Raw genomic sequence first — 42,599 nt, 5'->3', positions numbered from 1 at the left:
TACAATAGAATTATCAGATGCTTCAATATTTCTAATTAACATCCAGTCCTCACGCGTCGGGATATATTGAATGATGAAATCTCCAGTCGAAACACTACCAAAAACTGTATTTTCAGCAGAACAAACTCGAGAGCTAGACCGCATAGCCATCCAAGAATATGGCATACCTGGCTTTGAGTTAATGCGTCGCGCCGCAAACTTTTCGTTAGAACAATTATTGGCAACTTGGCCAAATACAAAAATGGTCATTGCCCTGTGCGGAAAAGGAAATAATGCCGGCGACGCCTACCTCGTTGCAATGCTCGCTAAATTAAAAGGCCTCGAAGCACAATGTATACACCTCGTTGCCCCAAACACCCTAAGCGGCGATGCAAAGTCAGCCTACGAACAATGCCATGAAACAGAGGTTCATATTGCTGCATACAATTACGACACCTTTCGTATATTGCTCGAGAAACAAACTTCTAATTGCATCATCGTAGATGGATTATTTGGAACAGGATTAAACAGAGATCTTGACGCAAACTATGCTGACGCCATCGAGCTTTCCAATACCGTTCGAAGAGAGAAAAGCAATATCCATACTATCTCGCTAGACATTCCATCAGGTTTAAGTGCAAATACAGGACGCATTTTTAATGCGTGCATTGAAGCTGATCTTACAACGACCTTCATTGCAAACAAGATAGGATTAATGACGGGCGTTGGTCGTCATTATTCTGGTCAGATCGCATTTCATGATCTCAATCTTATAGAAGGCATTTTTAGTGAAGTTCCCAGCAGTTTGCATCTACCGAAGATTACTGAATTACTTGAGGTACTCCCCGCTCGAGAACAACATACGCACAAGGGTAAACAAGGAAGGGCCTTGCTTGTCGGAGGTAACAAAGGATTTGGCGGCGCAATATTAATCGCATCTCAAGCGTGCGCTAGAGTGGGCGCCGGCTTAACATCTGTCATTACGCATGAAGACTATCTAAACAGTGTTATCCTTCACCAACCAGAAGTAATGGCTCATACATATAACCCGATCGAAAGTAACACGCTTTTTGAGATGGCTGATGTCATTGCAATCGGCCCCGGCTTGGGTAAAGACGAATGGGCCGAGAGACTTCTGAAACGGACTCTCAACGAAAACTGTTTTAAAGTGTTAGATGCTGATGCTCTCAACATCCTCGCAGAAAACCCAATTTTAATTGAAAGTCTCGATACGAATACGCTTATAACCCCTCACCCTGGTGAAGCTGCGCGATTACTTGACTGCAGCACAACAGATATCGAAGAAGACCGAATAAAAGCGATTAAGGCTCTAAGAACAAAACTGAATTGTCACGTAACCTTGAAAGGTTCAGGAACTCTGATCACTCATCCTAATACCGATTTAATTACGGTATGCCGCTACGGCAACCCCGGCATGGCAGCAGGCGGAATGGGCGATGCGTTAACAGGAATCGCTGCAGCATTAATCGCTCAGACTTACCAAAACCAAAGCAGCATCAATGACGTTATAGAATTAGCGGTATGCCTTCACAGCCATGCAGCAGATGAAGAGGCCGCCGCACACGGAGAACGAGGTTTGCTTGCTAGTGATCTTGCAGATCGAGCAAGACATATTCTGAATCGAAAATAAATTTACGCTCGTTTCTCAAACCGACTAAAAAGTTTAGAAATGATTTACACATTGCTTCTATCCAGCATTATCGAAAACCTAAATTACCCATAAAAATCAATATATTAAAAATATAGGCGTCTAGTTTGCTTACTTTTTAACACAAATCAATATTGATTTATCTCAATCTTAAGGATTAACACATGAAACTATTAAAGGGACTTTTAGCTATTAGTTTGCTGTCACTAGCTGCTCATGCAAATGCCGGCGCAATTTATGCAACGGATATTGATTGGCAAAACAATGGCACGATCGGTGGCACTAATGACCGAGACAACCCTGCAAATGCACTAGGTTCACCTGATGGTGAGTTTACTGCGATTGGTCTTGGTGGCTTTGCAGTATTTGAGTTTGGCGAAACCTTTATTGGCTCATCATCTATTTGGGAAGTTACCTTTGGCTGCGGTAACGACTGCGGTCATTACCCTGAAAAAGCGCAAGTATGGGTAGGCAACAATTACAATTTCGGTAGCCATGACTTTAGTGATCTTAGTGATTTCACGCATCTTGGCGACATCACAAATACCGAAGCGAATGGCGGAGGTTCCGTACTATTTGATGGCACGTGGACGTACCTTGCTTTAGTAGACATCAGCGCAACTATTAGCTCAAAAAGCACAGATGGTTTTGATGTCGATGCAATCTCAGTTCAGAAAGTTCCTGAACCACAAACCTTCGTACTACTTGGCCTAGGTTTAATCGCATTACGAGCAGCACGTAAAGCTAAGTAATACTGCAGTAGACATAAAAAAGCCCAGTTTCAACTGGGCTTTTTTGTTTACGCAGATTCTTCTGACAATTTCTTACGCACATCCATTAGTACTTTTCCGAACGTGTTTTCAGCACGTCGATCTCGGCCACATCCCCAGTAATAATCATACTGACTTGCTTCCATAATTTTCGCAGATCCAGTATCGAGTATAGCAGAAGCAATCTCGGGATATGATTTGAACTTGGTATACACAGCTCTCGTCATCATCACACGCTTAACCTTTGACCAGTCTTTTCTGATCTTTCTAAATCGCGTACGTCCCAACTTTCTCGCTTGTTTAGGCGAGCTAGCTAGGCGAATTTTTTCAGCATATTCAGGGTTTGTTTCGCTAAATTTCATCGCTTGATAATAGTGCTCAACCGTTGGCCAAGATTTACCTTCTAAGTCAAAAGAATGAGGAGAAAACACTCCAAATTGTTCTTTGTCATCAGCGCGATGAATAAAAATAGTGTCTTCGTCTAAATCAGGAAACAGCACGGAATACTCACATTTATTGTTTGAGTGAACGACGCTCTTAAAGCGCTATGCGTACTTTGCAAGTACATCACGCACTTTAGGCAAATAACTTTGTCCGAACAAGACCAAGTGATTCAATAATGGATATAAATTATAAAGGTCCAAGCGACCTTCCCAGCCTTGCTCCATCGGACGAACACTTTGATACGCATCGTAAAAACGTTGATCAAAGGCGCCAAACAAGCGCGTCATCGCAATATCAGTTTCAGCCCATCCGTAATACACCGCTGGATCGATAAATACAGGCAACCCAAGCTGATTCGAATGAACGTTCCCTGACCAAAGATCTCCGTGTAATAGCGAAGCTAATTGATAAGGCACAATATTATCTAGCCGTAAGCATAATGCCTCAATCGCTTGAAGATCTCCTACGGCCAGAAAATTCAAATCAAATGCTTTCTCTGCAAGCACCATTAATCGCTGCTCAGCAAAAAAATTGAATGGGTCTTTCGTGAGTTTGTTCGACTGAACAGTTCGACCACAATAGTTATCGTTGACGAAACCATATTCATCACGAGTCAATGAATGGATCGCAGCCAACTGAACACCAAGCTGCTCCCAAAAGTCCTTTGCCAATTGATTTGGTCGAATGTATTCCAAAACCAAGTAGCTCTGTCCATAAGCGTATACATCTGGCGTACAAACATTAGAGACACTAGATAAATATGAGAGGCCTTCAGCCTCACATTGAAAAAAGCTTGGTGGAGCCGATGCCATATATTTAATAAACACCGGCGGTTCACTGCGATGTGAAAAAACTATATTTGCACAGGTATCGCCACCAAGCACTGTTTGCTCATCTTGCCAGTCGTAGCCTTCGTTAAAAAGCCACTCCTGTAATTCCAAGGGCAACATCGATACCTCAAATATTAATCTTCGATTTTAAGAACCAAGAATGAAGGATTTCCACCTCGAATAACTAGAACCGGAATAGCTTTGTCTTCCGGCAAATCATCAACCAAGTCTTCATAACTATCTAAGTCTTCGAAGCTCTCATTATTCAATTTGGCGATGATGTCACCTTGACGAATACCCGCTTTACTCGCAGCACCTTTTTCGACGCTAACGACTTCAACTCCCGTCATTCCAATTTCATTAACAATCGCGTCATCAAGCTCCTGCACCATCAATCCGAGGCGATCTGCTTTGGGAGCTGTTGCTTTTGCAGGCTTCGCAGTTTTGTCAGCACTGTTTGGCAACTCACCTATTTCAACATCAACGGTTTGTTTTTTGCCATCTCGAATGAGTGTAAGGCTCGCGGTTTCACCAACTTTGGTTCGTCCAACAAAGTGAGGTAACTGAGACGATAAACCTACTTTTTCATCTTCATACTTAACGATGATATCGCCAACCTTTATCCCAGCTTTCTGGGCTGGAGAGCCAGGCACAACCTGTGCAACTAGGGCGCCATGCGGCTTATCCAAACCAAACGACTCCGCTAACTCTTTATTTACCTCTTGAATTAAAACACCCAACCAACCGCGCGAGACATAACCTTGACCACGTAGCTGATCAACGACCTCCATAGCAACGTCCATTGGTATAGCGAAAGACATACCCATGAAACCACCAGAACGCGTATAGATCTGAGAGTTAATACCTACAACTTCCCCATCCATATTGAACAAAGGGCCACCTGAGTTACCCGGATTAATCGCGACATCAGTTTGAATAAATGGAACATAATTCTCGTTGGGTAAGCTTCGGCCCTTAGCGCTCACGATGCCAGCAGTTACCGTGTAATCAAAGCCAAAAGGAGATCCGATGGCGAATACCCACTCGCCTACTTTTAGGTCTTTTGATTTACCCAACTTGGCAGTAGGCAAATCATCAGCATCTACTTTTAGAACCGCTAAATCGGAGCGTTTATCAGAACCAACAAGCTCAGCTGCTAATTCACTTCTGTCATTAAAACGCACATAAATTTCATCAGCACCTTCGACAACATGATTATTCGTCAGAATATAACCATCTTCCGTCACCACAAATCCTGAGCCAGTAGAAGAGCGCTCACGTTCCTGATCTCTCTCTTGATAAGGAGATTGCCCTCCAAAGAAATGGCGAAGAAAGTCCGGTATTTGCTCCATGTCACCTTGAAAGCCCTGCCCGTTATCAGCTCTCGTTTTACTGACGGTGCTGATATTAACGACGACAGGCGCATGCTCTTCAACAAGATCCGTAAAATCTGGAAGACTTCTAGCGTGCGCGTTTAAAACAAAAAAAGACGTTAGAAAAAAAGTAAGAATGTGCACTGTTTGCACGAGGGAATGACGCATAACGACTCCTAACATTAAAGGAACAAAAGGTCTCTTACATTCATATTTAGTGTTGTGTGAATGAGATTCAAATTAACCTTAGGTAAGGCACTATTTTTATAAGAAGGGCCACAACTCAGTTGTGCCCAAAGTATCACTTTGAGGGAAAGCAAGCGCCACCTTCGGCACTAGATAACTGAATCGTGTTCAGCACTGGTACGAAACGGGAGTCATTCTGCATCGACTGACTTTTAACGCGTGCGAAATAAAAGCCCGACAGCAATCCGATTACCCCAGCGAAAATCGAAAAGAGTTCATTCTCTGTTGTTGCGAAAGCTAGTCCTGCAGATGCAAGCATTATGATGAGAGGCACCAAAAACATTAAGACCGATGCGTACAGCAAGCCTTCATCTGGTAAATCTATCGTCACAGTCTGGCCTACCTGTGCATCTAAGGAGTTATCAACCCAAAACTCCATGCTCTTCTCAGAGCCGAGCTTTGAGATCAAGCCTTGACCACAAGAGTTTTCTAACTGACAACTTTGACAAGAACTTCTTCTTTGAGTCTGAATAAGAGCACGCTGATCACGAAGCTCAAGAACTATACCGCGTTCACTTGCCATGCGGCTACTCCATGATCGGCTGAACACCCTCAGCGATGTTCATCGCCGTCATGGGTGGAATTTCACCAACAACCGTCACTGTGTATTCAGAGTCATTAAACTCTAGAGGTTTGATATACATAGTTGTTGCACCAACCTTAGTCGCGCCATTTGGTAACGATGCCTTGCTCTTCAACTCAACAAAAACGGTATAGTTCGCAAGACCATCGGAGTACAACACAACACTACCCGCTTTCTTAGTCGATTCTACTTCCATAAATCCGGGAGGGTGATAATTAGCAGTCCAGTTTAGTCTTTCTGGCCAACGCATATCGTTTTCACTCATCGGCACTTTATGGTGAGAAACAACGCTACTATCCACATCAAATTCAAAATCAGAATCAAACGTTTCGGCAGGCAATTCTAATTGGGAGAATTGAAATAACTCTAATGGTTTGTCTTGAACACCCAAGACCTGTGATTTCAACAACAAACCCGTGTCTTCATCAAGCCATAACGCATAGCTATATCTCTTTGCATCATTGGCCATAATCTTTAATTTAACAGACGATCGATTAACGATCCGTTCATAGCCTTTTTTATGCAGGGTGTAATGCATATGACCAGGAATAAAATTGGCAAATCGATTACTGACAGGATTAGCAAAGTCCGGTTTATCAAGTTCAACTAAGCGCTGCCCCTTGATAAGACACATGACTTGCGTGCCACGACGCAGAATCTCTCCCATATCCCCATCAAGCTGAGTCAAACGCTCTTGCTCTTGTCCGTCTATAAATCGATGCACAACACGCATAGAGCTAGACATGTCACCACGACTAAACATGAAAACCCCACGATAGGATTCATATGTCGAAGCCGTTCGCATTTTATTAATCCAGTGCGCTGCGTCTTGCTCAGCAAACGCTGAGGTACTAACGAGCACTAACACCAGACTGAATAAAATACGTTTTAACATCATATAACCCAGTTAAATACCAACAGAATTAACACTAGCAACACGAATCAAAGGTGCCATTCCAGAAGACACCGTGAGAGCGCTCAATTCAGAATGTCGAAGAAGGTATTGATTAAAGTTTTTCACCTGAGAAGGGTCTAACTCATTCACAACCAAGCCCTGCACAGAATCTCCTTGAGAAGCCACATCACCGAATTCGTTATTCAAACCCAAGGCCAACACAAAACAAGCTGCTATAGCCCCACCATAACGCCAAATTTTGGCACTCTTTTGAGGAACAACCACTTGTTCTGTTTTAGCAGAACCAGAATGCTCTGAAACCTGCTCATCCTCTTCCCTAATCGCCGCAGCGACTGAGGCAGAGATATCGATATCTAGGCTCGTTGCTGAATTAAAATCACCACGCATATCAGCCATCACATCACGTACGGCATGGTAGCGTTTCCAAGTTGCATTGAGTTGCTCAGAGTCCGCCTTGCTTAACACACGCTGAACTTCAATTTCATTCGCTTCATCATCCATTAGGGCTGAAAGCGATTCGCGTAATTTATCGTCCACTTACACTCTCCTAAGAATCAAAATATAACTATTTAGCTTAGTCATATTAAGCTAATTCTCCCTGCGCCTTCTGCATCGCTTTATCGATTGCTTCACGCGCACGGAATATTCGAGAACGGACTGTGCCTACAGGGCAGCCCATCACATTTGCAATTTCTTCGTAACTCAAACCTTCAAACTCACGCAGCGTTAAGGCAACACCTAACTCTTCAGGAAGATTTTTAATCGTGCGGAGTACCAGAGCCTCCAACTGATCTCGATTCAACTGATCTGCTGGGTTCGAAATATCTTGTAAGCTTGCGTGATTACCTTTGACCTCAGCATCGTCAATATCAACATCAACCGATGGCGTCTTGCGCCCCTTAGACGCAAGATAGTTTTTGGCACAATTCACGGCTATCCGAAACAGCCATGTATAGAAGGCACTGTCTGATCTGAAGTTTTTAATGCCACGATACGCCTTGATAAACGTCTCTTGCGCAACATCAGATATTTCATGGTGATCAGACACATATCGAGAAATAATCGCACCGACTCGGCCCTGATACTTCAACACAAGTAGGTCAAACGATGCTTTGTCTCCGTTTTGAGCACGCGCAACAAGCTTCTGATCGACAACGCGTTCAGGATTAGTCGCAAATTGTTGTGTGTGCGTGGGAGCTTGCGTCATGGAATTACAGGGAACGGTTTTGTTCGCTTTATCTATCGGTTGCGGCTGATCTACACTAGGACAATCCGCAGTATTATCCACGGCAACAGCAGAAACACAAACATCGTTTTTAACAATACGCAAAGCGTGCGGCATTTTCCTATCCCTATAGTTATGTACACGCGTTATGACATAAGGTTTGCAAATAAGTTCCAAGCGCGAATAAAATTCTCGCATTGCTATGTTATTCACACACAAAATCTAAGAAATTTTCTATGTCTTCGCCTGATTCTTACGACGTTCTTATTATTGGCAGCGGCGCTGCAGGCCTTAGCGCAGCTCTAAAGCTAGACTCTAGTTTACGTGTCGCGGTCTTGTCTAAAGGCGAAATATCAAGTGGATCGACGCCCTGGGCGCAAGGGGGCATCGCAGCCGTTCTAGATCAGCAAGATAACGAGCAATCACACATTCAAGATACTCTGATCGCTGGGGCAGGTTTGTGTCACCAAGATGCGGTTGAACAGACTGTAAATGGCGGAAAGGTCAGTATTAAATGGCTGAAAGATCAAGGCGTCGACTTTACTCGCGATAGCGATGCAGAAAACCCTAAACACTATCATTTAACAAAAGAAGGCGGACATAGTCATCGCCGCGTCGTGCACGCTGATGATGCAACAGGTCATGCGATATCTAGTGCCTTGTGCCAGCAAACACTTGCAGCTGAGCACATAGATGTATTTACCAATCGCGTTGCGATCGATCTGATTACACATAAAAAGCTCTTTCTACCCGGCAATCGATGTGTCGGTGCTTACGTTCTTAATCGAGAGAATGGTGAAGTTGAACTGTTCCGAGCTCGATTTGTCATCATTGCAACTGGCGGCGCTTCGAAAGCATACCTGTACACCAGTAATCCAGATGGCGCGAGCGGTGATGGTATTGCGATGGCGTGGCGAAGTGGTTGTCGCGTAGCCAACATGGAGTTCAATCAATTCCACCCGACATGCCTATACCACCCACAAGCGAAGACATTTTTGATCACCGAAGCCGTGCGAGGTGAAGGCGGTCACTTGCTCTTGCCAAACGGCGAGCGTTTTATGCATCGCTTTGACGAACGCTTAGAACTCGCACCTCGCGACATCGTAGCGCGAGCTATTGACCATGAGATGAAACGCCTCGGTGCTGACTGCTTATATCTTGATATTAGCCATAAAGACGCAGACTTCATCAAAGCTCATTTTCCAACGATATACGATACCTGCCTTGGATTTGGTATCGACATAACCAAAGAACCCATCCCTATTGTTCCCGCGGCACACTACACATGTGGCGGCGTGATGGTCGATCATCGCGGCAGAAGTGACGTTAACCAGCTTTACGTTCTCGGTGAGGCTTCATTTACTGGTTTACACGGCGCCAACCGAATGGCGAGCAACTCCTTATTGGAGTGCATTGTCTATGGGCATGCAGCAGCAGAAGATATCAACAAGAAAGCGAAATCTATTCCTGAACCACCAGAGGCGCCGGCTTGGGATGAATCACGCGTAATCGACTCTGACGAGGATGTCGTAATCTCGCACAACTGGGACGAACTGCGCCGTTTTATGTGGGACTATGTTGGCATTGTTCGAACAGACAAACGTTTGCAACGTGCAAAGCATCGTGTCGATTTACTGCATCAAGAAATCCTCGATTACTACAGTAATTTCTCGGTAAATAACGACCTTCTAGAATTACGCAACCTAGTAACGGTAGCGGACCTCATTATCTGCTCGGCGATTCAAAGAAAAGAAAGTCGAGGTCTGCATTACACGCTTGACTATCCATCTCTGCAAAGCGAAGCGAACGATACCGTCCTTACGCCAACGAATTTCTCGACGCGAGATTGGTAAGTAAAAATTTGTTAGCTAGCCGCACTTTATCTTGATCAGCATCAAGTCCTCTTGTCGCATTTGAGGTCATGCTTATCTCAAGACACATCGCTTCAATTGCTAGGAGATAAGCATGACAATAGAAAAACACGATCTTGTCCACGAGCTTCCAGAATTCCGTAACGACATCCATGAACTAAAAATGAAAGACGCTCACTTTGCGCGTTTATTCGATGAGTATCATGAGATTGATCGTGAAGTACATCGCATTGAACAAGGCGTCGAAATACCTAGCGATGACTATTTAGAGGAACGCAAAAAGACGCGCCTCAACCTCAAAGATCAATTATTCAACATGCTAAAAGCTCACGCAGCAGCCTAATACCTCAGAAGATCTTAGGGACAGTATAGATCTACTTTATTGGGGAGACCCTGGCAGCAAGGTTTAGCCCCGCTGCTTTTTTTATGTTTTCATTCAGCCTCCTACGCTATTACAGTTCAGTAAATCATCGATTAAATCTTCTCTTTTTTTATTCTATTAAACTAAGCTTGTAGGCATGAATATAAGCGCCAACACCACCTCGACACCTTCATTTACTGGAGCGAAAATCTGGCTCGTCAGTATTTTTTTCATTGCGCTCACTGGCTGCGCATCAACCTCTTTGTTCACGCCCTACCCAAGCCAAGTACAGTCTGCGAAATCGGCGCTCGGTAATAACGCTGAATCAGAATCCGTACTCAAAAACTTAGAGAGTAAAAAAGACACCGCTGATGCCATGCTTTACATGATGGAAAGCTCTCGCGTTGCACAGCTCAGTGAGCAATTTGAGCGAAGTAAAAATAACGCGAATCAGGTGATAAACGCTTTCGAAAAACAAGATTTACAAGCTACAGTTCGACTAAGTGATGTTGGCGCAAAGAGCGGCTCCTTACTGACAAATGAAAACGCAATTCCATACAGCGGTGCTGGATATGAGAGGATATTCATTCATCATCAACAAGCGCTAAATTACTGGGCTCAAAATGACATTGAGGGTGCCAGTGTCGAGTTTCGTAAAGTCGCGCTCGAACAACGTGTATTGAGCGAACGCTATGAAGATGAGATTGCTAAAGCGCATTCAGAAGCCCAACAAAACAACATAGATATCGCGAGTATCAGCCAAAAGTTCTCGGGGTTAGATGAAATCGCGGGATCAGTAAAAAGCTCCTTTTTGAGCCCGTATACCTACTACACATCAGCCGCATTTTGGGAAGCCATTGGCGAGTACAACAATGCATTAATTGATTACAAGCTCGCTTTAGAGATCGTGCCAAACTCTCAGTCTATTCAGGCAGATATTAGACGTGTATCTGCCCAACTCGGAGGATCAAGTTCTGGCGAAACCAATTCACCCAAGGACAACGAAGGCTCTATCGTTATTTTGTATGAACAAGGCTTTATTCCAGAAAGAACTGAATTTGCTCTGAGTATCCCTAATTTTTACGATGGCGGAATCATTAGCGTAGCGTTTCCGTTCTACGCCAATACAGAGTCATGGTCACGCCCTACTCCGCTATCGATAAGAGATGACCAATTTGTAGATTATGGCGAAACATTCCCGCTGACTGACTACGGAACTCTCGCTGTAAAAAATCTGAAAGAACAGCTCCCTAGCCTCATCGTACGTCAGGTACTGAGGGGTTTCGCGAAACATGAGCTACAGAAACAATCGGCAGACAGTGGCGGCGCGCTAGGTCTTTTTGTCGCGAACATCTACAGCATTATTTCTGAACGAGCAGATCTTCGCTCTTGGCTTACTCTTCCCCGATCAGGCCAAGCATTGCGCGTTAATCTTCCATCAGGACAGCGCACCCTTGCGTTCCGTACAGAATCAAAGTCTGTTGAACTCGATGTCGATATTAGAAAAGGAAAAACGAACTTTATCCGTATTGTAAACGTAAACAACCGACTGATTACGCAAGTTCTTCCACTTTAAATAACAGAAAATTTGGAGAGCATTCTATGAGTAAAAAGAACTATCTACTGAGCCTATTTATTGGGTTTAGTTTATTGTCAGGCTGCGCCGTCAATGAAACCGCAAGCGTTAAGATTGATGAATCCAATCAAAAACAGACTATTATTGAGTCGAACAGCGGTTTATTTTCTCAAGATATTACCGTCACTGACACAATCGTCGCGAAAGCAGGAGACCTACTCAAAGTTCAGGTAACAATTAAGAATGACTCTCGTAACGATGCGAAATTCCAATACAAATTCAAATGGCTAGACAAAGATGGATTTGAACTGTCTCTCGATAGCCGTCCATGGCAACCACTCAGTATCACGGCATATGAAAGCAAGAATGTTCAAGCTGTTGCCCCTAACCCAAGTGCTGCCTCATTCAAAATTTTGGTACAGGATTAAATGGAGAAAATCATGTTGAAGAAATTAAACGCTAAACCTCTTTTCCTCGCGACAGCATTACTGGCGACTGGTATTGGCATATCTGGGTGCTCAGAAAAAATTGCGTATGGCGATGCAACCGCAACAGAAACCACGACCATTGGATTCGGCTCGACCGACTTACAATCAATCGCAACAAAAATGGTAGATGACGTTTTAGCCTCACCCTTTGTTGCTGAGGTTTCAAAGCAAGGCCGTCCTGTTGCATTCGTAGATAAAATAAAAAACAAAACCACAGAACACATTGATACCGAATCAATCACCGACTCGATTCAAACTAAACTTCTTCAAAGCGGTAAGTTCCGTTTTGTCGATATGACTGCCGTTGAACAAGTTAAAAAGCAGCTTAACTATCAACAAGAAAGTGGTTTGGTCGATCCAGCTAAAGCAGTAGCTCTAGGCAAACAAACCGGCGCTCAATATATGCTGTACGGAAACTTATCGAGCATTCAAAAACGCAATGACGATAAAAAGGATGTCTATTACAAGTTTACGATGAAGGTGCTAAATCTGGAGACAGCAGAGCTCGAGTGGGCTAGCGAAAAAGAAATCCGCAAAACTGGTGAAAAAACGTTTTTAGCTCTGTAGAATTTCAAACGAAATACTTGCACAAATAAACTAATGATGTGCACGATAAGCATGAGGCGAGATATCTTCTATATGTATCTCGCCTTTCTTTTTATCTACGCGATATATCACGCGCCAATCACAAGACAGCGATGATTTAATCTGACCGATCGCTCATGAGATAAGCCCCCATGTAGATGCTCCTCGTGCAAGCCATGTTGCGACAGCATACCTTCTAAGCCCTGATCAACAATAAGCTGCTTCCACGCCTGATAATGTTGAACAATTTCGGCGGCAAGCTTCTTAGATTCCTTTTTGACCTTATGGCTCTCATTAATTTTCCACTTCATATCTCGTTCTATCTTTAATTATCTGCCATCAGCCCTCGGCGAAATCAGTATGGGGGTATAACTGATTAAAAAAATACCATATGCCAAAAACCATGCAATGGCGCTTAAGGTTATAAACGCTTGGTACGTCCCCCCAAAGAACACTGCGCAAGCTCTCAAGATTAAAGAGCCTAGCAATAAGTAAAATACCGTCACCATATAAGGCGGTAAGCATAAAGCTCTACCCGTATGGCCAAGTGAAACACGAGAGATCATCGATAAAATCATCATCCCGAAGCCACCAATCGCGAACACGTGCATGACAAAACTATTTGGCGAACCAAAAGCAAAGAGCGCAAATCCCAAACACACTAACAGGTAACTCAAATGCAAAGGCCAAATCATTGAATACCCCAAGCTCTCAAAAGGACGCCAGGTCCACCAACGCACAGCATTTAATAGCGCAACAAGCGCACCTATCGCTTGCAGCCAAACCTCGGGGACATCAAAAGCAAACGCCAACACGAAACAAATACTCGAGACTAACGATAAGCGCTTTAACACTGGATAACGCCTTATTTGTGATCGTTGTAAGCCACGGTCAGTGAAAAAGGGTATTACCCTGCCTCCCATCACGAGGACAACATGCATCATGATGAAAAATACGATTTTTAATACATCCAACGAAAGCTGTTGATCATTGATATACAGATACGACTCAACATCGCATATGCTCGCAAAGACAAACAAAACAACAGGAAAGGCATAGTTACGCGTATTACGACTGATCAACACCATATGCGCGAGCTTTAGCCCACCAGCAGCGAATACAAGGCCATCTAATGCCGCAGCGATTGATAAGCTACTTCCAGTGACCCAAAAAAAGCGCGCTGCAATCCAGATCGAGACGAGAACGCCCAACATTGCGCCTTTGAAAGTCTGCTGCCCTGTCCAATTAGCGCCCGCCGTCAGTAGAAAGCCCAACATCACAGTCGCTACGAAACCAAACAACATTTCACGGACATGCCAAACAAGCCCTACATGGTCAAAAGCAAAAAAGCCTGCAACCACTGACACCCATAAGGATAGCGATAAGATTGAATAAGCAGCGGCTAATAAAAAGAACGGCCTAAACGGACTACTCAGAAATGAAGTCATACTCCCCACCTAGAACTCTAAACAATGCCCATGGCGACCAATCGCGAAAACGATATAGCCAATTTTGAATGCTGCAGCAGACACTATAGTCACGATATGACCAATTAATTGAATGACTAAAGAGAACATAGATGCGAACGGATAAGAAACAAGAATACTTAACACTAGAATCAAACCGCTCACAGCCATTACTTTTCCACCAACACTAGAGATTGCAGCGAAGTTTTTCATTTTCATTCCTCAGTTTTGTATCAGCTAGATCTGTTTAATAACTAGCTAGCGAGGAAAATGCCAATTCTTATTTATATATAAATCAACAACTTAATATAAAATCAAGAATAAAAATGTCATCTCGACCACAATAAAATGAAGTCTTTTAGACAACATCAAGGTCAATATGACTACAGACACACTTATCTTGGTAAAACTTCATCGTGTGCTCCATGCCATTGCACACAATGACAAGGCAAGCGCATTTCATTGTTTGATTGAAATGGTTGAGGCCATCTTTCCATGCGATGCTGCGGTACTTCTAAGCGGATCAGCAGACAAATTGGAGATCGCCGCCCAAAAAAGCCTGAGAGAAGAAAGCGCACAAACGACCTTTTTTGTTCAAGATCATCCGCGCTTAGATACCATCCTCCAAGGTAAAGACTGGGTTCGCTTTGATGCTAACTCTCCACTACCCGACCCCTATGACAACCTTGTCGATAGCATTGAAGGAGCCCTCCCTGTGCATGACTGCATGGGTACACCACTTTTTAATATTGATGGCTCGCGCTGGGGAATATTAACGTTCGATACCCTAGTACCCCATGCATTTAATGATCTAGACCCTAACCTATTAAAAGTCGTCACCGAACTTGCAAGCCTTTGCCTTAGCATAGAAATAAGCATCGACACACTTTCGAAGATTCAAGAAACAAACATCAATCCATCGCCTCGCATCATTGACAACAGTACAGGGATGGTAAATTTGCAAAACAACATCTCCGCTATTGCGACAACAGGTCTGAACGTATTAATTCAAGGCGAAAGTGGTACAGGGAAAGAGCTAATCGCCCAATAGATACATCAACAATCGCATCTTAAAGATACAGTGCTCGTGACACTAAACTGCGCTACTCTGCCTTCAGAGCTAACAGAGTCAGAACTGTTTGGACATGAGAAAGGAGCATTCACTGGTGCAGATAAAGCAAAACGGGGAAAGTTCAAGCTCGCTGATAACGGTACGCTGTTTCTCGATGAAATTGGCGAGCTGCCTTTAGCACTGCAAGCCAAGTTACTGCGAGCACTGCAGCAAGGAGAAATTCAACGCCTCGGCTCTAAAACCAGCATACGCGTAAACTGCCGAGTCATTGCGGCAACCAATCGCAACCTTTCAGATGAAGTAGCTAAAGGCCGCTTTAGGGAAGACTTATACCATCGTTTGAACGTCTTCCCTGTTCAATCCCCAGCTCTTAGAGAACGCCATGGTGATATCCCATTGCTTATTGAGTTCTTTACGAAGCAATGGAAAAGTAAAATTGGCATTGATGAAATCCGGTATTCAGATCAAGCAATGCAAATACTGAATGAATATGCGTGGCCTGAAAACGTGCGAGAGCTTGAAAATATGGTGGCGCGAATCCTTGTAACGGAACAAAGTCGCTCAAACGACAAACAAGTCCTTTACCTTAACGAGCGCAGCATCCCGATCAGCACTGAGCAAACTAATCGCGCGCTCAATAGAACAATCGTAATCTCGAACGAAACGGACTCTCACAATACTGATTAAGGCACTGAGGGCACGACACTACAAGAACAAACCCAAGAGTTTCAGCGCAAGCTAATTAAAGAAGCTCTTTCAAGAAACGATAACAACTGGTCAAAGACAGCAAAACAGCTTGGTGTAGATAGAGCGAATCTAGCTAGACTAGCGAAACGTTTGATGATGAGATAAGTCCGGTTAGCTTATACATAAAACGTGATGCAATCGCTTAACTTATTGAATTACAAACATGCATTTGCAGTGTTATAGTTTTTAATGAATGATCATTGAAGGGATTTACCGATGCTAACTAAACTCACTCAATCAGGTTTATTTATAGCGCTCGCTGTTCTCATATCAGCCTGCCAAGCCCCGCACATGCAGGTTTTGTATGAGCAAAGCCCCAAGTTTGGTAACAACTACAAATCTTTCAAGGTCGTGCACACACATACAGATATTGCCACTGAAGCCGAGAAGCTACTGAACGAAGCCATTGCTAATGTCATGCTTGATAAAGGATATATAGACGGAGCAGAGCCTGACTTCGTTATTCAATATTCTTTACGCACACAGCAATCTCAACGCCTCGAATTTGATCAAGCCCCAACGCCTGGCGTATTAGGAAGGTTTCCTCCTGCGCACCCACCTCATATGGAAGCAGTATTTGAAGCTCGCATGCTTGTTAACGTGATTGAGTCGAGTTCAGGAGATGTAGTTTGGAAAGCTGCGACAACTGGCGATTTAACACAGGTCAATGTTAAGAAATTTAATGCCGAAAAAGCCAATGCGCGTATGCAAGAGATGTTCGCAGACTTCCCTACACGATTTAACTGGTGGTTTTAAGAACGAGAAATAAACGTTTTCCAAACACCAAGAGGCTCCCATATTTTTTCTAGATCTTGGCGAGCCTCTGCCATATCTAACTTCAACACTTGAGTTCGATAACGATACATAAACGCGGAGACGCGCATATTCGCAGCACAATGCACCCATACTTTCTGTCCATCTAGCTCCTGCATTTTTTCAACAAATAATCTAAACTTTCGTTCAGAAGGTTTCACAAAGTTCACTGGGTAGTGGGTATAACTTAAGCCCAGATCAGCGAGTGTGCCATCTTCATCTTTCAGAGAGTTTTCCGCATTAGCAGGTGCAAGGTTTATAACGTGTTCAAAACCAGATTCTTTGATTAAAGCAAACTGTGCCTCGCTAGGTTGACCAGATGTAGTCACTAAGTCTGAGATTGGCAGGTAGTTATAAATATCTTCGACCGTCTCAGATTTTGCGCTTAACGGTGTATATTTTCGGATGAGTGAAACAAGATATCCAGCGGTGGTTGTTATTGTTTTTGAAACGCTAGCAACGCTCATTTGTCTACCTCTACAAAAAATAATTCAAAGCGATATTGCTGAAAGCCTGCCGGCAATTTGTCTCGCGTAGCTACACATCATATGCTGAAGCATTAGCAAAACACAAAAACGCTCTTCAATCTAGATCCACCACTTAAGACCTCTGGAGAACAAAAATGAGATCCTTAAAGCTAATACTTTCCTGCTTTCTATTTGTCAGCTCAACAGCCATGGCGCATAACGGAATGCTTCACATTGAAAGCAATAATGATTTCGCAACAACCCAAGAAAAGTTGCTTGAAACCCTTAAAGAGAAAGGCATGAAAGTCTTTGCGACCGTCCGTCACTCTATAGGAGCAGAAGGTGTAGGTGTAACGATCAACCCTACGACATTGATCATTTTTGGAAACCCAAAAGTGGGTGCACCACTCATGGCATGTACGCAGATGGTCGGTATTGATTTACCGCAAAAAGCTTTGATTACACAAGATGAAGAAGGAAAAGTAATGCTCACGTACAACGATCCAGCTTACTTGAAGGAGCGACACGAGATAAGATCTTGCGATGCCGTATTAGAAAAGGTAAGCAAAGCGCTCGCGAACTTTGCAAAAGCGGCTACGAACTAAAATTATAGCTTCTTGGCGATGTAGACTCCGTAGCTATAGAAGTCTTTGAACTTCTCATACATCGCCACCTCCTCTCTTTCAGCAGCAATAATTTCTTTCCCCCTTCAGAATTTGCATTACGCTCGAGAAAAGCATTATAAGAAGCGTGAATCGGACCATAATACCCCTCAAGCCAGCAATGTGAAGTAACCAAGTGGCTGATACCCTGCTCGCTCCAACACCTTCATTTTATTCGAAGCGGTATCGATTTCGGGATATGCAGCTTCCCAATAATCTTCTAACTCTTGCGGGCGCTCATCCGTCGTCCAGGTAACTTCAGACACTACTAGCACACCGCCTTGTTTCAAGTAGGCTTTCCATTCTTGAATGCCCTTGGCAAAACCGATGTTGTAAATTGCGCCTTCAGACCATAAAACATCATAACTATTTACTTCAAAAGGTAGATCATCCATCGAAGCACAGAGCGTCGAAATCCTTGAAGCGAATTCCGCCTCAGAAGCTCGATCATTCAACACACCTAAAAAGGCCTGCAGAAAATCTACCGAAGTAATATCGCAATCTAAGGTATCAGCCAGTACGAGACTCGCTGCGCCTGTCCCACAGCCAATATCTGCGATGCGATACTTGACCTGAAAATCTAAGCCGGCCAAATAAATCGCTAACTCAGTCTGTGCTTTACCGCCGGGGCCTTGACGCTCATTGTGCGAGTGAAGATCAATAAGGAGTTTCATTTGCTCTTGCTCAGTAGATATAGGTCACCCCAATAGAAGTTCTAAAATTGAACAAAAGTGTAGCTAAAGTTTGGAAGAATAAAATTGGGGTCGGAGTACTTTTACTCTGACCCCAATTTTTAACGCAGTATAAGTAAGCGCAGAAGCTCTGACTTACTTAACTGGAGGGTGATTCTCATGCCAGTGCTTGGCTATATCTATGCGACGCGTCACCCAAACATCTTCATGCGACTGAACATAATCTAAGAAACGCGCCAGAGCCGCGGCACGACCTGGACGACCAACCAAACGACAGTGCAAGCCAATACTTAACATTTTTGGCGCTGTTTCACCTTCCGCGTAAAGCACATCAAAGGCATCTTTTAGGTAGGTGAAGAATTGCTCTCCAGTGTTGAAACCTTGGTTCGTTGCAAAGCGCATGTCGTTCGTATCAAGCGTGTATGGGACGATTAGATATGGGTTTTCGTAGTCATACACCCAATACGGAAGATCGTCAGCATACGAATCAGCGTCGTACATAAAACCACCTGCTTCATACACTAAATCACGTGTATTCGGGCTAGTTCGTCCGGTGTACCAACCTAGCGGCCGTTCACCGGTAATTTCTTCATGCTTTTTGATCGCTTCTTGAATTTGACGACGTTCTTCATCTTTATCAATGTACTGATAATTAATCCACTTATATCCGTGTGCCGCGATTTCCCAGTTAGCATCTTTCATGGCTTGCACAGCTTCTGGATGTTTCTCCAATGCTGTTGTCACACCATAAACTGTGACTGGCATGTTGCGTTCCGTGAACATTCGGTGAAGACGCCAAAACCCTGCTCGACTTCCATACTCATAGATAGATTCCATGCTCATGTGGCGAACGCCCTCCATTGCAGGAGTTCCTATAATTTCAGACAAGAATGCTTCTGATGCAGGATCACCATGTAGAATACAGTTCTCACCACCCTCCTCGTAATTAATAACGAACTGCACTGCAACACGCTGGCCTTTTGGCCACACATCTTTAGGCGTATGTTGGCCATAACCAACGAGGTCTCTTGGGTAGGTCATTGAACTCTCTCTTTTGATCAAAATGAAAGCATGAATAATAATCTGACCACTCGGTCAACTCAATACTTAGATACATTTAGGTAAACCAAAGCTTACTATGTCGCGTATGAACCATCACTAAACAACTGAAGAGTAGTCTTGAATGACACGATCAGCACGCACAATTTTATGTTTCTTAACATTAGCTTTTGTGAGTCAGAACAGTTCTGCTGACGCTTGCCCAGAATGGTTGAATATCGATATCGGTAAACTTCACAGTCAAGAAACATTTAACCTGTGCGAGATCACTTCCGGAAAAAATGTTTTAATTGTTAATACGGCAAGCCACTGTGGATTTACACCGCAATTCAAGGAGTTGCAGGCCCTCTACGAAAAGTACGAGAATCAGAATTTCACAGTCATTGGATTTCCCTCAAATAGTTTTCGACAGGCTGCTAAGTCTGAGGAAAAAGCAGCCGAAGTGTGTTTCGTCAATTTTGGTGTAAAATTCACAATGACAGAGACGGTTGATGTTCGCGGCTCAAGTGCTCATCCGGTGTTCAAAGAATTGAGCGCCCAAAGTTCTGAGCCAAGATGGAACTTCAACAAATATTTAGTTAACACCCAAGGCGAAGTCGTAGAAGTTTTTGGCAGTTCCGTGAGGCCAAACGCAGCTGTGCTTTCACGTGCGATCGACAACTTACTTTAAACTGACATAGAGATTCGAATGAGCTCATCAGACACAAGTCAAGCGATTATCAACATTACCAACCTCCGGTTGAGAACATTTATTGGCTTTAATCAGGAAGAAAAAGAGAAGCAACAAGATGTCGTGATCAACGCTGAGATCCATTACCCAGCTAGCAAACTGTGCTTAAGCGACAGCGTAGACGACGCCCTGAATTATAAAGACATTACTAAGAAAGTGATTAAGCACGTCGAGCAAGGCAGGTTCTTATTGCTCGAGAAATTAGTGAGTGACGTTTTATTGATTTGTCATGAACATCCCTGGGTCAGCTATGCTCGTGTTAAGATAGATAAACCACATGCATTACGCTTTGCTGATTCCGTTTCACTCTCACTTGAATTTCAAGCCTAATTCCACGCTGTCCAAAGCACTCAACAGAAGGACTAAATCATGGAAGCTCTAAGCACCACAGTCACTCACAAAGTGAGCCAAGAAGCGCGCTTGGTTCGAGACGCGCTCGTCGAAGCAGGCCTTGAAACGCCACTCATCCCAACAGGATTAAATAACGATCAAAAATATGAACGTTTGAAGTCCTTGTTTACAGACGTAGTATCAACACTTGGCCTTGATCTGAACGATGACAGCCTAGCCGAGACACCTCATCGAATCGCCAAGATGTACGTTCGCGAGATATTTTCTGGTCTCGACTATGGAAACTTCCCAAAGATTTCTGTGATCGACAATAAAATGAATGTTGATGAGATGGTGACGGTATCTAACATTAGCGTCACTAGCACCTGTGAGCATCACTTCGTAACGATCGATGGTTCAGCAAAGGTTGCATACATTCCAAAAGACAAAGTGATTGGCTTATCGAAAATTAATCGTATTGTTCGATTCTTCGCTCAACGCCCTCAGGTTCAGGAAAGACTGACACAACAAGTTCTATTAGCATTACAGACATTGCTTGGAACGGAAGATGTTGCGGTGTCCATTAACGCAACTCATTACTGTGTTAAATCGCGCGGCATAATGGATTCAAACTCTTACACGTCAACGACTGCATTAGGCGGAACATTCAAGTCGAATGAGCGCACCCGTCAAGAGTTTTTGTCACAGGCCTAGGTTGAAATGGATCATAAACACTGCGTATTGATTACAGGGATTACTAAACGACTAGGCTTGGCCCTCGCTCACCATTTTTTAGATAAAGGCTGGCAAGTCGTCGGCACCTATCGCAGTGAGTCGGAGTCATTGAACTCGCTATGGGACAAAGGAGCAACTTTGTACCAATGCGACTTTCAGGATATGGATGCGGTCAACGATTTAAACGCTGAAATCAAACTGAAACACATACGTCTACGCGCCGTGATCCACAATGCGTCAGATTGGATGCCAGAAGGAAAAGGCTTCCCAAACGAGCAAGTGTTCGATCGTATGTTTAATGTGCATACCAAGGTCCCATATTTATTTAACCTCAACCTGCGAGACAATCTCAGAAATTCGATCAATGCAGAGCATCTTGCAGATATTATCCACATCACAGATTTTGTCGCCGAAAAAGGAAGTAAAAAGCATATTGCATACGCGGCGAGCAAAGCGGCACTAGAAAACCTTACGCTATCTTTTGCGGCAGCATTTGCGCCAGAAATTAAAGTGAACTCAATCGCACCAGCACTTCTGAAATTCAACGAAGGTGACGATGACGAGTACAAACAGAAAGCCGTGAAGAAGGCTAGCCTACCTTGGGAAGGCGGTTTCGAAGAAGCAATTGCAACAGTCGAATATCTTCTCGAAAGCAAGTATGTTACCGGTCGCATCCTCAATCTTGATGGCGGACGCCACATAAAATAAACGGCATAAGTTTCGTCTTATGCCAAAGCTTGGCGCTTAGGATTGTGAGATCTCGCTTCTCCAAACACCCCTGAATTGAACTTAATAACACCTCATCAGTCATACGATTTAGATCTAGCATTTTTCGCATCAACCTAATTCGAAAAATTGTTCCAATAATTTTTAGGTAATTTGATCCAAGGAAAAATAAAGGACGTAAAATTCACTGAGAGTCTTTACCTGTTCTCATTTAACATCCAAGCTTGTCCCTTAGCCGCTATGCTTGCCATGCGGCTTTTTTTATTCTCTCTTAAATGCACATTTGGGGTCAGAGTCTTTTCACTCTACCCCCTTTTTTAAGCCGCTTCTTCTTCGCGCTTTTTATGGCCGTCACGCAAATGCTCGATGCTTTCGCCTAAAAAGCCTTCGCCCTTGATCGCATAAGCCTTACCAAAACCAACCACATAGCGCCCTTCATTTGGCGTTAATTTATACAGCTTAAAATCTGTGTGGCTAACCAAACCCGTAATACGATCGCCAAAGCGTTCAACTAGGCAATCTATGCCTTTTTGCCATCCTTCAGCCTGGTATTCAATCAACTCAGATTTAGCTGCATAGTTGACACGCTCAAGTGCAAACAACTGCTTAGATGTGTCTTCGTCCGCACTCACTAAAATTGAGGCAACCGGATTATTCGCAAGGTAAACGCCATGACGGGCCACGTCACTAAGTAGTACATAAAAGTTCTTTTCATCCATCGCGAAAGGCGCATACGACGCAAACGGCAAACCTTCGGTGGTAATGGTCGAAAGGTTGAGCGTTTTTCTCTCTTGAAGAAAGGACTCAATGTCGCCTTCTAATTTTTTTAGTTTCTCTTCTCTCATGTTCTTGTCCTACTAAGTTCTATTACTCATTTACTTTTAGTTGTTTTGCTTGCGCCTGCATTTCTTTAAAACCATCCACTTGCGCATGAATCAACTCGCCTGACTCATCACGCCCTAGGAATACTTTAAATATGCAATCATTGTTCTTGTCGCGGAATACAAAGGCATAGCTTTGACGACCACGGTGCAATTTATCTTGGAAGGTAATTGCCTTTACGTTCTTTAAGTTCAAATGCCCTTGAAAGCCCGCAGCATTGCCATGCCCGAAGTTGTAAAAACCTTCGCCTAGCGTGCCTTTAGGAAATGCACCTTTAAATTCAAACACGCAACCTCCCGAGAATACGATTGTGGTCAGCGGCCCCCAAGTGCTTAGCAGTTCAAGTAAACCCTGCGCCTGCTCACCTTGAATAATTGGATCGTTATCAATATCAACTTTATCAGTCATGCCTTTTTCCTAGCGTGCTATATTCCCAAGGTCGCGAAAGGTAACAGACGAAGCTTTATATGTAAATACGAATTAGTCTCATTTCGATTGACATTGCCATTACCGTCCTCTATTCTTGCGCTTTCTTAAATATCACCCTAAGAAAGTGCGACTTAAACTATTTTCTACGCACTATCTGTCACGCCCCTTCGGAGACCAAAATGCGCAGCGCCGGAATTAGTTTTGCAAAATCATTGGCATGCTTTTCTCTACTTCTCACAGTTATTACCACACAAACAGCTCTCGCCGAAGATGAGACTCCTCGCATTATCAGCGCAGATCTAGGCACCACCCAAGTCCTACAAGCCCTTAACCTTCAGGATGCTATTATTGCTGTGGATGTCACGTCAGTTCGTCAACCCGAATTACGAGGCTTGCCCAGCATTGGCTACCACCGCCAACTTTCACCCGAAGGCTTACTAAGCATCAAAGCAGACGCTCTTGTAGGCGCCGCAGACATGGGTCCTGAAACCGCAATCAACGCTCTTGAAAAAACCGGCGTCCAAATTATTCAACAGGAATCACCAAAAACAATCGATACTCTTATCGAAAACGTCCGTACACTTTCTACCGAATTTAATCACAAAGAAGACGGCGAAAAGCTCATCAACATCATCGAAGAGATGCGCACAACACTTGCCAACACTTCGGTGAAACAAAAGACAGCGATCTTCCTCTTAGATATGGGCGGCCATGGTGGCGCCAACGGAAGCATGGCAGGTCAAGGCACAGGTGGCGACGCGTTTCTGAATCTACTTGGCCTAGAAAATATGGCGAAATTCCCAGCATATCGCGAAGCTTCACGCGAATCACTCATCGCACTAAACCCAGACGTTATCGTATTAGCGAGCGGCGGTCGCCCTAGCAAAGGACCAAAACTAGAAGATAGCGAAGTCATCGCTTTAACGCGCGCAGCGAAAGAGAAAAACATTATGGGCATGAACGCCAGTACGCTCGTAGCCGGCCTAAGCGTTGCTGCGATGGACGAAGCCATTCGAGTTAAAACCACGCTTGCCAAGAAGTAATCGTTTTTAGTCAAACAGGCGCGTGTCAGCACGCGCCACTTATGTAATACCTATTATAATATGCGCATACCTTTCAACTTACTGGTCGCCTTCTTTGCGCTCAGCACATTGTTTTTCGTCGGACTATCGATTGTTACAGGCGCTGTAAACATCAGCTTTAGTGATGCATACGGTGTAATCACTTCTTCGTTTAGCAACAGAGAAACCACTGAATACTCGCTTGCCTCAGTCGTACTACTTGAGCTCCGACTACCACGGATAGCGCTAGCCTTACTCGTCGGTTGCATACTCGCGCAAAGTGGAGCGGTACTTCAAGGACTTTTCCGAAACCCACTAGCCGACCCCGGTATTATTGGCGTTTCTTCTGGTGCGGCGGTAGGCGCCATCGTCGCCATCGTTGTTCTGCCTGAAGCATGGAAAGTATGGAGCATCCCGGGACTCGCTTTCTTAGCAGGTTTAGGTACTACCTTTCTTGTATATTCACTAGCTCGTTCTGAAAAAGGCACCTCAGTTGTTATTCTGCTTCTCGCAGGTGTGGCTATGTCTGCATTTGCTGGAGCTGCGATTGGATTTATGACCTATTTTGCGGACGACAATAACCTACGAGAGTTAAGCGTCTGGCAAATGGGTTCGTTAGCTAAAGCAAAATCAGAAGAACTCCCATTACTGCTTTTTGTCTGCATCGTATTAGTCGTTTTATTCCAGCGACAAACCAATGCTTTAAACGCCTTGTTATTGGGTGAATCCGAAGCTCGCCATATGGGAATTAAAGTAGAGCGCCTAAAGAGAAACGCCATCATTCTTGTTGCAATAGGGGTCGGCGTGGCTGTGGCATATTCGGGAATCATAGGTTTTGTCGGGCTTGTAGTTCCGCATATCGTGCGCATGCTTTGCGGCCCAAATCATCGATTCCTCCTCCCTGTAAGCGCGATTCTAGGCGGAATGCTACTACTTATTTCAGACCTAGTTGCCCGTACAATTTTAACACCTGCAGAGCTTCCCATCGGCTTGATCACATCAATGATAGGAGCCCCTTTCTTTATTATTTTGTTATTGCGCGAACGTAAGAGGTGGTACTAAATGTCAACTTCTAACCCAACAATCATACTGAGCGTTAACAATTTACAAGTTAAAGCAGGAAACAAAACACTACTTCGTACAACCCATGAGGAATTTAGCGAGGGTGAATTTTGGGCAATTGTCGGCGCCAATGGCGCAGGTAAGTCTACATTTTTAAAAGCCATATCCGGCGACAACAACTACACCGGCGACATTCTCTTACACGGAAAAGAACTTCGGCAATGGGACTCAATGGAGCGCGCTCGCCATGTAGGCGTACTTCCTCAGTCGTCAATTCTCTCATTTGCATTCAAAGCAAAAGAAGTCGTTGAACTAGGGCTCACACCACTTTCACTTAGTAGAGAACAAGCAGAGCAAGTAGTAAACGAATGCATGCGCCGTTGCGACTGCCTGCATTTAGCAGATGAATATTACCCTCAGCTTTCAGGTGGAGAACAGCAACGCGTAAACCTCGCACGCGTATTGGTACAAATTAGCCAAGCCAAACAAACACCCGTGTTATTGTTAGACGAAGCACTCTCAGCCCAAGACCTTGGACACCAACACCAACTATTAGAATTTGTCACTCAACTCTGTAAACAGCACAACATACTCATTGTTGGCGTACTCCACGACCTAAACCATGTACTGAAATACTGCGACAAGGCCTTACTCATCGACCAAGGCAAAGCTGTTCAAAAAGGCAATGTGGAAGACGTACTCAATGCCGAAAACATTGAACGCTGCTGGAAATACAAAGCGGAATTCGCCAGCTCATCCGAAGGATATAAGCTGATTATTTGATGGATAGCGAAAGCTAGAAGCTAGAAGCTAGAAGCTAGAAGCTAGAAGCTAGAAGCTAGAAGCTAGAAGCTAGAAGCTAGAAGCTAGAAGCTAGAAAATGATCATTCCAAGTCATACTGACCTACCAAAGAAATCGACTCAACAAAACCCGTTATTGGGGCAAGGCGATGGCGGCAAAAAAGCGCTTTTCACCTTGAATGACCAAAGGTAAACCCGAGGGGCGAACGAAACGAATAATCTATTGCTTTAATCTATAGAAGATTAAACAAACCACCCACCCTTCTATCCCTATCGGCCCATAGCCTCAGACCAAAAGCGGATCAGCATCTTAATAAAACACCATTAAGTAAAATCTTTCTATTCGCCCTAAGCTGCGAGCCCCCAACTCTGCACACCAATATACAAACAAAGTCGCCATTTATTTCAGGCAAAAAAATACCCCTACATCAGGGGTATTTTCTCAACTAGCTAAGACTTAGTTAGAAGTATTCTCAACAAAACGAATTGTTGGATAGCCACTTGTCCCGGTGCCGTCATAGTAATTGATAATCTGCAGATTATAGACTTTCGCATCAGCATCCGTGGCGTCAGTATCAATCGTATACGTGCGATAGTTTGGCCACAACTTATGGTTACCTTCTAAATTGTACGCATACCATTCGTTAGCAGTAAAGATGCTCGCATTTGAATCAGTAACATAGTGATTTGAAATGTCACGACCAGACCCTGGCGCCATTGTCGCAGATGTGTATGCTTCAGCATCTGTAGTCGTCAATGGACCAAATACACCACCATTTCCGGAACCCGAAATACCACCGTTCGTGCGAACATTAAAACCACGTGCTGGAGGAGCTGGCAATTCGAACTGAACATCCCAAGAAGCATCAGAGCACGCCACCTCAGCGGCCGTGTCGAAATCATAACACTCTGATTGCCCTGGCATTACATTCACAACAAATGACTCATTGGAATCAAGAATTTGCGAAGTACCCTGGGCTTGAACGTCAAATTCAAATGTTACTTCCGCATGCGCGTAGTCATACAAGAAATATGTCGCCTTCATGCGCGCATAACTATCACCCTCTGCAGAACGAATTAACCAAGAATTATCAGAGTTCGCACTAGTATTGGGAGGATTACCGCCACCAACGTGCTGGTAATTATACCAATCACCGCTCACCGCTAGATTCTCAGAATCCGACACAAACGTCAGAAGACTTGTATCGTACGACGCTAAAAGATGCTCTTCTTCGATAGCATCACTCGCATTAAGAAAAACGTTTACGTCAGCATCGTCACCACTGTAAAAATCATCTTGAGCAGCAGCCAGTGCACCTTCGACATTACCAATGCCGCTAGTACCACCATTCAAAATAGCGCCATTACGACGAAAACCTATGTGCCATGCTGTTGACGCAGCCGCCTCCGCCGCAGTTAAACTAACTTCAGAGCCAGTTTCTAGATTGAAGTACGTGTAATCGGTATATGAAGATGCATCAATCTGTGTTGTTGGCGTTACACTTTCGTCTGAACCAACTACTGATGAAGATCCTGAACCGCCACAACCGACAAGTACTGCACTACTTACAGCAAGTGTTAATAATTTCTTTTGATTAGTCATTTTTTTACCCTTTACGAACAAGTTAGTAATTTTCAAATAGGCATCTAGAAGTGATCCAAGCGCAAACCAACAAAGACATAACGCCCCTGTTCCGGCCTTAAATCACTTGAGCTTTTAAAATCTTTCTGTGTATTTGTTATATTGTTGACACCCGCGAACACACTTAAATCTTGATACAGCTTATAAGCGCCACTCACATCAAACTCTGCGTATGATGGAGAGATCTGAGAATTCGTGTCGTCAAAATACTCTTTATCCTGCCAACGCGCTGAAACGCTAACAGATAGTGGAGAGTCGGTAGGTGTGTAGCTAAGATTGGTCTTTATTTGATGCCGAGGACGTTTAGTAAGATTAAGGCCTGTGTTAAGATCTTTAGCATCAAGATAGGTATACCCTGCAGTTAGTTTTGTCGCTTCATTTAGCTCTAATTTCGTAGCGATTTCCGCGCCTTGCGTCCGCGCCTTCGAGATATTCCCGTATTCAAATATTTGCACAAGCCCGTATGTTGGGTCATTTTCCATCCTCACAAACTCGGTTTCGATCATATCCTTCAAATCATTTCTAAAAAGATTCAAGTCAAATTCAAAAGAGTCACCATTCAAGACCCAGCCAAGTTGGTAGCTGTTCGAATATTCCGGTTTAGTGTCTGGATTTCCTAGAACCTTGTAGCCATGCTGACTGTGGTCAAACTCAAAGTAGCGCTCTTTCAAGCTTGGCACTCGATACCCCTTGCCAACACCAAATCGCAAAAAGTGATCAAGCCCCACTGAAGACGGAAAGTCATATCGACCATTAATCTTAGGACTAAAATAGCTTCCAAAATCGCTATCATCTTGATATCGAAAACCAGGCAATAATTCTAAAGAATCAGACGCATAAATATCTTCTTGGTAATACAACGAAGTATTGTCACGCGCGCCATCAACCTCTGGCGTCCAACCCGTAACGACCTTGTACTGATCTTGTTCTACTTCAGCTTCAAAGTATTCGATACCAAACGTTCGCAACGTTCCATATGATGTAGACGTATCTATCTGTGCAGAGAGACTTTGACTGATATGCCGAGGCACCCTCTTTTGCTCGGTGCCCGGATTCGTCACGATATCTTGGGTGGTCGGATTCTGAAAATCTTCGTAGAAATAACGAACGAAAATATCATCGTTTTCTAAAGACAAGTCACCACCCAAGCGATATGTGTACCTCTCCACTTCTTCAGTTTTCTCGGTTTGAAGACGGGCTGGAGCCGCGCCTGTAGAAGGCGTATTAAGATCCTCAGTATAGGTAGCAAAAGATGTAAAAATACGTGCATTATCGACCGGTGAAAAACCAATCTCAGCGCTTGTATTTAATCTCGTACCCGAAGGGCCTTGTTTATCCCAAGTTGCTACATCTGTCGTAAAACCATCACTATCTCGAACGTCATAACTGAACTCTAAATCAAACGCTTCCTCTTTGTAACTTAGCCAACCAGCGCTCGAGCGAACGGCGGCATCTAGCTGGTTGTCGGATACATTCTGCTCTCCGTAACTACCTACATCTCCCTTTACGGTATATGACAATCCGCCAGCGGGATCAGTCGTAATGACATTAACCACTCCTCCAATTGCGTTGCTGCCGTATAAAGCGGAAGTAGCCCCCTTGACGATTTCAATTTGCTCGACATTAGCAAGACCAATTTGAGTTAAGTCAGTACCAGAATTCGTACTTTGGGAGACGCGCTCACCATCGATTAAAACAATGACTCGTTTAGCATCGACACCCTGCATCCATACCTCAGAGCCTGACTTACCATGGATCGACTTAATCAAAAGCCCTGGCACATCTTTAATCGCCTCACTTAGATCACGTGCATTTTTTAGCACTATCTCCTCGCGCGAAATCACCTCTACACGCACTGGCGATTCGAGAAGCAATTTCTCAGTTCTAGAGCCTGTAATGACAACAGTTTCTGCTTGAAAGGAATCTGTCTTGACTTCAGTTTGTGTCGTCTCAGCCGTGGTTACCGTGCTACACACAGACAACATACTTGCAGCAGTAAGGGATAACGTCTTATTCATTTATGTGATTACTTACTCTTTATAACGCTCAAACCGAATCTAAGCGCGTGGTATTAATTTTAGAGGGCGCGAGATTACCAACTAAACAAGGAAGTATCAATACAAATGCAAATCATTCTTATTTGTTTTTCTATTACCAACTAGGGAACAACCTTTTTACCCGCACCAATGCCACAACACCCCACTTAATCCGACTAAATTGCATAGTCGCAGGCTCATTCATTAACAATAAGGAAAAGTTTTGTGTATGTTTGCTAATGCAAATGATAATACTTATCATATACATCTAACAGCAATTCTTTTATCCAAAACAAACATACAATGGAGTTTCTGCAGTGAGCGCAGACGTAAATACCGCCTCGGGTTTCGGCGAGATTGGACAAGAAGCACAACCCACTACCGACAAAAGCAAAAAGAAGTCGCGAAAAAAAAAGCTTACGGCACATAAAGCCGCTTACCTAATACATAGCTACATTGGCTTAAAGCTTTCCCTTCTATTTAGTGTGGTACTAATTACTGGAACGCTTGCCGTATTCGCAGAAGAAATCGACTGGCTAGTCTACTCCGAGGTAAGAGTTCAACCACAGGGAGAAAGATTAAGTTCGGGTGAAGTATTTGACCGAATGCAAGAGCAACTACCTAACGTCGGTTTAAGCGCTTTTCAAACAGCAAACGATAGAACACATACCGCTGCTCACGCGATGATGACCCTACCCGATGGTGGGTTTAAAAAAGTTTGGGCAGACCCCTACACTGGAGAAGTTACTGGCGTAACGAATTTTTTGACTGTTGGAGAGTTTATGTCAATTCTCCACAAAAACTTGTTCATGCCATTAATTGGCCGTGCGGTCGTCAATGTCTTTGGTGTGCTGTGTCTGATTGGTTTAATTACTGGGCTAATCTCTTATCGCAAATTCTGGAAGCAGTTCTTTAAGCTTCCTCGATGGAATGCAAATTTCCGCGTATTTTTGGGCGATCTACACAAGTTTTTAGGTTTATGGTCGTTGTGGTTCGTGCTGATTATTGGCGTAACTGGGTCCTGGTGGTTTTATCAAAACCCACTAGTAAATTATGGCGTTGTACCTCAGTTTTTGCCTGAACGCACCATTGACCCAGCACTAACGAAGCACGACTTAAAAGCGCTAGGCAAAGGCATTCCAAGCCCACTCACGTCAAAAGAAATTGTTGAAGCAGTCCACAAGCACGATCCTGAGTTTATCCCCCACTTTTTAAATCCACCGGAACACAACGGCATGGCTTATGCCGTCCATGGTACAAAGCACGACCTTCTGACCATGAAATGGGGAAGCTCATACTATGTAAACCCATATACAGGCGAAGTTATTGGAGCAAAGCTTGCGCAGGACGCACCAGCGATCTCGAGAGTAGATTGGTCGATGCGACCATTGCATTACGGCACATTTGGTTATGACGGATTTTGGGATTTATTTGTGAAAACAATTTGGTTCATCTTCGGTTTGGCGATGAGCATTCTATCCATCTCTGGCATGATCATTTTCTATCAGCGGACCAAATCGGCAACTAAAAAAACCATCAATAGCGGGCGTATCCGAGGAAAACTTAAGAAAGTTTGGTTAGTACTTAGGCCATGGGGCGGACCAATGTCTGGGTTCAAATATCTCAATTGGGCTTTTCTTACTGTCATCTGTATCGGCATTAGTATCGGCTTTAAACTGCAGAGCGAAGGAACGTCGGGATCCGGTTACCAGTATAAAGCTCAAGACATAGGGCCATGGAACATATCGCTCAACGCGACTCTCGGATTACTTGAAAAAGACCTAGATCCGATTCAAGCAGGACGCTCCACTACCCTCAACGCATATATCCATGAAGGACATGCCGACGCGATAAAGTTCATGTATGTAAAAGTGGGCAAACCACGCACAAAGCGTGCTCCAGGGGCGGTATTACATGGCACCGTTGGCAATCAACATGCGCATACACCAATTCCAAAGACACTAAAAGACGACGCCGAGTTATGGCTCACGATAGAGAGTTGGGACGGGGAATTTTATCAAACCTCTTGGTCATTGATGCCTGACGGCATTAACACCGTTGATTTACGCGCATCTCAAGCCGACGAAGTAAGCGTCAAGTCGGTCAACCCAACAAACCAAACTGGGAGTTCTCAAACACAGAATACTCCTGCACATCACCTTAAAACAGAACAACACACACTTGCTGCCAAGTAGGATTAATTCGTGAAAACTATCAAAAAGGTACTACCACTTGTCGCAGGTTTAGTCGTCTTTATCCCACTAAGCCATGCCCATTACCCTATTTTAAACTGCACGGTTGGAAACAACGAAAAAGCCCCTCATCAAGTACGATGCGAAGCTAGTTTTTCAAACCGAGCGAAGGCACCTAATGTCATTATGGAAGTTTACTCAGAAGATGACGAAGTCATCTCTGAAGGACACACAGATAACGATTCCATTTACACCTTTGATCGTCCTGAGGGCGTGTATTTTATTATTATGGATGCAGGCCCTGGCCACGTCTTAGAAATCTCCGACGAAGAAGTCGTTGAGATCTAACATATGACAACTTACTCGGAAAAAGTACGTGCGCGAGATGGCAAGCTTGAAGACAAGCTTGTGTTTGGATTTAGCGCGCTGACTTTGCTGATAGCAGCGATTTTACTGTATTCCTTATACGGCCATCCACAAGCTGATTTCACGGCTGTACCAAAACCTATTCGCGCTGCTCTAACCTCGTTAAGCAATGCAGGTGAAGAAATACAAATGGTTCGAGCAATTGAAGGGCGCATACCGAGTGTTGATGAACTTTCCGAACTCGGCATCCAACCATTTTCATCCACACACTTGGAATCGCTTATTCAATTTCACTGGGCGCAAGTAACAACGTGCTATGTTGGTCAAACTCAAATAAAGACTCACCGCTATTTCATCAAACTTGAGCTACCAAATGGCGCGGGCGAACCAAAAAGTCCTCTCTGGTATTACGATGAACAAAACAATCTTAGCAACATTGACCTAAAGACCCTTTGTTTCGACACCACTATCCATTGGCACTCCGCGGCAACAATTAATAAGATTTACGAAAACAAACATGATCACTAGCCTTCTCACGCGCATAAAAACTATACGACCGATATTACGAATTGCTTTTCTAACATCGCTTCTGGTCACAAGTCATAATGTATCAGCCAAACTCAATATTGGTATTACTCTTCATCCTTATCATAGCTATGTGGCAAACATTGTTGGTGACCGAGCAAATGTAATACCTCTGATCGAAGCAGGGTTTAATCCACACGCCTACAAACTCTCACCTGCAGATTTAAATCGTTTAAAAAACATGGATGCAATCGTGGTGAACGGTATTGGCCATGACGAATTTGCAATGGAAGCGATTAGAAAACTGAAACTTCCAAAACTTTCGGTTATTGAAGCCAATGCAGCAGTGCCTCTCATTAGTAAACGAGGAGGAAAGGTACACAATCCTCACACATTTGTAGCCATCGAGGCGGCGATTAGACAAATCTATACCATTGCGCGCGAACTTGGAGAGTTAGACCCAAACAATGCTAAGTTCTTCCTAAAAAATGCTTTCATCTACGCAAGACAGCTACGTGCGATTAAAAATAAGGCATTAGAAAGTATTAGCCAACTGGATATCGGTCTCATCCGTATTGCAAGCACACACGGAGCCTATGGTTATCTTCTTCAAGAATTTGGCATGACTGTCTCAGCTGTTGTTGAACCAGCGCATGGCCTATCACCTAGCGCATCGCAACTTCAAGACACGATTAATAAAATCAAAGCTGCTAACGTTCAAGTGCTTTTTACTGAACTAAATATGCCTAATCAATACGTGGACGTGATAGAAAAGGAAAGTGGAACGCGCATTTACCATTTTTCTCATATGACCTACGGCGAATACCGTGATGCTCTAGTGCTTGAGGACATGACACACAACCTTCTCACACTTGTTAAAGCCCTCTCTTACGCATCTGAGACTCTCAACAATGATTCGTAAACAGATAGCAGGCCCTAGCCTTAGACTTGAAAATGTCTTCTTTCAAGCAGGCAATAAAATACTACTCAATAACATCTCTGTCGAATTCAAGAACGGTAACTGGTTTGGCATTGCAGGGCCAAATGGCGGAGGTAAGAGCACGCTGATAAAAACGATTCTTGGGCTGAACAACCACCAAGGCAGCATCATCTTAGATTGGCCATCCAGCCCAGAACTATCAAATGCCGGAAACATAGGATACATACCGCAACTGCTTCCATTTGATGATAGCTTGCCCATCTCCGTTCGCGACTACTTGTTAATGAGCCTGTCTACCAAACCTGTTTGGTTCCGACGAGGTCTTCCTACTGATGTCGAAAACGCACTTGAACATACTCAATTAACAGACAGACTTGATCGTCGAATTGGTGATTTATCGGGCGGCGAAAGACAACGCTTAATGCTGGCAACCGCCCTATTACAAAATCCTGGGCTACTCATTCTTGACGAGCCAATGACTGGACTTGATGAGCAAGGAAAAACAGAATCCATAAATATTCTAAAAAAGTTTAGAGCGGCTGGCGGCACGATACTAATGATCGAGCACGACTGGACACTTATTCGTGAGCATTGTGATCATTGCTTCTGGGTTGATAAAACAATTCGAGAAATCGATCCTAGAGCCATTCAAGTTCAGCAAACTCCTTTTGATCAAGAAGGGGCAGTTTCATGAATATCATTTATGGACAATTTAATGATTGGGTGAACGCGGGCTTATTGCCAGATATGTTCGGCTATGAATTCCTTATAAACGCCCTGCTTGCCAGCATGATGATAGGCCCACTTCTAGGCTTACTTGGAACACTTGTTGTCGTAAAACGACTTGCGTTTTTATCTGAGGCTGTAGGTCATAGCGTACTAACCGGCGTTAGCATCGGCATATTACTGGGTGAACCAGTAGAGTCACCACTGATCAGTTTATTTAGTTTCTCTATTCTTTTCGCGCTGTTACTGCAGTGGATCAAAGGACGATCAAGCATTCCTTATGACGCTTTAATTGGCGTGTTCTTATCCTTTGCTCTCGCCTTAGGGGCAGCTCTGCTTTTGTATGTTGCAAAACACGTCAACGCTCACTTGATAGAACAAGTGATGTTTGGCTCCATTCTCGTCACTACGGTGAATGATTTAGTGATGTTGGTGATTATTTGTAGCATCGTTGCAGTGCTGGCTTATCACTATGGCAACCACGCTTATTTGGTCGCGATATCACCTGAAGTAGCACACAGCCAGCGCATCAACACACGCCTTCATGACTATGCATTTGTCATTATGATTGCCTTAATCACGGTTGCGTCTGTAAAGATTATCGGTGCAGTTTTAGTCGGCGCGCTTCTGCTTATACCTGCTGCAAGTGCGCGATTAATCGCATCAAACTTAAAACAGCTCTTAGTACTATCCGTACTATTTTCATCAACTGCGTCTGTGCTCGGTGTATTGATTCCCATGTACGGTGAATGGCCAGTTTCAGCTGGGCCGGCCATTACACTCTTTGCCTGTGCGTGGTTTTTGCTATCACTTCTCTATCGCCAAACGAAAATCGCCCGATAAAACTAGAGATCAAATAAACAACTAAGAATTGATAAATGAAAGGTAATTCAATGAAAGTGAGCTTTCTTTCCTACCGACTAATAGTCACGCTATCGAGCCTTATATTTATGAGTGCCTGCTCTACCCTCTCGGAAAAGAAGCATGTTAATGCTGACAACGCGCTACTTTCACAAACACCAAAAAAAGCAATCACAATCGCAAGCGCGATCCCCGTGCTCGACAGTATGGCGCGAGTGCTTGCCGAAAACTCGGTTTTTGAAACAGTCTACATTCCACCGGCACGCTATAGCATTAAGCGCATACCTGGCTGGTTGAAACGACAAGATAAGCAAACGTTCCCAGATGCAGATATCGCACTTGGAATGACCTCTGTCTGGCCAAGTATCGACATATACCCCGCCATACGTCTTAAAAATATTGGCGTGATAGAAATTGACGCCGCACACGCACTTATCCCTAACGGGGAACGAGTCGCAGTAACGCCAAACAGTGATAATGTTGATTATTTTTGGCTGAATCCTGCCAATGCAATCATGATGCTAGGCATTATTCATCGAGACTTATTAGCAGTCTCAAAGCGCAAAATTATAGACCACGCTCTTCTCACCAAAACACTCGATCAATTAAATGCTAACTTTAACGAGATAAGCCAAGCTCTTCGCAAAGTACAACTAGAAATTGATAACAAGCTAAATCAAATAGAAGTGCTTCAAGTCGTTATCGACAAGCCCGAGCAAAAAGCTCTCGCGGATGCTATCGGCGTGCCTTTAACCACTCTTGATGACCCAATGATTGAAGACTTTCCCATCTTATTTATCACCACTAAAAAGCCAAACCATAAGTCGCTAATAAAGCTACCTAAGTCAGCCCTTGTTTGGCATATAGACGCTATCGATAAGTTCAGTGAAAAAGGCTTGTTAGAGCGATATCAAGAACTTTATGACGGGCTTTAATACAGATTCAATTGCGCTTCTCGTTTGAAAAAAGCCTACAGCAGATACCGGCTTAGTGGCCGTTATAAAAAATAAATCAGTGCAATGTCGTTGTTGGACTAAACATCAAGGTAAACATATTGTGAGCATGAGCATAGGTTTCTTGATTGGTCTCGCTTAACTCTTGAACATGCTTACTGATGAACTTGCTCCACTCGTGATGCAAACGGTTACAAGCTTTCATTGTTTCGCAACGTGCCTGCTCAGACAGACAGCAATTACAGGAGTTCAACAAACGCTGAACAAAACGATATGCTCCAGCATACTGTAATGCTGCATCTTCAAAATCATACTGATGGCAGTGCGTATCAGCCATATTAAAATAGCTAATCAAAACACTTTTAATCACACATTCTGGCTCTGTCTGAATGCGATTTGGCAAATCGACCATCACGCAATTTAAGGATTTACTGTAATGCGCTAAGGCCATTGGATAATCCTCTTTCTTAAAGAATCGATTCCCAATTGTGATGTGCTCTTCCCAGTCGTTCATTCCTTTCCTTTTTATCTTTTCAAAAGTGAAGCGAAACATATTGTTCAATGCTGTTTACGAAGATTCTAATTACTTTTTCTTGACATGCAAATGATAATACGAATAATTCTCATACACATTACAAATAATAATAGAACGACAAACTAGATATGCTCGAAGGGATGCCTACAGCACTAGTTTTAATCAAATTTTTATTCGATGGGACTTAAAAGTAAAAAGACTATGAACAAAAAAACGATAAGTATCGCTGTTGCGTTAGCGAGTATTTCACCTGATCTACTGTACGCAGAACAAACGAAAGACAATGCAACAAAACTGGAACAAACAGTTGTTACGGGCACGCATGCAAAAGAAGCGCATGACATAAAAATTGAACCAAGTTCAACCAGTAAATTAAATGTATCATTAGAAGATCTTCCGCGCTCCGTAGATATTATTAGCAATGACGAGTTTACCGAACGAGGCTCTCTCAACCTACAAGATACATTAAATTATACTTCTGGTGTTTTTGCGGGCCCGTTTGGCATCGACACCCGCCTCGACTCTTCACAAATTCGTGGCATCAAGCCTCAACAATTTGAGGACGGCTTTATAGCATTTGAAGGTTTTTACAACGCGCCTCGCGTTGAAATTTTCACCTATGAGAACATCGAAGTCGTTAAAGGACCATCTTCAACTTTATACGGCCAAGGCGCACTGGGCGGAATCATTAATGCCAACTCTAAGCTTCCAAAGGAAGATGCCCAAGGTGAGTTTGGCGTACAAATCGGTGAAAATAGTCGAGTACAAACCATGTTTGATTCTACTGGCGCGATCAATGAGGATGGAAGTTTACTATACCGCTTTGTTGCCTTAAATCGTGATGCCGACACGGAAGTCGAGTATGTTCAAGACGACGCACTTGTATTAATGCCATCTCTTACATGGAAACCTTCTGAAGACACTCAACTAACAATCTTAGCGAAACATCAAAAGCACGATACGGGCTCTACCTTGCAATTCATCCCTAGTTTGGATGCAACACCAGGATTTTACGCGCCAGCTCCACCTTTTCCGGCCCCAACTTTACCGGCATTAACTGAGCTAGATATCGATACTAATACTTTTGTCGGCGAACCTGATTTCGATAAATATGAAACCGAGTCTAATTCTGTCTCTGCGATGTTTGAACACAATTTGAATGACATGCTCACATTGGCGACCAACACACGATATTGGAAATCCGAGTCAACCTACCAATATACGCAAGCAATTGGTTACTCTTTTGCCCCGCCTTACCTGCCAGCACTAGTGCCCACTCTTCCGCCGCTAACCGCTCCAGGCGATGTATATAGACTCCACTACGCCTCTGAAAAAGAACTTGAGATCTTCGCAAATAATCTCGCGTTGAAAGCCAATGGTAACTGGCTTGGACTTGAGCACAATGCACAAATTGGTTTGGACTACGTCAAAGCAGACACCGTTGACGATCGCGCACGAGATCCAGTGCTCGAAGCGCTCTACCAATCCATTACAATGAACCCAAACGCCGTATTGCCGGGTGCTTTCTTGGCAGACTCGAAGATCAACCTATTAGATCCCCAGTATTCTGGCGCAACGACGATTCCAACGACAAAGGAATATCGTGACAGCTCCAATGAGCAGATCGGCCTATATCTCGGAGACATCATGAGAGCGGGCAATGTGATCGCTTCAGTGAACGTGCGATATGATCGCGTCAAACAAAGCTTCGATCGTGTTGGCATCTATGGTGCTGCAGACTCAACGAGCTATAGCGATACCTTAGAAGACGTTAATACTGATTTTGCATTAATGTATCAATTCGAAAACGGTATCAGCCCTTACTACAGCTATGCTGAATCTTTTACTCCCAATGATGCTGACCAGAATGGCAACCTTGTTGATCCAAACGAAGGTAGTCAACATGAAATTGGTGTGAAGTTCTTATCTTCTGACAGCAACACCTTAGTGACAGCTGCAATATTCCAAATTGATGAAGACAACCGCGTCACCGATACAGATCCTGCGAACTTCAAAGTCATCGACGCTTCGTACGAAGGCGCTGAGCTTTCTGTTCAGCATCAAATTGAAGACATCCATATCCAAAGCTCTTATACCTATTTGGATACTGAGCAAAAGCAGACAGGTGCTAGCAAACTAAAAGTACCGAGTGTCGCAGATGAGATGGCAAATACATGGATCTCGTATATTCCTAGCGGCGGCGCATTAAATGGCTTCCGAGCAGGTATTGGAGCTCGCTATATTGGTAACACAGTGAGTGACACCAATATCTATGAAACAGCAGGATATACCCTATATGACGCTATGCTTGGCTACCGTTTTGCTGACGTGGATCTTCAATTGAACGTATCCAACTTAACTGATAAAGAGTATGTTGTTGGTGTGTCGGACCAAGATCTTGGCGCGTCAAGCTTTAAAGGACCTGAACGCTATGCTAGCTTAACGGCTAAATATCTATTCTAAGGTAATAGCTATTCTCAATTAGAAAGCGCCAATCGGCGCTTTTTTCGTCTTGACCAAGTGAAAATCTAAGGCAGCCTCAAGGCTACCCTACTCCATTTCACGTCTTCTTTGTTGGGTAAAATGCTGTCTTGATTATCGATACGCAGTGCAATCTCAAAACCTAGAATTTGCGCTTCTTCGCAAAGCGTACTCGCACAGGTTGGATAAACATGCGTACCTAAGCCCGCTGGGCCATTACGGAGAGATATGGCGCAAATAGCACCTGTATTCATCAGCGCTTTAAAGCGCTTGATCGCAGCAAGGCGCTGCGTTGGACAAAGGTGATGCCAAACGCCATCCACCAAAATAAAATCGAATTTATATGCAGGGTTTTCGAGAGAGGGTAAATTAGGAAGCGCATCATTTATCCACTCAATATCAAGTGCATGAAAATGCGCCTTCGCAATATCAACGAACTCTTTTAAGGGCTCTACGGCAACCGCCTGATAACCGAGATTCGCAAACGCTGCTGCGTTCTGACCAACACCCGCTCCTACATCTAATACACTTGCAGGAAGTGGTGGCAGAAGCTTGAAGAAATCACTGTTAATCTCTTCAAAAGATAAACCTAGGCTTACTGATGCAAAACGCTCGACTGCTTTTTCATACCCCGTTGTGCCGATAACCATTGGCGCTCCCACTTTTATATTAACCAAGCAAATGCTCAAAGTACGCTTAGGAGGCCGCTTGCACCTTCGCGATATACTTGAGCCAGCTTTCGACACTTTTTACCTGCGCGTGATCGCTCGGCATCTCGGCAAAGGCTTGTTTTGCTTTATCGAACTCGTGACGATTTACATAGGAAATCGCCAACATATACTGCAGATAATTATCGGAATGCTTCTTCAACCACGGCTTCAACAATACTTCTACCGCCGCCCACTCTTGCGATTCAAAATAGATCTCAACAAGCTTATTCACATACGTAACTTTCGGTGCGCGCTTAAGTAATTCTTCAAACACTAAAGCGGCTTGCTCATATTCTTTTGCTTCAGCAAACAAAGCTCCCTCTAGTTGAAGGTTAGTAACAGAGCTATCGAGGATTTTCTTGTTCCGCGCTTCTTGAATCGCAACAGCTGCTTTGTAAGGCATACCATCTTGATTCATCAACTGAGCCAACCGCTTATAATCTTTTTCATGCTGCTCAAGCCCATGCTGATGAGGCAAACGCGTACTATCCAAGGCACCTTTATGATCGCCCAGCTGCATATAGAAGCTTGCCAAACGACGCCATTCTTCTGCCTTATCACCATAATGATTCACTAAACGACGCTGCGCCTTAACCGCTTCTTTCCAATGCTCTTGATACACCTGCGCCGCTACGAGCATGCGATACCAGTCAATTGGCGCCCTCTCTCGTTTTGATAGTGCGGTTTGCAAAGGCGGAACCATCGCCGCCCAATCTTCGGTCGCCATAAAGGCTTGAGCCAGCATGACATAGTCTGTCGCACGTGCTTTTTGTGTATTGCTCGCTATCCAACTTTGTAGTTTTGTCTGACACGCACGCCATTCTTCAATGCCGCAATGCAGTTGTGCGATACCATGCAACAAGCTTTGCTGACTATTATCGTCAAGCACCTTCGCTTCATAAGCCTTTGTTAGATAGGCAAGTGCCGTTGGATAATCGTCTTCATGTACCGCAACTTGCCCCAAGGTTTGGCGAACAACGGCTTTAGCAAAGTCGCTGCGTAACTCTTCTTCCATTATCAGAAGTTGTGCCTTCGCTTCAATCCACGCATCCTCTTCAATCAGTTTCTGCACCGCTTGTAACTTTTTATACGCATAAGGGGACAAAGAATTTGCGTAAGAAAAACTCACGAAACTAAATAAAGAGCAAATAAGAATAAATCTAAACATACGCATTACTTCGGAATTTGAAACACATAGGTTTTACGTGCTTTAAAAGGCGTATAGGTACCACCGATTTCCATACGCTGAAACTTCGATCGACGTAGCGACCGCGCGACAGCCTTTTCAAACACGCCTTCTAGCGTCGCTTCAACGAAGGTAATTGAGTCTTCTCTCACTTTACCATCAGCCCCAACGACAAACTCTGCTGTCACAGAGCCTTCTATTTTCTTACGCAAGGCGCGCGAAGGATATTGCGGAGCGATGTCTTTTGTCGCGACTAGATTCGATTGAAACGGAATATCAACGGACACGGAGTTCGCATTGGGCGCCTCCATACTAATACCAGAGAGATTAAGCGACATATCGACGTTTACGTTCAGCGTAATTTTAGGCACGGCGATATCTATAGGCGTTGGCTCGATGGCCAAGTCATTTTTAGGCATTGGCCGATTAAGCATTGGCTCAACGGGAGGCTGCTCTATCAATTCAGGCTCGTCTGGTTTGGCGCGTTCTCGCAGTTGAAGGTCACTATCTTGTTCAACAAACAAAAAGCTCAAATCGACAGACTGATCCGCCACTTGCTCTTGCTTAAAATCTGGCGACGGAACACCCGACAAAATACTAAAAATGATGGTTGAGGCGACTAATGCCAAAGGCATCAAGAACGCATAACGCGCATAACGACTTTCGAGGGACAATACCGACACGGACGCTGCCACCTACTTCGACTTCGTTGCGACGGTATACGGCACACCGGCCTGACGGATTTGGTCGATCAAGGCAACTAAGCTACCTGTGCTTGACGCCTCATCCGCTTGCA

45 protein-coding genes and 2 pseudogenes are annotated in these 42,599 nt (G+C 44.0%); 26 read left to right on the top strand and 21 right to left on the bottom strand.

Annotation, left to right across the window (positions count from 1 at the left end; genetic code table 11):
* Positions 1 to 70: 70 nt before the first annotated feature.
* Positions 71 to 1,630, top strand: coding sequence for a bifunctional ADP-dependent NAD(P)H-hydrate dehydratase/NAD(P)H-hydrate epimerase (locus A3762_RS09685; protein WP_068755181.1), 1,560 nt, complete (start codon positions 71 to 73; stop codon positions 1,628 to 1,630).
* A gap of 182 nt (positions 1,631 to 1,812) precedes the next feature.
* Positions 1,813 to 2,400 (top strand): PEP-CTERM sorting domain-containing protein, encoded by a 588-nt coding sequence (locus A3762_RS09680; RefSeq protein WP_068755178.1) that lies wholly within the window; start codon positions 1,813 to 1,815, stop codon positions 2,398 to 2,400.
* 47 nt (positions 2,401 to 2,447) lie between these two features.
* On the opposite strand, the gene A3762_RS09675 is transcribed toward A3762_RS09680, so the two are convergent.
* The 7 genes from A3762_RS09675 to rpoE all read right to left on the bottom strand — a co-directional run bounded on the left by A3762_RS09675 (position 2,448) and on the right by rpoE (position 8,017).
* Positions 2,448 to 2,918: an NADAR family protein gene (locus A3762_RS09675; protein WP_068480925.1), complete on the bottom strand. Its 471-nt coding sequence runs from the start codon at positions 2,916 to 2,918 to the stop codon at positions 2,448 to 2,450.
* Positions 2,919 to 2,963: 45 nt separating this feature from the next.
* Positions 2,964 to 3,812: a fructosamine kinase family protein gene (locus tag A3762_RS09670; protein WP_068755177.1), complete on the bottom strand. Its 849-nt coding sequence runs from the start codon at positions 3,810 to 3,812 to the stop codon at positions 2,964 to 2,966.
* A gap of 14 nt (positions 3,813 to 3,826) precedes the next feature.
* Positions 3,827 to 5,233, bottom strand: coding sequence for a DegQ family serine endoprotease (locus A3762_RS09665; RefSeq protein WP_156493361.1), 1,407 nt, complete (start codon positions 5,231 to 5,233; stop codon positions 3,827 to 3,829).
* 133 nt (positions 5,234 to 5,366) lie between these two features.
* Complete coding sequence (locus tag A3762_RS09660; RefSeq protein WP_068499849.1) at positions 5,367 to 5,834, bottom strand: SoxR reducing system RseC family protein; 468 nt, start codon at positions 5,832 to 5,834, stop codon at positions 5,367 to 5,369.
* A 4-nt stretch (positions 5,835 to 5,838) separates the two neighbouring features.
* On the bottom strand, positions 5,839 to 6,792 hold the full coding sequence (locus A3762_RS09655) for a MucB/RseB C-terminal domain-containing protein (RefSeq protein ID WP_068503270.1): 954 nt from the start codon (positions 6,790 to 6,792) through the stop codon (positions 5,839 to 5,841).
* Positions 6,793 to 6,801: 9 nt separating this feature from the next.
* Positions 6,802 to 7,347, bottom strand: coding sequence for a sigma-E factor negative regulatory protein (locus tag A3762_RS09650; protein WP_068480934.1), 546 nt, complete (start codon positions 7,345 to 7,347; stop codon positions 6,802 to 6,804).
* A 46-nt stretch (positions 7,348 to 7,393) separates the two neighbouring features.
* A complete protein-coding gene (gene rpoE, locus A3762_RS09645) occupies positions 7,394 to 8,017 on the bottom strand; it encodes an RNA polymerase sigma factor RpoE (RefSeq protein ID WP_068500617.1) in 624 nt (207 codons plus the stop codon).
* Positions 8,018 to 8,271: 254 nt separating this feature from the next.
* Between rpoE and nadB the strand changes: the two genes are divergently transcribed.
* From nadB to lpoB, 5 genes are all read left to right on the top strand, one after another.
* Complete coding sequence (nadB, locus tag A3762_RS09640) at positions 8,272 to 9,888, top strand: L-aspartate oxidase (RefSeq protein ID WP_068503265.1); 1,617 nt, start codon at positions 8,272 to 8,274, stop codon at positions 9,886 to 9,888.
* A 112-nt stretch (positions 9,889 to 10,000) separates the two neighbouring features.
* Entirely contained in the window at positions 10,001 to 10,249 is a 249-nt protein-coding gene (locus A3762_RS09635) for a YdcH family protein (protein WP_068503261.1), read from the top strand.
* Positions 10,250 to 10,424: 175 nt separating this feature from the next.
* Positions 10,425 to 11,843 carry a COG3014 family protein gene (locus A3762_RS09630; protein ID WP_082869044.1) on the top strand — a complete coding sequence of 473 codons (1,419 nt, stop codon included), beginning with the start codon at positions 10,425 to 10,427 and terminating at the stop codon, positions 11,841 to 11,843.
* Between the two features lie 26 nt (positions 11,844 to 11,869).
* Positions 11,870 to 12,271 (top strand): YcfL family protein, encoded by a 402-nt coding sequence (locus A3762_RS09625; RefSeq protein ID WP_068479894.1) that lies wholly within the window; start codon positions 11,870 to 11,872, stop codon positions 12,269 to 12,271.
* 12 nt (positions 12,272 to 12,283) lie between these two features.
* A complete protein-coding gene (gene lpoB / locus A3762_RS09620) occupies positions 12,284 to 12,898 on the top strand; it encodes a penicillin-binding protein activator LpoB (RefSeq protein ID WP_156493360.1) in 615 nt (204 codons plus the stop codon).
* 107 nt (positions 12,899 to 13,005) lie between these two features.
* Here the strand turns inward: lpoB and A3762_RS09615 are convergent, their stop codons facing one another.
* The 3 genes from A3762_RS09615 to A3762_RS09605 are packed head-to-tail and all read right to left on the bottom strand — an operon-like array spanning position 13,006 to position 14,595.
* Positions 13,006 to 13,227: a hypothetical protein gene (locus A3762_RS09615; RefSeq protein ID WP_068755175.1), complete on the bottom strand. Its 222-nt coding sequence runs from the start codon at positions 13,225 to 13,227 to the stop codon at positions 13,006 to 13,008.
* Between the two features lie 18 nt (positions 13,228 to 13,245).
* On the bottom strand, positions 13,246 to 14,364 hold the full coding sequence (locus A3762_RS09610; RefSeq protein ID WP_082869043.1) for an NnrS family protein: 1,119 nt from the start codon (positions 14,362 to 14,364) through the stop codon (positions 13,246 to 13,248).
* 9 nt (positions 14,365 to 14,373) lie between these two features.
* Positions 14,374 to 14,595, bottom strand: a complete 222-nt coding sequence (locus A3762_RS09605) for a hypothetical protein (RefSeq protein WP_197469173.1) — start codon at positions 14,593 to 14,595, stop codon at positions 14,374 to 14,376.
* A 166-nt stretch (positions 14,596 to 14,761) separates the two neighbouring features.
* Between A3762_RS09605 and norR the strand changes: the two are divergent.
* The 3 genes and pseudogenes from norR (at position 14,762) to A3762_RS09595 (ending at position 16,957) form a co-directional block, all read left to right on the top strand.
* Positions 14,762 to 16,141 (top strand): annotated as a pseudogene (gene norR, locus A3762_RS28335) (nitric oxide reductase transcriptional regulator NorR).
* Between the two features lie 48 nt (positions 16,142 to 16,189).
* Positions 16,190 to 16,306 (top strand): annotated as a pseudogene (locus tag A3762_RS28810) (helix-turn-helix domain-containing protein); the annotation flags it as partial.
* Between the two features lie 111 nt (positions 16,307 to 16,417).
* Positions 16,418 to 16,957: a DUF4136 domain-containing protein gene (locus A3762_RS09595; RefSeq protein ID WP_068755170.1), complete on the top strand. Its 540-nt coding sequence runs from the start codon at positions 16,418 to 16,420 to the stop codon at positions 16,955 to 16,957.
* Here A3762_RS09595 and A3762_RS09590 read toward each other — a convergent pair.
* Positions 16,954 to 17,481, bottom strand: a complete 528-nt coding sequence (locus tag A3762_RS09590) for a protein tyrosine phosphatase family protein (RefSeq protein WP_082869041.1) — start codon at positions 17,479 to 17,481, stop codon at positions 16,954 to 16,956. The genes A3762_RS09595 and A3762_RS09590 overlap by 4 nt on opposite strands.
* Positions 17,482 to 17,705: 224 nt before the next feature.
* On the opposite strand from A3762_RS09590, the gene A3762_RS09585 reads away from it, so the two are divergent.
* Positions 17,706 to 18,086, top strand: a complete 381-nt coding sequence (locus A3762_RS09585) for a DUF302 domain-containing protein (RefSeq protein ID WP_197469172.1) — start codon at positions 17,706 to 17,708, stop codon at positions 18,084 to 18,086.
* 167 nt (positions 18,087 to 18,253) lie between these two features.
* Here A3762_RS09585 and A3762_RS09580 read toward each other — a convergent pair whose 3' ends face one another.
* Complete coding sequence (locus A3762_RS09580; protein WP_197469171.1) at positions 18,254 to 18,817, bottom strand: class I SAM-dependent methyltransferase; 564 nt, start codon at positions 18,815 to 18,817, stop codon at positions 18,254 to 18,256.
* A 153-nt stretch (positions 18,818 to 18,970) separates the two neighbouring features.
* Positions 18,971 to 19,876, bottom strand: coding sequence for an allantoinase PuuE (puuE, locus tag A3762_RS09575; RefSeq protein WP_068754119.1), 906 nt, complete (start codon positions 19,874 to 19,876; stop codon positions 18,971 to 18,973).
* Positions 19,877 to 20,018: 142 nt separating this feature from the next.
* Between puuE and A3762_RS09570 the strand changes: the two genes are divergently transcribed.
* Genes A3762_RS09570 through folM form a run of 4 tightly spaced genes read left to right on the top strand, consistent with a single transcriptional unit; the run spans position 20,019 to position 22,397 of the window.
* On the top strand, positions 20,019 to 20,564 hold the full coding sequence (locus A3762_RS09570; RefSeq protein WP_068753631.1) for a glutathione peroxidase: 546 nt from the start codon (positions 20,019 to 20,021) through the stop codon (positions 20,562 to 20,564).
* 18 nt (positions 20,565 to 20,582) lie between these two features.
* Positions 20,583 to 20,954, top strand: coding sequence for a dihydroneopterin triphosphate 2'-epimerase (gene folX / locus A3762_RS09565; protein ID WP_068478089.1), 372 nt, complete (start codon positions 20,583 to 20,585; stop codon positions 20,952 to 20,954).
* A 39-nt stretch (positions 20,955 to 20,993) separates the two neighbouring features.
* Positions 20,994 to 21,668: a GTP cyclohydrolase I FolE gene (gene folE, locus A3762_RS09560; RefSeq protein WP_068479959.1), complete on the top strand. Its 675-nt coding sequence runs from the start codon at positions 20,994 to 20,996 to the stop codon at positions 21,666 to 21,668.
* 6 nt (positions 21,669 to 21,674) lie between these two features.
* Positions 21,675 to 22,397, top strand: a complete 723-nt coding sequence (folM, locus tag A3762_RS09555) for a dihydromonapterin reductase (protein ID WP_068755166.1) — start codon at positions 21,675 to 21,677, stop codon at positions 22,395 to 22,397.
* 335 nt (positions 22,398 to 22,732) lie between these two features.
* On the opposite strand, the gene A3762_RS09550 is transcribed toward folM, so the two are convergent.
* On the bottom strand, positions 22,733 to 23,260 hold the full coding sequence (locus tag A3762_RS09550; protein ID WP_068755164.1) for a pyridoxamine 5'-phosphate oxidase family protein: 528 nt from the start codon (positions 23,258 to 23,260) through the stop codon (positions 22,733 to 22,735).
* Between the two features lie 22 nt (positions 23,261 to 23,282).
* Positions 23,283 to 23,705 (bottom strand): heme utilization cystosolic carrier protein HutX, encoded by a 423-nt coding sequence (gene hutX, locus A3762_RS09545; RefSeq protein ID WP_068479955.1) that lies wholly within the window; start codon positions 23,703 to 23,705, stop codon positions 23,283 to 23,285.
* A 200-nt stretch (positions 23,706 to 23,905) separates the two neighbouring features.
* Between hutX and A3762_RS09540 the strand changes: the two genes are divergently transcribed.
* From A3762_RS09540 to A3762_RS09530, 3 genes are read left to right on the top strand one after another with little or no spacing between them, the layout of a single operon-like run.
* Positions 23,906 to 24,769, top strand: a complete 864-nt coding sequence (locus A3762_RS09540) for a hemin ABC transporter substrate-binding protein (RefSeq protein WP_068501117.1) — start codon at positions 23,906 to 23,908, stop codon at positions 24,767 to 24,769.
* 60 nt (positions 24,770 to 24,829) lie between these two features.
* Entirely contained in the window at positions 24,830 to 25,849 is a 1,020-nt protein-coding gene (locus A3762_RS09535; protein ID WP_068755162.1) for an iron ABC transporter permease, read from the top strand.
* Positions 25,850 to 26,632, top strand: coding sequence for a heme ABC transporter ATP-binding protein (locus tag A3762_RS09530; RefSeq protein ID WP_156493359.1), 783 nt, complete (start codon positions 25,850 to 25,852; stop codon positions 26,630 to 26,632).
* Between the two features lie 475 nt (positions 26,633 to 27,107).
* On the opposite strand, the gene A3762_RS09525 is transcribed toward A3762_RS09530, so the two are convergent.
* Both A3762_RS09525 and A3762_RS09520 read right to left on the bottom strand, forming a co-directional pair.
* Positions 27,108 to 28,253: an HmuY family protein gene (locus A3762_RS09525; protein WP_068755160.1), complete on the bottom strand. Its 1,146-nt coding sequence runs from the start codon at positions 28,251 to 28,253 to the stop codon at positions 27,108 to 27,110.
* Positions 28,254 to 28,297: 44 nt separating this feature from the next.
* A complete protein-coding gene (locus A3762_RS09520) occupies positions 28,298 to 30,310 on the bottom strand; it encodes a TonB-dependent siderophore receptor (protein WP_068755158.1) in 2,013 nt (670 codons plus the stop codon).
* Positions 30,311 to 30,645: 335 nt separating this feature from the next.
* On the opposite strand from A3762_RS09520, the gene A3762_RS09515 reads away from it, so the two are divergent.
* From A3762_RS09515 to A3762_RS09485, 7 genes are read left to right on the top strand one after another with little or no spacing between them, the layout of a single operon-like run.
* Complete coding sequence (locus A3762_RS09515) at positions 30,646 to 32,523, top strand: PepSY domain-containing protein (protein WP_068755156.1); 1,878 nt, start codon at positions 30,646 to 30,648, stop codon at positions 32,521 to 32,523.
* Between the two features lie 9 nt (positions 32,524 to 32,532).
* Positions 32,533 to 32,868, top strand: coding sequence for a hypothetical protein (locus A3762_RS09510; protein ID WP_068479939.1), 336 nt, complete (start codon positions 32,533 to 32,535; stop codon positions 32,866 to 32,868).
* A 3-nt stretch (positions 32,869 to 32,871) separates the two neighbouring features.
* Positions 32,872 to 33,414, top strand: coding sequence for a hypothetical protein (locus A3762_RS09505; RefSeq protein WP_068479938.1), 543 nt, complete (start codon positions 32,872 to 32,874; stop codon positions 33,412 to 33,414).
* Positions 33,404 to 34,333 (top strand): metal ABC transporter solute-binding protein, Zn/Mn family, encoded by a 930-nt coding sequence (locus A3762_RS09500; protein ID WP_068755154.1) that lies wholly within the window; start codon positions 33,404 to 33,406, stop codon positions 34,331 to 34,333. The genes A3762_RS09505 and A3762_RS09500 overlap by 11 nt, the downstream gene beginning before the upstream one ends.
* Positions 34,323 to 35,045 (top strand): metal ABC transporter ATP-binding protein, encoded by a 723-nt coding sequence (locus tag A3762_RS09495; protein WP_068755152.1) that lies wholly within the window; start codon positions 34,323 to 34,325, stop codon positions 35,043 to 35,045. Before A3762_RS09500 ends, A3762_RS09495 begins: the two co-directional genes overlap by 11 nt.
* Entirely contained in the window at positions 35,042 to 35,920 is an 879-nt protein-coding gene (locus tag A3762_RS09490; RefSeq protein WP_068479934.1) for a metal ABC transporter permease, read from the top strand. The genes A3762_RS09495 and A3762_RS09490 overlap by 4 nt, the downstream gene beginning before the upstream one ends.
* 35 nt (positions 35,921 to 35,955) lie before the next feature.
* Positions 35,956 to 36,873 (top strand): hypothetical protein, encoded by a 918-nt coding sequence (locus tag A3762_RS09485; RefSeq protein WP_068755150.1) that lies wholly within the window; start codon positions 35,956 to 35,958, stop codon positions 36,871 to 36,873.
* Between the two features lie 76 nt (positions 36,874 to 36,949).
* Here A3762_RS09485 and A3762_RS09480 read toward each other — a convergent pair whose 3' ends face one another.
* On the bottom strand, positions 36,950 to 37,405 hold the full coding sequence (locus tag A3762_RS09480) for a hypothetical protein (protein ID WP_068479932.1): 456 nt from the start codon (positions 37,403 to 37,405) through the stop codon (positions 36,950 to 36,952).
* Between the two features lie 222 nt (positions 37,406 to 37,627).
* Here A3762_RS09480 and A3762_RS09475 point away from each other — a divergent pair, with 222 nt between their 5' ends.
* Positions 37,628 to 39,889 (top strand): TonB-dependent siderophore receptor, encoded by a 2,262-nt coding sequence (locus tag A3762_RS09475; RefSeq protein WP_068755148.1) that lies wholly within the window; start codon positions 37,628 to 37,630, stop codon positions 39,887 to 39,889.
* Between the two features lie 65 nt (positions 39,890 to 39,954).
* Here A3762_RS09475 and A3762_RS09470 read toward each other — a convergent pair whose 3' ends face one another.
* Genes A3762_RS09470 through A3762_RS09460 form a run of 3 tightly spaced genes read right to left on the bottom strand, consistent with a single transcriptional unit; the run spans position 39,955 to position 42,486 of the window.
* Positions 39,955 to 40,557 (bottom strand): bifunctional 2-polyprenyl-6-hydroxyphenol methylase/3-demethylubiquinol 3-O-methyltransferase UbiG, encoded by a 603-nt coding sequence (locus A3762_RS09470; protein WP_068755147.1) that lies wholly within the window; start codon positions 40,555 to 40,557, stop codon positions 39,955 to 39,957.
* Between the two features lie 46 nt (positions 40,558 to 40,603).
* Entirely contained in the window at positions 40,604 to 41,785 is a 1,182-nt protein-coding gene (locus A3762_RS09465; RefSeq protein WP_156493358.1) for a hypothetical protein, read from the bottom strand.
* A gap of 5 nt (positions 41,786 to 41,790) precedes the next feature.
* Positions 41,791 to 42,486, bottom strand: a complete 696-nt coding sequence (locus tag A3762_RS09460) for a TonB family protein (protein WP_156493357.1) — start codon at positions 42,484 to 42,486, stop codon at positions 41,791 to 41,793.
* Positions 42,487 to 42,599 lie beyond the last annotated feature (113 nt).

It is taken from the genome of Oleiphilus sp. HI0125 (assembly GCF_001635355.1).
The sequence above is the reverse complement of the archived record's forward strand: the minus strand, read 5'-3'. Positions and strand labels throughout refer to the sequence as shown.

Coding starts and splice junctions, on each gene's coding strand:
- A3762_RS09685 (WP_068755181.1), top strand. CDS start 71: ATGATGAAATCTCCAGTCGAAACACTACCAAAAACTGTATTTTCAGCA.
- A3762_RS09680 (WP_068755178.1), top strand. CDS start 1,813: ATGAAACTATTAAAGGGACTTTTAGCTATTAGTTTGCTGTCACTAGCT.
- A3762_RS09670 (WP_068755177.1), bottom strand. CDS start 3,812: ATGTTGCCCTTGGAATTACAGGAGTGGCTTTTTAACGAAGGCTACGAC.
- A3762_RS09665 (WP_156493361.1), bottom strand. CDS start 5,233: ATGCGTCATTCCCTCGTGCAAACAGTGCACATTCTTACTTTTTTTCTA.
- A3762_RS09660 (WP_068499849.1), bottom strand. CDS start 5,834: ATGGCAAGTGAACGCGGTATAGTTCTTGAGCTTCGTGATCAGCGTGCT.
- A3762_RS09655 (WP_068503270.1), bottom strand. CDS start 6,792: ATGATGTTAAAACGTATTTTATTCAGTCTGGTGTTAGTGCTCGTTAGT.
- rpoE (WP_068500617.1), bottom strand. CDS start 8,017: ATGACGCAAGCTCCCACGCACACACAACAATTTGCGACTAATCCTGAA.
- nadB (WP_068503265.1), top strand. CDS start 8,272: ATGTCTTCGCCTGATTCTTACGACGTTCTTATTATTGGCAGCGGCGCT.
- A3762_RS09635 (WP_068503261.1), top strand. CDS start 10,001: ATGACAATAGAAAAACACGATCTTGTCCACGAGCTTCCAGAATTCCGT.
- A3762_RS09630 (WP_082869044.1), top strand. CDS start 10,425: ATGAATATAAGCGCCAACACCACCTCGACACCTTCATTTACTGGAGCG.
- A3762_RS09625 (WP_068479894.1), top strand. CDS start 11,870: ATGAGTAAAAAGAACTATCTACTGAGCCTATTTATTGGGTTTAGTTTA.
- lpoB (WP_156493360.1), top strand. CDS start 12,284: ATGTTGAAGAAATTAAACGCTAAACCTCTTTTCCTCGCGACAGCATTA.
- A3762_RS09615 (WP_068755175.1), bottom strand. CDS start 13,227: ATGAAGTGGAAAATTAATGAGAGCCATAAGGTCAAAAAGGAATCTAAG.
- A3762_RS09610 (WP_082869043.1), bottom strand. CDS start 14,364: ATGACTTCATTTCTGAGTAGTCCGTTTAGGCCGTTCTTTTTATTAGCC.
- A3762_RS09605 (WP_197469173.1), bottom strand. CDS start 14,595: ATGAAAAACTTCGCTGCAATCTCTAGTGTTGGTGGAAAAGTAATGGCT.
- A3762_RS09595 (WP_068755170.1), top strand. CDS start 16,418: ATGCTAACTAAACTCACTCAATCAGGTTTATTTATAGCGCTCGCTGTT.
- A3762_RS09590 (WP_082869041.1), bottom strand. CDS start 17,481: ATGAGCGTTGCTAGCGTTTCAAAAACAATAACAACCACCGCTGGATAT.
- A3762_RS09585 (WP_197469172.1), top strand. CDS start 17,706: ATGCTTCACATTGAAAGCAATAATGATTTCGCAACAACCCAAGAAAAG.
- A3762_RS09580 (WP_197469171.1), bottom strand. CDS start 18,817: ATGAAACTCCTTATTGATCTTCACTCGCACAATGAGCGTCAAGGCCCC.
- puuE (WP_068754119.1), bottom strand. CDS start 19,876: ATGACCTACCCAAGAGACCTCGTTGGTTATGGCCAACATACGCCTAAA.
- A3762_RS09570 (WP_068753631.1), top strand. CDS start 20,019: ATGACACGATCAGCACGCACAATTTTATGTTTCTTAACATTAGCTTTT.
- folX (WP_068478089.1), top strand. CDS start 20,583: ATGAGCTCATCAGACACAAGTCAAGCGATTATCAACATTACCAACCTC.
- folE (WP_068479959.1), top strand. CDS start 20,994: ATGGAAGCTCTAAGCACCACAGTCACTCACAAAGTGAGCCAAGAAGCG.
- folM (WP_068755166.1), top strand. CDS start 21,675: ATGGATCATAAACACTGCGTATTGATTACAGGGATTACTAAACGACTA.
- A3762_RS09550 (WP_068755164.1), bottom strand. CDS start 23,260: ATGAGAGAAGAGAAACTAAAAAAATTAGAAGGCGACATTGAGTCCTTT.
- hutX (WP_068479955.1), bottom strand. CDS start 23,705: ATGACTGATAAAGTTGATATTGATAACGATCCAATTATTCAAGGTGAG.
- A3762_RS09540 (WP_068501117.1), top strand. CDS start 23,906: ATGCGCAGCGCCGGAATTAGTTTTGCAAAATCATTGGCATGCTTTTCT.
- A3762_RS09535 (WP_068755162.1), top strand. CDS start 24,830: ATGCGCATACCTTTCAACTTACTGGTCGCCTTCTTTGCGCTCAGCACA.
- A3762_RS09530 (WP_156493359.1), top strand. CDS start 25,850: ATGTCAACTTCTAACCCAACAATCATACTGAGCGTTAACAATTTACAA.
- A3762_RS09525 (WP_068755160.1), bottom strand. CDS start 28,253: ATGACTAATCAAAAGAAATTATTAACACTTGCTGTAAGTAGTGCAGTA.
- A3762_RS09520 (WP_068755158.1), bottom strand. CDS start 30,310: ATGAATAAGACGTTATCCCTTACTGCTGCAAGTATGTTGTCTGTGTGT.
- A3762_RS09505 (WP_068479938.1), top strand. CDS start 32,872: ATGACAACTTACTCGGAAAAAGTACGTGCGCGAGATGGCAAGCTTGAA.
- A3762_RS09500 (WP_068755154.1), top strand. CDS start 33,404: ATGATCACTAGCCTTCTCACGCGCATAAAAACTATACGACCGATATTA.
- A3762_RS09495 (WP_068755152.1), top strand. CDS start 34,323: ATGATTCGTAAACAGATAGCAGGCCCTAGCCTTAGACTTGAAAATGTC.
- A3762_RS09490 (WP_068479934.1), top strand. CDS start 35,042: ATGAATATCATTTATGGACAATTTAATGATTGGGTGAACGCGGGCTTA.
- A3762_RS09485 (WP_068755150.1), top strand. CDS start 35,956: ATGAAAGGTAATTCAATGAAAGTGAGCTTTCTTTCCTACCGACTAATA.
- A3762_RS09480 (WP_068479932.1), bottom strand. CDS start 37,405: ATGAACGACTGGGAAGAGCACATCACAATTGGGAATCGATTCTTTAAG.
- A3762_RS09475 (WP_068755148.1), top strand. CDS start 37,628: ATGAACAAAAAAACGATAAGTATCGCTGTTGCGTTAGCGAGTATTTCA.
- A3762_RS09470 (WP_068755147.1), bottom strand. CDS start 40,557: ATGGTTATCGGCACAACGGGGTATGAAAAAGCAGTCGAGCGTTTTGCA.
- A3762_RS09465 (WP_156493358.1), bottom strand. CDS start 41,785: ATGTTTAGATTTATTCTTATTTGCTCTTTATTTAGTTTCGTGAGTTTT.